The sequence below is a fragment of the Nocardia sp. CNY236 genome (genome assembly GCF_000482385.1).
Taxonomy (GTDB): domain Bacteria; phylum Actinomycetota; class Actinomycetes; order Mycobacteriales; family Mycobacteriaceae; genus Nocardia.
Genome location: NZ_AXVD01000021.1, coordinates 1 through 57671 on the forward strand (window position 1 = coordinate 1; position 57671 = coordinate 57671).

The window sequence follows — 57671 nt, forward strand, 5'->3', positions numbered from 1 at the left end:
CGAAGAACACTGTCCGGCCCCGTTGCCAGCCGACCCGCTCCATGATCACCGTCGTCGGCATATCGGGAAACTCCGCCAGCAACTCCCGGATCGCCGGCTCGAACTCATCGACCACCGAACCCTTCGGCTTGCGCCGATATCGCGGCGGCTCATGCGCCGCCAGCGCCTTCTTCACCGTGTTCTTCGAGATCTTCAACCGGCGAGCTATCGCCCGGATCGCCATACCCTCCGAGCGATGCAACCGGCGGATCTCCGCCCAGTCCTCCACGTTCAACACCTCATGATCGTTCACGGGTGGGTCAATATTCACCCGGAACCAGAGGGTCAGTATTCAGCCGGATGCGACACAGAGCACAGATGCTGTCAGCGATAGCCTGCGCGACGTCGGCGTTCGTGCTGGGCCAGGCGCAGACGTTGTCGACCAACGGTGTCGACACCCTGCAGTGGGTAGTGCTGACGTGGCTGCTGCTGCGCTGGGTTCGAACCTGTAATGATGCGCTGCTGTTGACAGCCGGCCTGGTGACAGCAGTGGCTGTACAGGTCAAGTGGCTGGTCCCCGGTGTTCTGGATCGCGGTGATCGTCGCCGCTGGATGGCTGGGGCCAAGGGCGTTGCTGCGGCGTCCAGGCGCTGTGGTGGAGCGGGGGCATTGTGCTGCTGGCGGCGGCACCGGGGCTGATCTGGCAGGCCCGACATGGGTGGCCGCGTGGGTATGGGGTCAGTGGTTCGCGGCCAGACCGGCGGTTTCGCCGGCTCATTGTGGTTCGTCCCGCTGACGCTGTACTGGTGGGGTCTGTTGGGCGGGGTGCTGGTGGTGTGCGGTGTGTGGCAGTTGTGCCGGTCACCGCGCCTTCGCCCCTTCCGATTTCTGGGCGTGGCTTTTGTGCTGGTGGTAGCAGCCTTTGCGATCTGCGGCGGTCGCAGCACCTACGGTGCCGGCTTCCACCCTGTGGTGATGGCGGCCGCAGCCGTGGGATCGACCGCAACGCCCAGGCGCTGGCTGACGATCGCTGCGGTCCCGACTGTGGTGCTGTCAGTGGTGGCGGCCGTGGGTGTACGCGACCCCGTGGCGCTCCGTGGCGCAGTACATCCCCGCCCCCGATCGCGCTGCCGCACTGTCACCTTCGGCCTATAGCGAACTCGGCTGGTCGGAGTTGAGGGATGTGACCGCAGATGCCTACCGCACGTTGCCGCCGCACCAGCAGCGCATCGCCGCAATCGTGACAGAGTGGTACGTGCAGGCGGCTGCGCTGGATTAGGGCCGCTCAACTGCGGGCCTGCCACCGGTTTTCAGCCCGAACCGAGGCTTCGGCTAATTCGGTGCCCCGCCGGACACGGCCGAGACCGTCATCTACGTCGGCAGCGATGAACCCGAGCTGAGCCGCTGGTTCACTTCCGTTGTCCCCGTGGGCCGAATGGATAACCCGCTCGGAATTCCTGGCATCACCAGAGACATCATGATCTGTGAATGCAGCGGCCCGAAACAGCCGTGGTCGCTCATGTGGTCGGACATGCGCAGACTGTGAACGGCATCGAGGGGCACGGTGACGTGCAGGTATCCGAATGACGCTTTCTCAGAGGACTGGGTGAAGACGCTCGGACACGACGATTCGCAAGCTGAACGGAACCCCGGCTCGACAATGCCCCCGTTCCAATACGGCAGCCGCGGTTCGGGATCATGGCGGCCGGGCGTCGGCGGGATATCCGCCAGCCCTGGCACGAGGCTGGCCAGCGGCCCGGATGTCCGCTGGTGGTGCGGAGATCTCCCGGCGGCACGGGCCGGCGTTCAGACGGTGGCCAAGCCCAGGACGAGCGAGGCGGCCGAGGCCACGGTGAATACGGCCGGTATGGGGGCGTTCTTGGCGTCGTTCACCCGCAGGTGGGCGATAACCGCACCGAGGAAGAACAGCACGACACCGGCTGCCGCGACGACGCCGAGCGGGCGGAAGAAGATCCCGATCAGCAGACCGGCGGCTCCGAGCAGTTGCAGAGCCGCAAGCACCGGGAACATCCGTTCCGGAACCCCGACCCGGACCAGGGCCTCGACGACATCCTTCTGCCGGATCAGCTTGTTGCGTGCGGTGAACACCAGCAAGGCGGATACCAGGACCGCTGTGACGATATAGGCAATATTCATGGTTCTCCACTAACGAGGATTTTCGATCATTGAAACACATGGATAGTTTGTTGATGTGGGTAGTACGGCTCCTGTTACCGTGCTCGATGTGGAACGATCCGGCCGAGGCGACGCGACGAGCCGACTCAGCCTGTTGCTGGCCCAACGCGGCTCACTCGCCGACGCCCGGCTGCGTCGGGCCCTCGGCGCGAACCGGTTGACCCCCCGACACGCGATGGTGCTGACCTATCTGAGGTTCGAGCCGGCGTGTCAGCAGGTCCTGGTCGACGTGCTGGCGGTCGACCCGAGTGTGCTCGTGACGATCCTCAACGAACTCGAGAGCGCCGAGCTGATCCACCGGCGCCGTGACCCGTCCGACAGGCGCCGGCACATTGTCGAGATCACGCCCAGTGGCGGTCGTACCCTGAAGGCCCTCGACACCACGTTCACCGAGGTCGAGGTCGAACTCTTCGCCGACCTGTCCGAGGCCGAGCGAAACACGCTGCGCGAACTGCTCAGCCGGGTCGCCGCCGGCCCCGACGAGTGCGCCGGCAAGGGACTCGAGGGCAAGTAGCGTGCAGCGCGCTGACCCGATCGTGGCGTCGGGCGGCCAGCCCGGCAAGCGCACGGGTCCGACGTCGGGGTGGCAGGCGTTGAAGCTGGAAGACCGGGGATCGCGCACCATTGACAGGTGGCCGCTGCCGAAGCCATTCTCGGGCGCGGACCGTACGTGCTCCCTGGGTCGGTTGATTGGTTCTACGTGGTTGTCTCGTCGGCGAGGCGTTGCAGGTAGGCGGCGAACTGGCGGCGGTCGCGTCCGGACCAGGACGCGGTCAGCTGGTCGAAGCACTGTCGCTGCCAGCCGCGAGCGGTGGCGAGCAGATGCTGCCCATTGTCGGTGAGGTGTAGGACCGCTCGTCGTCGATCGTGGGCGGATTCGCTGCGAGTGAGGTAGCCGGCCACGACAGCGCCGCGGACCATGCGGCTGGCGCCGGAGTGATCGAGGCCGAGTTCGGTGGCGACGGTCGTGACACTGGCTTCGTCCGTGGTTTGCAGCCTTGCTGCTACGGCTTCGACGACCTGGATGTGCTGGACTTGCCGCAGGTCGCCGTCCGGTTCGACAGAGACCTGGGCAAGGGCACGGCCGGTCCAGCGGCGCGACCAGAATCGCACCAGCCGAAACAATGCCGGCCCGCCGTCCGGGGTGGTTACGCCGGGCCTGGATCGGCGACTTCGCATAGCCTTGGCATCCACCTCGACATTGTATGCGATACACACATAATATTTGTGTGCGCTTCGCATATAAATGGGCCGTGTCGGTCCACATCGCAGGAGGTTGGCAGTGTCTATCGTTCTCGATCACACAATCGTGCCGGCGACCGACAAACAGGCATCGGCAACGTTTTTCGCCGAGCTACTGGGCTTGTCGGTGTCCGCCCCGACCGGGCCGTTCGTGCCGGTGGCCGTCAACGACGATTTGACCTTCGACTTCGACGACCGCGGACGCGTCGAACCCGGTCATTACGCGTTTCTCATCGATGAGGAAACGTTCGATGCAGTACTGCACCGGTTGTTGCAGTGGCCCGCGGTCGCCTATGGCTCCAGCCCAGACAACGGCTGGGACCGAGAAGTCAACCACCTTGCTGGAGGACGGGGCGTCTATGTTCGTGATCCCGACGGCCACAGCTACGAACTGTTCACCGCCATCGCCTGAACTCGACCCAAAGCCCGAACCTCCCGCCACTCGACGCAGAGCAGGCACCAACCGGAATCCGACATCGGTCGATGTCCGGGTCGTACGGCGCACGGACATGGTCGGTAGCGCGCACGACGGATCATCCCTTCGTGTCGATGTCGCCATCCAGGGGCGGTGTCTCATCGATCGATGAGTCGTCTTTGTGCGCAATGATCGCGACGGCGAGTAGGTTGTCGCGGTGTCGACCGAAGGTGCGGCGCATACTCCGGACTCGGCGCCGCGCGGTAGGGCGGGTCAGTACGTTCACCGCGAAGCGCAGCGCCCTGAGAACCCCTTCGTCAGCGATTTGGGCGTGCAGAGCCCTTGGGCTCACCAGGCGGCGCAGGCAAAGTGGGCGCGGCAGGGGTGGACACGGAGTTGGTGACCGGGCTACCGCCCAGAGAAGCCTGTGGGGCGACTCAGCGCAACGCACCACAAGGCCCCACCCGGAAAGGACCTCACAGATGGACAAAACGTCGGCGACCACCTCGCAATCCCGCTTTGTATCGTATTACATAGCGTTTTATAACGAAACGAAATGCCGACGAAATCGGTTTCCGAACGCTCTATCAACACAATCGTATCGACGACACCGTGCCGCTGACACCGCCCGATTGCCCCTCGCTGGGCGCAGCGATGCCCCCACCATGCCCTGATCACCCGCTACCCTCGTGACATCACTCCCGAGTGAGAAGATGTACCCCTTTTCCCGGCACCGGACCGACCCGCGGCGTCGGTCGAGCACCCGCGTCGGTCGGCCCGACACAGCCGACACGACCCCAGCCGACACGACCACGAACCTGACGGCTTTCGGCATTCCGGTAGATGAGAAATTCCTGGACGATCTCTCTGTCCGGTCATACCGTGAGGTAACGCGGCCTCGAAGGAGAACGACTCGTGACAACCTCCAGCAATCAATTCCCCGAACAGGTCATCATCAGTTCGCGTTCGCTCGATGAGTACCGAGCGCAGTTCTCCCTGACCGACGACGACCTTCGCCGCAAGATTCTGGACTGCCCGGGTGGCGCCGCCGAACTCACCGCGGTGGTTTCCAACCGCGGCGGCGACGCCACGGCGTGCGATGTCGCCTATTTCGGCGACGGCCTTCAGCGTCTGGCCGAGAACGTGGCGACACAAAGCGACGTCGGGACCGACTACATCCGCTCCCACCAGGATCTCTACGAATGGACGCTCTTCGCCGATCCGGACAGTGTCCAGCGAGTCAGACACCAGGCGGGTGCTCAATTCGCCGCTCACAGCCGCGAACATCCAGAACGCTACATCGCTGGAAAGCTACCCGACCTGCCTTTCGCCGACAACAGCTTCGATCTGGTGCTGAGTTCAACCCTGTTGTTCTGCTATGCGCACGATTTCGACTACGACTTCCATGTCGCCGCGATTACCGAACTGATGCGGGTCACTCGGGACGAGCTACGCATCTACCCGCTCGTGCCGGTCGGAACCACGACGCTATATCCCCAGATGGATCGCCTCCTGGCCGACTTGACCACCCGTGACATCGCCGGACAGATCGTCGATGTCGACTTCCGGTTCCAAAGAGGGGCTCACCACATGTTGGTCTGCCGCCCTACCCGGAGCTGACTTGGCGACCACATCGTTCCCAGAAAGCCAAGAGTCGTTGGCCGATGGAAGCGGTCCAGCTACGACACGAATGCACCGCGATCGGCGGAGATCCGGAATTCGAGAAGGCACCGTTGATCGGTCAGGTCGATCACTGCCTCCAAGGTCAGGCCGTGCGGCGAAGCGAGCGCACGGAACTCGTCGATTCGACGCTCACGGCCGCCGAAGGTCACGAGCATCGCCAGGTTGAATTCGGAATGGGCCCGTATGCCGCCAACCGGTTCGACGACCAACACACATCCGGCGGGTGCGACAGCTTCGACGCACCGACTCAGGATGCGATGGGCGTGCTCGTCGTCCCAATCGTGCAGGACATCCACCAGTAGGTAGGCATCTGCTCCCGCCGGGAGAGTGTCGAAGAAGCTACTCGACGTGACCTGCGTGCGCCCATCGAGTCCGTGTACACCGAAGGTACGCCGGGCGGCCTCTGCGGTCGGTTCGAGATCGACCACATGTCCGTGAATCGTCGGGTGAGCGGCCAGGATCCCGGCGAGTACGCTGCCTTGGCCCCCGCCGACGTCGACAATGGTGGAAAACCGTGACCACTCGAAACCTGCGACAATCTGCGGAATCTCCTCACGCAACCGACGAGTCATCTGCCGATCGAACGACTCACGCAAATGGGAATATGTCTCCAGGTCGGCCCAGAAGTTCTGGCCGTAGCGACGCGGGTAGGCCGCTTCGCCGCTGGTGACACTGTGGACGAGTTCGACGAACGCCAACTCGGCGCGACCACCTGCTGCGTCCAGATGCAGCAGATCGGTCAGCCCATTGTCGGCATCGGTACACAGGTTCGCGCCGAATGCTGTCGTTCGGTAGCCAGTCGATATCCGTTCGACGATTCCGAGGGTCTCGAGGTGGCCCAGCAACAGATCGAGTGCAACCGAGGCGACGTCGAGTTCGGCGGCGAGTTCATCGACGCGCGCGCCGTCTCCGACAAGTCGGTCGGGCAATCCCAAGGTCACCGCAACCCGGAGCGCCATCGGCGTGGCCAGCCCAGCCATGCGACGAATCGAGTCCGCTTCGTGTCCGAATTCCACGAAAGTCCAGTATGCCCTGGTCGAGTCGGCCCTGCTGTCCGCCACACCATCGAACCTGCAGAACTCCGCGCCGCGGAGACGACAGTCGCGACCGACACCAGGTGTGTCGGTCGCGACGTCCCGTTCGACGTATCAGCTGGACAAACGAGATTCGATGGCTTCGATGATACGTGGACGCATTTCCGCCGTGCGGATGATCGCATCGACCGAACCGACCTCGACTGCACGTTGAATATCGTGCACCCGGTCGAATTCGGCAGCGACATCACCCAACTTCTCCGCACGAACCGACGACCGCACCTCGTCGAGTTCGGTGATCAGCGCCGCGCGGTCGGCGCCCGCCGCGGTCGCCGCGTGCGCCTCCAGATTCCGCACCCGCGGATCGGCCGCAGTACGGGTATCGACCTCACCGGCGAACACAACCGCCGCGGCCGGTGCGCCGCCGAGCACCGAAGCAAACGAACCCTCCAACGCCAACACAGTCATATTCGGGTTCAGTGTCTTCGAAAACACCACGAACGCGCCGCCGTGATACCGCGAGATCACGCAGAACACAATGGGTCCACGGAAGTTCACGATCGCCCGACCGATCTCGGCGCCGTACTCCAACTGCAGCTTCCGCATCGACTCGGGCGAGCCGTCGAAACCCGACAGGTTCGCCAACACGACCAGTGGCCGATTGGCGCTGGCTGCGTTGATCGCCCGCGCGGCCTTCTTCGACGACTGCGGGAACAATGTGCCCGCAGTATAGGTGTCCGGGCCGTCGGTGGACGGAAACCCGCGCCGCGGCACCCCTTGTGACTCGATGCCGAGCAGACACACCGGTATACCGCCCAAATGTGCATCTTGTACGACCGCAGTCTCCGCGTCGGCCATCCCCGCCCAACGTTCCAGTACCGGGTGGTCCTGGTCGGACAGTGCGCGCATCACGGTCCTGATGTCGAACGGCTTCTTACGGTCCGGGTTACCCGCAGCGGAGAAGATCTCGCCAACGGTACTGAACTGGCTGCCCTCCACCACATGTGGGAAGCCGGAGACGTCACGATCGACCGGGTCGCTGGTGTGTGCGCGCCGCGGCCCCTGCTCACCGGGCGCAACGTAGGTGTGGTCGTAGTGCGACATCAGCACATCCCGCGCGCCGTTCACATTCGGCGCCCAGTACTGGGCCTGCCCATTCGGCCCCATCACCCGGTCGTAGCCGCCGATACCGAAATTGTCCTCGGCCGAGACGCCACCGGAAAAGTCCAGTGCTTGTTTGCCGGTGAGTACCATCGCCGAATCGGGGGTCATCACCAAGATGCCCTTGGTATGCATGAGCATGGTCGCCTCGGCGTTCCAGTACGGCTGTGCACCGACATTGATGCCCGTGACCACGATATTGATTTCACCGCCGGCCTGAGTGAACTCGATGATGCGTTTGAGCGCGGCCGCCACCCAGTCCATGTTCTCGGTACCCGACCGCATGGAAATCCGTGCGCCGGCGGACAATGCATACCACTCCAACGGCACCCGCATGCGTTCGGCCAAGTCCAAAGCGGCGATCACGCGGCGGCACTCCGGCTCCGACAGCGCTCCCAACGACTTCGTCGGATCGCCGAGCAATACCACCCTGGTGACGCCCTGCGGGTGCCGCTGGGTCGGCGTGGTGACCACACCTGCGACGATCGCCGCGGTATTCGTACCCTTGGGGCGATCGACCGGCACCAGGGTGTGATCGGTGTCGAGATCGTACTCCGCGAACTCACCGAGCAGCCCGGTCAATTCGTAGGGATAGATGGTATTGCGGCTGCTGGCCCGCAACACTTTCTGCCGGTAGGCATCGAGCGGCTCGACCGGATCGTCGGACGGCTGGCCGACACCGACCTGGGTGTCGCCCGCGGCGTCGAACGAGATGCGCATGGCGATCTTGGTCAACTCCCCCGTTTCCGGGTCGCTCTGCCGCCCGATGAACAGGATCTCCTCCAGCCCCGCACCCGCAGTCGTCGGCAACACGTGTCCGCGGATCGTCTGCAACTCCGCGCGGCTGACATCGATCGGCGGCCAGATGTACATCACGATGCGATTGGTGTTGAAACGCTTGGTCGACGGCCGCCGCGACTGCGCCCGACGAATCGACTCGAGACACGCGGCGATGGTGTTCTCGGCCGTCGGCAACGCGAGCAGTCGGTCATCCTGGTCACGGATCGCGGTCAGGTCGCGCACCTGAGCAAATGCAATCAGGCGGTCGTCGGCCGGATTCTCCTTCGCGACACATCGGAACAGGTAGACCTCTTCGTCCGAGGACAGCAGCCTGGTGAGGTCGAACTTGCGCAACCGCTCCATCTGCATACGCTGCGCGATGTAGGGATGCAGGCCGCGGATCAGTCGTTCCTCGGTCATGCCGGTGGCAGAGGGCCGGAAGGTGAAGTGGTGGTGCATCACCGCACCGCCACTGCCCGCGACCGCCACGGTGATGCGATGCACCTGGTTCGGCAACGGATACGCACCGAGCACTCCATGCAACACCGACGCCATCGCGTCGAGGTCCTCTGGTTGTTTTTCCCAGCTGAGGTAGATATCGGCATCGGTCGACGCGGCCTCGGCCGCCAACGCGGTGAGCCCGCGCAGCGCACTATCGAGCGCGTCGAACTTCACCGCCGCGGACATCAGGCTCGATCCGCCACGCTCGGCGATGACGAATGCGCAGCCGCCCACCTCACGGGTGTGTACGTCGGTGACACCGGCATAGCCGTAGTACCGCCTGGTCAGCACTTCCAACATGACCGTGTTGTCCTGTTTGCCGCGAACCAATCGCTGGCCCAGCAGCCTGACCAATGGCTCGGTGCTGCGCACCATGTCCGAAACCCGCTCGGCACGATCGGGTGCGTCCGGATAAGCGTCCAGATGGCGCAGATGTCTGCGCACATTCGTGTACACCCGGGCGCGACTACGCAACAGCAATGGCTGGGCATACCAGCTGTACACCACGCCACGGGCGAGATCGGCGACCACCGGGAAACGTACCTGTGTCGCGGCGACCAACCGCTCCAAAGCCAGCCCGACCGGCTCGCGCTGCTCCCGGTCGGGTACCGGCTCCTCGAGCCACTGGCGCAGCAAGGTGGTGATCACCGCGGCGGTGTCGGCCGAGCGTTGCTGTGCGAGGTAGATCCGGAACACTGCGGCTTCGAGTTCGGGCGTCCGCTCCAGATCGGTGACGCCATAGTGTCCGAGCGCTTTGGCGAGTTTGGCCTGGAACGACTCCGGGGACCCGGCTCGTTCGACATCGAGACTCTGCAAATACGTGTGGAAGTACTCATGAGCGCTGTGCACATGACCACGGCTACCGTCCTCACCGGAGGGTCGGTTGTGGCTGAGTTCGGCCAGGTCGGCGAAGACCTCGACGAGTTCGACCTCCTCGGCGAGCGGTCGGCGACCGTTGTCGATCGTTGCCCGACGCGCGGCGAGGTAGTCCTCGAGCACTCGACGATCGTCGTGCGGGTCCACGTCGAAGCCCAGCAGCAGGCTACGCAGGTCCTCCTGACCCCGAGCGACGAGCTCATACGGGTGAACCTGCAGCGGCCCGGCCGGCAAGTCCAGCTGGACCGAACCCACCGTGGCGTCTTCGACCTCGGCACCTTCGGCCAATGGCTCCAGCCGCAGTAGCGGGGCCCCGGTCTCCACCTGAGTGCCAACCGAAACGACACATTCCTTGAGCCGCGCCTTGAACGGCGCGCGCAGCACCGTTTCCATCTTCATGCTCTCCAACACGAGCACCGGCGAGCCCGCGTCGACCTCGGCGCCGATCTCGACCGGCGTGGCCACGACCAACGCGGGAGCGGGTGAACGCAACACACCACCCTCGTCGCGGCTGACCCGATGCGTGACCCCATCGACATCGACCACGTGAATCGGGCCGTGGGTGCCGGCGACCAGCCGGTATCGAGTCCCGTTGACCACGATCTGTCCGGTGTGCCGATCGAAACGCTCGACATCGACGTCAGCGGTACGGATATCGCCACCGGCTTCGACGCCCACCCGGAACCTATGCGCCCCGATACGCGCGACACGCAACCGATAGCCAACCCCGCGTAGCTTGAGATCGAGCGGTCGACCGCTCTCGTGCTGCACCTGCGGACGTCCACCGGACGCTGTGGACAGCAACCGATGCCGGGCGACGTCTTCCTCTTCCTCGTAGGTATCGATCGCGGCCGCCGCCAGCGCAACGGCCGAATGCCGGTGCGAAACGAGCCGACCCTCACCACGGACCCGGTCGATCCAACCGGTGTCGGCGCTGGCATCGATCACCTCGGGCTGGTTCAGCAAGTCGAGTACAAAGCTCTTGTTCGTCGCACCACCCTCGATGATCACCCGGGTCTGCGCTACTGCCCGGCGCAAGCGGCCCAATGCCTCCCCACGGTCGCGACCATAGGCGATGATCTTGGCGATCATCGAGTCGAAATCGGCGGGAATGGTGTCGCCTTCGCTGACCCCGGTGTCGACCCGAATGCCCGGCCCCGCTGGCAGGTCCAGCCGAGCGATTCGACCCGGGGCCGGCGCGAAATCGCGGTCGGGATCTTCGGCGTTGAGCCGAGCCTCGATGGCATGCCCACGCTCGGCCGGTGGTTCCCCTTCGAGCCGACCACCGGATGCCACCAGCAGCTGCGCTCGCACGAGATCGAAACCAGTGGTGTATTCGGTGATCGGATGCTCGACCTGAAGGCGAGTATTGACCTCGAGGAACGCGAACAGTTGGTCGCCCGGGTGATAGAGGAACTCCACGGTCGCCGCGCCGCGGTAGTCGACCGCGATCGCCAGTCGCTCGGCAGCTGCCTTCAACTCGGCCGCCTGCTCGGGACCCAACACTGGTGATGCCGACTCCTCGATGACCTTCTGATTGCGCCGCTGTACCGAGCAGTCACGCACGCCCAGCGCCCACGCGGTTCCTTGGCCGTCCGCGATCACCTGGACCTCGACGTGTCGAGCACCGGTGACCAGCCGCTCCAGGAACACCACTCCGCTGCCGAATGCCCGTGCGGCCTCCTGCGAGGTGCGCTCGAATGCATCGACCAGCTCCGAATCGGAGGTGATCACCCGGATGCCGCGACCGCCGCCCCCGGCGGTCGCCTTCAACATCAGCGGATAGCCGATCTCGGCCGCAGCGGTCAATGCGGCATCCACGCTCTCCACTGCGCCTCGACTCCACGGCGCGACCGGCACACCCACCTCCTCTGCGATCAGCTTCGCGCCGATCTTGTCGCCGAGCTTGCGCATGGCCTCGGGGCCAGGGCCGATGAAGGTGACCCCGATCTGTTCGCACAATTCCGCGAACGCCGGGTCTTCTGCGACGAAACCCCAGCCCACCCACGCGGCATCGGCTCCGGTCGTCACCAGCGCGTTTTCGAGCGCCTTCAGGTCCAGGTACGGGCGTTCGGATGCTGGACCGAGGTCGAAGGCGATGTCGGCCTCACGCACGAACGTCGCGCTCCGGTCGACATCGGTGTGCAGGGCTACGGATTCGATGGGCTGCGCGGTCTGCGCAGCCAAGTCTCGGACAGCGTGGATGAGGCGCATAGCAGCCTCTCCCCGATTCACGATGGCGATGCGGCTGAACACTCGCCAGCTCCTTCCTCTCCAATACGCTGGCCCGGTCGACGGGCGAGGGGTTGTGAATCTCGGCTCCGCGTAGTCTGCACCCTTGTCCGAGCATGTGCATAGTGCACACGGTGCTACTCGCCCGTATTTCCGAGACAGCAGGCGCCTGCCGTGCCGGTAGGCCGGTGAGTACTGCGACGTCACCCGCATCGAAGATGGCGCCACACCGCGCCACGGCGTCTCCGACCGGGTAGCACACGGCGCGCAGTCCGGCTGTTGCGCAACGTGCAATGCATACTGTTGTGCACGCGACAATTCACCTATACACCATCATGCTCACCTTCACACCCCGATGCACGATCACTCGCGCCATCGCCGCCCTCCAATCGAACGTGAGCACACGTCGACGTAGCCACGAACGGCGCCGCAATACACCGCGAAACAGATGGCCGAGACGTGTACCCGCCGCGGCAAGGACCTACCGCTCCGGGCAGCGCCGGGTCGACCGGGCGAGTGCAGCGCTGCGATCACGACCTTCCGCCAAGGGTGGCGCACATGCGGCGTACACAGCCCACGGCCGACACTCATGGCCACCGTTCGACCGCTAAGGTGATCGTGCACGAGCGGGCCCGGACCAGCTGGCCCACCGGAACTGGAGTGAGTGCATGCAGATGCGACGGTTGGGAATTGCGGTCGTCGCGGCGGTAGTGGTATTGGCGTGTTCACTGTCCTCGGGTCTTGCGGCAGCCGCCCCGGATCACGCTGTGCTGCAGCGGGTGATGGACAAGCTCGTCGACGCGGGTGCGGCAGGGGTTCAGGTGCGGGTGCGTGACGGGCAGGAGGTGTGGACCGGTTCGGCGGGGGTCGCCGAGGTGGGTCGAGCGGATCCGGTGCCGGTGAATGGGCGTTTTCGGGCTGGGAGCGTCACCAAGACGTTCGTCGCCACGGTGGTGTTGCAGTTGGTGGACGAGGGCCGCCTGCGACTCGAGGATTCGGTCGCTGCGCACATGCCACGGTTCGGGCTGGATCCGCGCATCACGGTGCGCATGATCCTGCAACACACCAGCGGCCTGTTCGACTACACCGGCGAGCTCGATACGGATGGGTCGATCGAACTCGGCCTGCTGCCGACGTCCGGCCCGGAGGTGCTCGAGGCGGCCGAGCGTCCGTATCCCCCCGATGAGCTGGTGCGGTTTGCCTTGTCCAAGCCGGCGCGCTTCGCGCCCGGCGCGGGGTGGTCGTATTCGAACACCAACTATATTCTGGCCGGGCTGCTGATCGAGAAGCTGACCGGCTTGCCGTATGCCGTACAGATCTACAGCCGGATCGTGGTGCCCCTCGGGTTGTGGGGCACGGTCGTCCCGGGCCCGCTGCGCAAGATTCCCGGCCCGCACGCGCATGGATACGTCGATTTCGCCGCTACCGGTGACCCTCGCGCCGCCGACGTGACCGACCTGCCGGTGACGTGGGTGTGGTCCGCCGGTGAAATCATCTCCACCACCGAAGACCTCGACACCTTCCTCACCGCCCTGCTCACCGGCCGGCTCCTGCCGCCACCACTGCTGGCCGAAATGCTCGACGGCTATTCCCCCGAGCCGACGACTCACGCCTACGGCCTCGGTCTGGAGAAACGAGAACTCACTTCCGGCTGTCGCGGGATCGGCCACAGCGGCGATGTCCCCGGCTACTACGGGGAAATGATCGCCACCGCCGACGGCAGCAGGTCCGTGGTCGTGTCCATCACGACCGGACCGACCACAGATGGGTTCGATCCACGTGCTGTCGCCGAGCTACACGCCTTCACCACGGTGCTGGTCACCAAGGGCTTGTGTCATAGCGTCGCATCTTTCGGGGTTGCGCGCGACGAAAAACGCCTCCATGACCATTCCCATCAGCACTAGCGCCAGCGGCGGCGTGGTGACATCGACGTCCTCTTGCCGTGAAACGAGCGATCCGGCAGCCGCATAGAGGACGGCGAAGAACGCGTAGCCGAGCACGAACCACGCCAGCGCGCTCGAAACGGTGATGATCGCGGTTCCCGTAATGGTCAGCGACCCGGTGGCCACGCCAGCAGCTGTGCTCCGGCCAAAGCCGCGTAACCGATGATCGCGCCGACGAGCTGGTCGCCGACTTTCATCTTCGGATACAACCCTCGTTCCTCGGGCATGTAACCGATACTGCGCCGCAGCGTCGAACTCGCCGCACCACGTGCGCCACTCTCGGTGCGCCGCCACGACCCACACCGACTCGACAACCCTCGTAGAGTATTGCGCGCCGAAACCCTGTGATGCGGCCAGCCAGTCGCCGACGTGAACCTGGAGCCCAATTGTGGACAATCGATCCGAAGTCCAATCCGCTGTCGCCGTGGTTCCCGAGTTGGTCCGCACGCATCTGCACCGCGGGGTGCACAGCGTGCTGGTGGATACCGCCGCCCTCCGGCAGATACGCGACCGCTTCGACGACGATCAAGCGGGATCTCTGCGCGGGTACCTGGAAGCATCGCAGTCCGCGAACACCGTCCGCGCCTATCGCACGGACTGGGTTGCCTGGTCTGCATGGTGCGCCGCCGAGGGGCGGCAAGCGCTACCCGCCGATGCGCTCGACGTCGCGGTCTATCTGGCCGCCGCCGCGGACGCGCGCCGCGACACCGGTGAATGGGCTTTCAGCCCAGCCACTCTGGAGCGCAAGTCGGCGGCCATTGCGGCAGTACATGCTGCGAACGGATTGCCCGCGCCGACGCGCTCGGATATCGTGCGGCTGACCCTGCGCGGTGTCCGACGCATTCGCCGCAGCCGACCCACACGCAAGCGCCCCATCATGCGACACACGCTCGACCAACTCCTGGCTGGCCTTCCCGAGTCGGGCTGGCCTACCGAACCAGCACGCCGTAGGGACGCGCTCGTACTACTCGTCGGCTTCGCTGGAGCTCTCCGGCGCAGCGAACTCGCTTCACTGCGCATCGGCGACGTGCAGGTGGGTTCGGATCCCACCACGGGCGAACCGATATTGCTGATCAGACTTCCCGCCACCAAGACCGATCCCACCGGTGCGGGGGAGCAATCGGTGGCCCTACCGCGCGGACGTCACTCGCTCACCTGCCCGGTCTGTGCATACGCCGACTGGATCCGACTACGCGAAATCCATCTCGCGACAGGCACATCCGGCATCCGCGACTGGCTGGCCGATCGATCCGCTGGTACGCCCCACATCCACCGCTGCCATGGATTCGGCGGCACCACCCTCGATGCAACGGATCTTCCGCTCTTCCCCGCGATCACCCGCCACGGCGCGATTGCCGACCGCGCGGTGTCCGGCCGCGCGGTGGCAGACTTGGTCAAACGTTATGCAGCTCGGGCAGGGCTCGACCCGGCCTTGTTCTCTGGACATTCGCTGCGTGCCGGGTTCGCCACGCAGGCCGCCCTCGGCGGTGCCACCGACCGCGAAATCATGCGTCAAGGCCGATGGTCCAGCCCGCGCACCGTCCACAGGTATATCCGTACTGCCAACCCCTTGGACGACAACGCGGTCACAAAACTCGGTCTATGACGGTGCCGCAGGTCAGGACCTGGTGGATTTGGGATCTCGTGGCAGCAACGTCGATGGGTTACCTCTGGCACGATGCACCGGCCGACTTCCGGATCCATTGCGCACCAAGGTATTTGCAACCGCCGACAAATACGAGCAGAAATTTCTTTCGGTGGCCACAGTAGACAGTAATTGCCCGATGGAGCGGTTCACAGATAGCGAATTGCACTCGGCTCCATGGTGGCGGTATCGGATTCCAGACCGGGAGCCCGCGTTCGCGGAATCGGCAAAATGGTGGAACACCCGACTCGGCTTCCGGTCCGCCGCCTGACCTCGAGCCAAGCGTGGACAGCACTCCCCTTGAATAGCCCAGGGCTGCAATACCGTTACATCACCATCGAGAAAGTTTTTGCTCACGAGCCGAGCGAAACCAAAGTATATTCGCGGGAAAGTTCACAGCCGACGGAAATGAACCAACCATGCGCCGATATCCACGTATCCCGACCCGGGAGGCAGAACTGTGCGCATCACAGTCTTTTCCAGCGATTCCAACTCCCATCCTTCAGCGAACCCGTCACGCAATTCGTCGGCGCGCTTCCTCGGGATCGCGGAAGTCCACTCCTCCGCCGCCGCATCTTCCCGACCGGCTCGCAGCATTGCCTCCCGGAAACGTTCGATCATCACGTCCCGGCCCTCGTCACTGATTGCCAGCAAATACACAGTCGCTCGGGGACGACAGGCCACATGCAGCGATGCCGCGTACCGTCGCAGCGTCGGCACATCGAAAATGTGGGCCAGCGCGGAGTCGACAACCGTATCGAACCGTTGCGCATAGCGATCCAATGCCAGGGCGTCGGCAACCTCGAACGTGGCCTCGACTCCACGCTCCACAGCCTTCTGGCGGGCTCGCTCGACAGCGGTCGGCGCCGCGTCGAGTCCGGTCACCGACAAGCCCCGACCGGCCAGATATATCGCATTTTCGCCGGTACCACACCCTGAATCCAATACCGCACCAACAATCCCACCCGCCTGTTCGACAGCGACGAATGCAGGCTGGGGATCAGCGATATCCCACGGAGCCTGGAATGGCCCTTCACCGCGATATACCGCATCAAAATCCATCTCAGGAAAATATGTCGATGTATTGCCCATGACTCCACTATCCGTCCAGGTGCGGGAGCCCGCAAGGAGAAGTGGCAGCCATCGCACTGAATTAACGAAAGCCTATCGAAGGACGGCCGTCGGCGAGCGATCGAGTGGGCACGACACAGGTGCTCGACAACGAATTGGCGCAGAGGTAAGCGCCGTGTCGACGGAGTTGAGACGTCCGCCGGTGCACACCATTTCCCCCGAACCGAATTCTGGCCGGTTGCCTCACGTCCTCGGCCAGGCTTGCCGGCACTGGTACGTCTGCGTACCATCAGCGGCGATACGAAAATGTACCACTCGAGGAGGTGGGCGCATGCCGGCTATACGGCTGCCCGACGGTCCATCCACCCCGCCGATCGTCCAAAGCCTGGAAATGCTGGTCGCACGCACCCGGACGGTGCGGCGTCTGTACGACCGGTTCGGCTCGGCGTTCACCATGCACATGCCCAGGTTCGGGCGGTCGATCGTTCTGGCCGACCCCGACGAGATCAAGGCGGTGTTCACAGCAGGGACAGGTGTCGTGGCGAACCCCGATGCCAGTCTCGGCGACTTCTTCGGGCCGGGGTCGTTGTTCGCGGTCGAGGGTGACGAACACCGTCGGCAACGAAAGCTGCTCACGCCACCGTTCCATGGTCGACGCCTCAGCGCCTACGAGGCATTGGTCGAAGAGGAAACACTCCGCGAGGTGGCGACCTGGCCGGTAGGCACCGAGTTCGCCACAATGGACTCGATGATGCGGATCACACTGAATGTGATCCTGCGAGCGGTGTTCGGCGCCGAAGGCGCCGAACTCGAACAGTTGCGCAAGCTGCTGCCGAAGTTGGTATGGATTGCCTCCGCACTCGCCGCGACGTCCGTCCCCGAGGGGATGTTCGGCCGGATCGGTCCCTGGGCCCGGTTCCGGTCCTACCGCCAGACCTACGACGAGATCGTCGGTCGGCTCATCGATCGCACCATCGACGACGAGCGGATCTCGGACCGTGACGACGTGTTGGCGATGTTGCTGCAGGCCCGTCACGACGACGGTTCCACCCTGAGTCGCAGCGAGATCGCCGACGAACTGCTGACCCTGCTCACCGCCGGGCACGAGACCACGGCTACGACCCTGGCGTGGACGATCGAACGACTGCGCAGGCACCCGGACGTGTTGCGCCGATTGGTTGCCGAAGTCGATGCCGGTGGTTCGGAGCTGCGTTCGGCCACACTGTTGGAGGTACAGCGGGTCCGACCCGTCCTCGACCTGGCGGTACGCCAAGTACGTGCAGAGTCGATGCAGGTCGGTCGTTGGACCCTCCCACGGGGACAGAAAATCATGATCAGTATCCAATTGATGCACGACAACGAGAAGCTGTTTCCCAATGCCCGTGCGTTCGACCCCGATCGATTCCTCGGGTCGCGGCCGGGAACATTCAGCGGGATCCCGTTCGGCGGCGGCTACCGTCGGTGCATCGGCGCTGCGTTTGCGACCATGGAAATGAATATCGTACTACGTACGCTGCTGCGCGAATTCGAACTGGTACCAACGACTGCCCCAGACGAACGCAGGCACTTTCGCGGCGTCGCTCTGGCTCCCGCGAAGAAGGGGCGAGCGGTGGTGTACCCTCGTTCCGCTCGCCACGTCGTACCCGAATCAGATCGTGCTGCCGAGGCGACAGCATAACCGAGCAACACCCACGAAGATCACCTCGCCTGTTCCGTCGTTCCGTGATCGTGGGGGATGGTGGTACCCGGCAGCCTGCGGGTATACCGTTGCTGGATAGGTGCTGTGCCGTATTGACCACCACGGCCGGCGACAGTCGGCCGTGGCCGCGATCGAGTCCACACCCGCCAGGAGCATCGATGTCCCGCACCCGTCGGCCGCTCTACGGCCACCCAGTCGTGATCAGCGGCGCGGCCTCCGGAATCGGCCGTAGCCTTGCCCAACTCCTGTCGTGCAGGGGCTCGCCCGCGGCGATTACCGATATAGACGAGGACGGCTTGAACCAGACAGCGATGTCGCTGACCGGCCCAACCCTCACCCGCGTCCTCGATGTGCGCAATGCCGCCGACCAGATCGCCTTCGCCGGCGAGGTGCGTGACTGGTTGACCGCACCTCTGGCGGCGGTCTTCAACAATGCCGGTGTAGCAGTGACGTCATCGGTGCTCGAAGCCGATCCCGAAGACGACGAATGGTTACGACAGATCGATTTCGACGGAGTCGTCAACGGCACACGAGCTTTCCTTCCTCTTCTCGTAGACCAGGATTACGGTGTCGTCGTCAACACGTCGAGCGTATACGGTCTGATCGGCATTCCGAACCAAAGCGCCTACTGTGCAGCCAAATTCGCTGTGCGTGGGTTCACCGACTCCTTGCGGCAGGAACTCCGGGGCACCGGAGTGTCCGCGGTGACCGTCCACCCTGGCGGCATCAAGACCAACATTGTTCGCAATGCCCGAATCCACAAGGATCCCGAAGGTTGGGGACGCACGCGCCAACAAATTACGTCCGACTTCGATGCCATGACCCTGACCACCCCGAACAAGGCTGCTGCGATCATTTGCCGGGGAATCGAACGTGGAAAGTCGCGAATCTTGGTAGGCCCGGACGCCTACCTGTTCGACATCCTGGCGCGAGCGACACCCACCCACTGTTATACCGTGCTCGATTTCGGGCAGCGTCGGCTTTTTCCGCCGACCGGGACGAAGACCCCGGAGTGAACCGAAGCGCCGAGCATCGTCGAGTACGTCGCGACCGAAGGATCGGACTACCACCCTGGGCAGACCGGTGTCCGACAGCGAGCCGACACAGCATGTCGTGGCTGGGGTGACCTCGAACAACGCCGGGATGACCACGAACTACACAGACAGCAGCGACGAGTAGCTAGCCTGATTGCGTGACAGGTGCCGATGCCTTTGGTCATGGTTCTGCCGAGCCCTGCCCGGAATCGGCATTTCGACGGCGATTGCTCGACGGCATGGCCCTCGCTATTCGCACGCGAGGATATCAGGACTCGACTGTCGCCGATGTGGTCCGGTATGCCGGCACCTCTCGGCGGACATTCTATGAACATTTCGCCAGCAAACAAGATTGCTTCGTCACGCTGTTGGCCGAACGGAACGCCGAAACGATCCGTTGGATCGATAGCGCGGTCGATCCCCATGCGTCCTGGCGCACTCAGATCCACCAGGCCGTCGAAACATGGGTCCGGTCTCTCCAACGAGATCCATCGGTCACGCTCAGCTGGATCCGGGTCGTCCCTGCACTCGATGAAGACACGTGGCAACTCGAACGCGATGCCCGAGAATCGTTCATCCGCCTGATCCAGAAGCTGGCCAGTACACCGGAATTCACCACGGCCGGCATTCGCCCGCCCACGCGACGAATGGCCACGATGCTACTCGGCGGCTTTCGTGAACTCGTCGCCACAACCATCGAAGACGGCGAGGAGATCGCGGATATCATCGACGTCGCCGTCGAATCCGCTATTGCTCTCGTGGGTCCACACCAATAGCATCGGCCGTCGCCGTCGCCGTCGCCGTCGCCCTGTGGCCAGCGGTTGGGTCGAGCACTCCGACACCCATCGACCGTGCGGTACCGGCCACTATTCGCATTGCAGCACGGACATCGCTGGTATTCAGATCCGGCAATTTTCGCACCGCGATCGCTCGCAACTGATCCTCGGTGAGCGAAGCAATGATCTCGTGACCCGGTTGGTGTGCACCCTGCATCCGGCCCAGTGCCGCACGGATCAGCCAGGACGTCGGCGGAGTCTTCAGGCGCAGCGACCACGTCCGATCGGGCGAAATGGTGACGACGACCGGGATCACCTCACCCCGGTGTGCCGCCGTCAGGCGATCGTATTCCTTCTTCACCTCGAACGGTGGGACACCGGTCGCACCCAGCATCTTTCCCAGGTCTGCGATCGCTGCATCACCTGCTTGGAGCTGCACAGTGATCGAACGGTTCTGTTTCGTCGAATTACGTACCACTCGTCACACGCTAAAAGTTGACGCTCGGTAAAGGTCAACCCATTTCGCCGCTGATCATGAGCAGATCACCGCATCCGGTCGCTATTGGCCCGCCCGCAACCATGCGGCCGTCACGTGGTGAGGCGACGCAACTCGAAAATACGGAACACTCGACCACCGGACAGTTCGTGCTCCATCTCGTAGCCGGGCCAGAATTCTACAGCCAAATCCCACACCTGCTTGCGTTCGATGCCGGTGATCTCGCGAACCGCGACACGGAACCTCTCTCCTTGGTGCTGGACCGAAGCAGTGTCCACCGCACGCAGGTTCGCCGACCATGCCGGATGTTCTGGCCTACCCCAATTCGAACCGACCACAATGAAGAGCTCGTCATGAGGGACGTACAGCAGGGATGTACTGCGGGGAAGACCTGTCTTGCGTCCCGCTACCGTGATCTCGATCGAAGGCAACCCGGCCACATCGAGTACCCCTTTTCGCCCGCCGCTGATCCGTCGAAGCACCCGTTCCGTCGGCAGCACGATCGGCGCACACCGCATGATCCACTCCCTTCGGGAGAGCCAGTATGCCAACTGCCGCAATGGATTTGGTGCCATGGTCGAATCATGGCATGAATCTTGCGCGAAGGCAGGCTGAGGACCGATCAGCAATATGTTTGAATGCGCATATCTAAATACCCATATGCGTAACCGACGGAAGGTCGTCATGTCTAGAACGGTGGCGTGCTCGGCCGGCAGGACCCATGAGCCACAAACCGTGACGTACCCGGCGAGTAGTGTCGTACGAGTCACTGGCGACATGATCGAGGAGTTCCACATGGAGCAACGGGCGACGGATTTCGATGTATTGATCGTCGGTTCGGGGTTCGGCGGCAGCGTTACCGCGCTTCGGCTGGTAGAGAAGGGATACAAGGTCGGCGTCCTGGAGGCGGGCCGACGTTTCGCCGACGACGAGCTGCCCAAAACGAGTTGGGAACTCAAGAAATTCCTTTGGGCGCCCGCACTCGGCTTCTATGGGATCCAGCGGATCCATCCCTTGCGAGACGTCTTGATTCTCGGTGGCGCCGGAGTCGGCGGCGGTTCGTTGAACTATGCGAACACTCTCTATGTCCCGCCGGGGCCATTCTTCGATGATCCACAATGGCGCGACATCACCGACTGGCGCGCAGAGCTGACGCCGTACTATGAGCAAGCGCAACGCATGCTCGGCGTCGTGCGCAACCCGCATATGACACCGGCCGACGAGATCTTCAAGGCTGTCGCCGACGACATGGGCGTGGGTGACACGTTCGTGCAGACACCGGTCGGCGTCTTCTTCGGCGCGCCTGGGAAGACTGTGTCGGATCCCTACTTCGGTGGCGCCGGACCGGACCGGACCGGATGTATCGAATGTGGCGATTGCATGGTCGGCTGCAAATACGGCGCGAAGAACACCTTGGTGAAGAACTACTTGTACCTCGCCGAACATGCAGGCGCCGAGGTGTATCCGATGACGACGGTCCGCGCGATCAGACCACACCCCGACGGGACCTGGAATGTCACCACGGTGCGCACCGGCGCCCGAGTGCGCACACGCCGTCGAACGCTCACCGCAGGTCAGGTCATCTTGGCCGCGGGAACGCGCGGCACCCAGAAGTTGCTGTTCGACATGCGCGACAAGGGCGTGCTGCCGAATCTGTCGGATCGGCTGGGGGTGCTGACGCGTACCAACTCGGAATCGATCGTCGGTGCGTCGACCAGGAAGGTGTCTCGGGATGTCGACTTCACCCGTGGGGTCGCGATCACCTCATCGATTCACCCCACCTCCGACACACACATCGAGCCCGTGCGCTATGGCAAAGGCTCGAATTCGATGAGCCTGCTGCAGACGATCATGGTCGACGGCGGCGGCCGTATCCCCCGCTGGCTACGCTTTCTCGGCCTCGCGTTGCGGTATCCAGCAGACTTGGTCAACTCACTGAGCATCAAGAACTGGAGCGAGCGGTCGATCATCTCCTTGGTGATGCAACACCTGGACAATTCGATCACCACCTACACCAAGCGCGGGGTGTTCGGCCGCAAGCTCACCAGCAAACAGGGGCACGGCGAACCCAATCCCTCCTGGATCCCGGTGGGCAACGAAGTGACCCGACGCGTCGCCGAGAAGATCGGCGGCACCGCGGGCGGCAGTTGGGGCGAAATCTTCAACATCCCGCTCACGGCGCACTTTCTCGGCGGCGCGGTGATCGGGACCGATGCCGAACATGGCGTGATCGACGGCTATCACCGCGTATACGGCTATCCGACCCTCAGTGTCGTCGACGGCGCGGCGGTGTCGGCCAATCTCGGTGTGAACCCTTCGCTGACCATCACCGCGCAGGCCGAGCGTGCAGCAGCGTACTGGCCGAACAAGGGAGAGGCCGACACTAGGCCGCCAATCGGGAGTGGCTATCGGCGGATCGCACCGATCGCACCGATCGCACCGGTTGTGCCGGCGAGTTCGCCTGCGGCATTGGCGCTTCCGATCGTGGACATCCAGCAGACGCCAGCAACCGGATAGCGCCACAACGCCTCAGGGAACCAACACCTCGACTCAGGGAGCCGGTGCGCCCTGCCCTGCTCGTACGCCCGCCTCGACGCGGTCGCCCAGATTCTTGTCGATATTGCGCCAGTACTCGAAAGCCCGGCTCAGCACCGGCTCGGTGACGCCGTGCAGCAGGTGGCCGACGATGTTGCCGACCAGCCGTCGACGTGCGGCGTCGTCGAGGACCTCGCGGACCAAGGTGCCGGCCTGCCCCCAGTCGTCGTCGTCCCGACGCAGCGTGTAGGCCTGGCGGACCATCTCGCCGTCGGTGTACCAACTCGCGAGTGGGCCTGCAGCGGATGCGTCGGCGTGCGGACCTCCCTTCGAGTTCGGAACGTACACCGGGTCACCGGGGTTGTGATGTCGCATCGCCCCATCTTTGCTGTACGAGTGCACTGTGGTGGCATGTGCCGTATTGACCGGCAATTCCTTGTAGTTGGCGCCGATGCGATAGCGATGCGCATCGGGGTAGGAGAACCATCTGGCCAGCAGCATCTTGTCCGGGCTCGGACCGGTCCCGGGCACGGCACTACTCGGCTCGAACGCTGCCTGCTCGATCTCGGTGTGATAGTCCGCCGGATTGCGATTCAACGTCATACGTCCGACCTCGACCAGCGGGTAGTCACCATGTGGCCATACCTTGGTCAGATCGAAGGGGTTGAACCGGTAGGTCTTGGCCTCCTCGAATGGCATGATCTGCATCTTCAGCGTCCAACTCGGGTAGCTTCCGCCTTCGATCGCCTCCCACAGGTCGCGCAAGTGGAAGTCGGTGTCCGTGGCGGCTACCTGGTCGGCGTCGGCTTGGGTCAAGAATCCGATACCTTGGTCGGTCTTGAAATGATACTTGACCCAGAATCGCTGTCCGGAGGCGTTGAACCACATGTAGGTATGGCTGGAATAGCCGTTCATGTGCCGCCAGCTGCGAGGGATCCCGCGATCACCCATCAGCCAGGTCACCTGGTGGGCCGACTCCGGCGACAGCGTCCAAAAGTCCCACTGCATGTCGTGGTCGCGCAGGTTGTTGTCCGCGCGCCGCTTCTGGGAGCGGATGAAGTCCTGGAATTTCATCGGGTCACGGACGAAGAAGACCGGCGTGTTGTTGCCGACCAAATCGAAATTGCCCTGCTCGGTGTAGAACTTCAAGGCAAACCCCCGCGGGTCCCGCCAGGTGTCCGGGCTGCCGCGCTCGCCGGCGACAGTGGAGAAACGTGCCACCATCTCCGTCTTTCGGCCCGGCTGGAAGACGTCGGCCATCGTGTAGGCGCTCACATCGTTGGTGACCTCGAACGTGCCGAAGGCGCCGCCGCCTTTGGCGTGTGGCTGGCGTTCGGGTACCCGCTCCCGATTGAACGCCGCCATCTTTTCGATCAAGTAGGCGTCGTTCAACAGGATCGGGCCATCGGGCCCGACCGTCAGCGAATGCTCGTCGCTGGGGACCGGAATACCTGCGTCATCGGTGGTGTAGTTCGGAACAGACATCTCTCTCCTCTCCTCCGTGCTGCGGGCGGAAGACCCGCGGCGAACCGCCAGGACGAGCAGTACCGAGGACCGAACCCCGCGACGCGCCACGCGTAGGACCCACTTCGGCGAATGCGCGACGACGCCGGGCTCCCGGTCGACGGCTGCCACACATCGGATCTATCGGAGACCTGTGGCCGCGGCCGCTCCGGGCGACTCCCTCCGAGCCGAGCCGCCGGTCGAGCAGCGCGATTCACGATCACTGGTTGCCGATACCCTTCTGCCGGCTCTGTCGCTCGACTTCCCAGGTGCCCACACCTCAAACTACCGCTGAGCAGTGCATTCGGCGAGAAAAATTATCCGGAGATCCGAGGACCGATCCCGAATGTTCAGACCTCGAAGGTGTCACGATCGCGACGTGATGTCAGGTGAGTCTGGCCAGCAGTTCGTCGGCCACTCCAGCCGAAGACGCCGGGTTCTGGCCGGTGATCAGATTGCGGTCGACCACCACGTTCGGTGCCCATGGGTCGGACTCACGAAAGTCCGTGCCGATCTCGACCAGGCGGTCCTGCAGCAGCCATGCGGCCTTGTCCGCGAAACCAGCCTGCGCCTCTTCGATATTGGTGAAACCGGTGAGGGTGTAGCCGGTGAAACTGTTGGTGCCGTCGTCCTTGGTGGCGGCCAGCATCGCGGCCGGTGCGTGGCACACCACGGCCAGCGGCTTACCGGACTCGAGGCTGGTGGTCAGTAGTTGCCCGGAATCGTCATTGACCGCGAGATCCTCCATCGGCCCGTGACCGCCGGGGTAGAACACCGCCGCGTAGTCGGCGAGCTCGACCTCTTCCAGTCGGATGGGCTTGCTCAGCTCGGTGTTCGTGGCGATCACCTGTGCCCGGTAATCGGCGGTGTCCTGACCGTCGTTGAACCCAGGGTCGAGACTGGTCTTGTCCACCGTCGGCACCACGCCGCCGGGTGTGGCGACTACGATCTCGTGGCCTGCAGCCTTCAGCTTCTCGAACGGCACGACGAATTCTTCGGCCCAGAAGCCGGTCGGGTGTCGACTGCCATCGGCCAGCGTCCAGTAGTCGACGCCGGTCATCACGAATAGGACTTTCGCCATGTCTGCTGCCTCCGTCGTTCAGAACCTGTGCTCAGGTTCGCTCGTTACATCGAATTGCGGCGGGTGGAAGTCGTCCGTCGACGGCTCCACTGCGCTGCCGAATCATCAGCGATGACACGCTCGCAGGTATTCCCGTGCACCGCCCACTCTCGGCCGTACCGGGCCGAGGCGATGGGCTGAACGCACGACAGGCGCTGCTCCAGTTGATTGATCACCATCAAGCAAATTCTCAGCTACTCTTTTTCTGATTTCCCCCCTCCGGAATGCCGCTGCCCTATCGTCCAGAAGGCGTCGCATCCCGACAGCAATGGTTCCGATTGTGTCCTCAGGTGCGAAGGAGAAGTCGTCGATGACCGATTCCAGGGTGTCGCGTAGCACTCTCACGGGTGTCGGGGCTGTGGCAGTTCTTGTTGCCACGGCTGCCCCTGCTGTTGCTCATGTCACCGTGTCCGCACCGAATGCGACTCGCACCGGCTCGGCGGTATTGGTCTACCGAGTGCCGAACGAGTCGGCAGTGGATAGTCCGACGGTCGAATTTCGGGTGCAGATCCCCGGAATCAGCACCACCGATGCCGAGGCCGTGCCCGGCTGGACGAGCCTGGTGCGCCACGACACCGCCGACGACGTCACGGTGGTCACGTGGACTGCAGACCCGGACGGCGGGATCGGGCCCGACCAGTTCGGCGAGTTCTCGGTACTGGCCAACGGACTTCCCGACGCCGACGAGGTAGTGACGCCTGCAGTGCAGACCTACGCCGACGGGCAAGTGATGCGGTGGGATCAGGAACTGGCCGCTGACGGCGACGAACCGGAATTCCCAGCCCCCGTGCTCACCTTGGGCGCCGCGCGCTCGGGTGGCACCGACGACCATGGGGACATCCAGTCCGCGCCCTCCGGTGACCAGGCGGAGGATTCCACCGCCCGATGGCTCGGTGGCATCGGGATCGCGGTCGGGGCCACCGCCTTGATCGCCGCGGTCGGCGCCGCGGCTCGCCGCGGTCGCTGACCGCGGCGACGTGTGCCTCAGGAACAATCGTCCGCCGAATCCCACAGCAGCACTACAACAAACTGAGCGATTTCAGGTCGGTCGCGTACTTCTCGATGAGTTCGTGCGACACATGCGGAATGTCGTGTTCGGCATTGATATCCGCAGCTTGGACGGCGGAACGGAACTTCTCGGCCGAAATCACGGACCCACACAACGCCGGGGCCGGGTGGCGGTAGGCCTGCAGGACCGGCAACGCTGATGCTCGCCGTTGTCGCTCCGGCAGCGCCCGCAACGCGGTTTCCAAGCGCGAGACCCACTCGTCGTAGTCGGCGATCCGCTCGATTCGGTAGCCGGCGGCGATCAGCCAGTCGACGAACTCATCGAGCGAACGACCATCGTCGTATGGGTTCAGTGCGTCGAAACTCTGGAACCCCGTCGTCGCGGTGGCGCCCAAAGCGCTGATCGCTGCGGCGGTGAAATCCACTGGTAGGCCGTCGTAGTGGGCACGGGGACGGTGGCCGTCTGCCGGGATCCGATAGAAAGACGCCGGTGCGATCCCGGTTGCGAGCACGCTCAACAGCAACCGAGTGAATATGTCTTGCACGTTGAGCTGACCGGTATATCGGGGGTCGGCAAGCAGCATATCCAATCGGAACACCGTCACGGGCAGGTTGCACATGTCGTGCGCTTCGCGCAGCAACACTTCCCCGGCCCACTTGCTGTTGCTATATCCATTGGCGTAGCTGTCATCGACAAGACGTACCGGACTGATCCGACGAATGTCTCCGTCTTCGACGAAAACCGCTGGATCGACCCCGTCGGCCACCCCAACCGTGGAGATATAGGTAAACGGCTTCAACCGGGTCGTCATCGCCAGGCGAATCAACTCCGCGGTACCGGCGACATTCGGCCCGAACAATTGCTCGTAGGGCAGCACATGGTTCACCAACGCCGCCGGGTGCACGATCACATCCACGCTGGCGGACAACCGTTGCCAAGTCTGCTGGTCCAAGCCCAGCTGCGGCTCCCCGATGTCGCCGCAGATCACTTCGAGATGCGCTGCGAGTTCGTCGAAATGTCGCACCAACGTCGGATCACCGGAATCGAAGGCCGCCTCGATGCGCCGACGCGCATCGCCTGGATCCGTGCCCCGGACCAAACAGATGACCGTGCCGCCGCTGTCGTGCATTCGCTCCAACCACTCCAGGCACAGGAACCGACCGAGGTAGCCGTTCGCGCCAGTGAGCAGCACCGTACGTGCCGGCGCCGATGCACGCGGCAGAGTGGGCGCCACGGCCAAAGTATGCTCGTCGATGAATTTGTCCAAGGTCAGATCCGCGGCGCGCAATTGTGTTCCGCGCTCGCGCAGGCCGACAGTCGCAGCCCGACGATCCTCCGAAACCCGCGAGGCCTCGATGTACTCCGCGATCTCCCGCAAGCTGTTGGACGGGCCGATCACCACCGATACCGGGACTTCGACACCGAACAGCTCGCGGAGCAAGGTGGAGAACGACAATGCCGACAGCGAATCTCCACCGAGGTCGGTGAAATGCGCGTCCGGGTGCAGATCGGCGCCGGCGCACCCCAGCAGGGCCTTGGTCGCCTGGCTCACCGTCTCGAGCACGGACCGATCGCCGACGCCGGTGCGCAGCTCGAGCAACTCCTGCTCTTGCCCATCCGCCAATTCGGCGTACAGCTGCTGCAGGCGCGGTCCATATCGTTCCTTCAGCTTCGGTCGCAGTAGCTTGCCGATACCACTGAGCAATCCGTTTCCAGTGGTGAACGGCTCGGTCTCGATCAGGAAATCTCGTGGTATCTCGTAGGACTGTAGGTCGGCATCTTTCGCCAGCGCTCGCAGCGAGTCCGCCAGCGCGGTCTTGAGTTCGGCCAGCTTCCCGGTGTCGGAGTCCGCGCGCGCGACCGCGTCCGCGGTGGGCACGACAACAGCGAGTAGGTAGGCGCGCTCGCTGCTGCCGTAGACGAAGATCTGCCGGACCAGTGGACTGGTCGCGTAGATGGCCTCCAGGTTCGAGATCGCGACGAATTCGCCCTGGGAAAGTTTCAGCACGTTGTTCCGCCGATCGACGAAGGCCAGTCGGTCTGGTCCGAGTTCGGCGACGATGTCCCCGGTTCGGTAGTACCCGTCGGCACCGAAGACCTCGGCGGTAGCCTCCGGCCGCTTGTAATAGCCGGGGATCATCGTGATGGACTTCAGGAGCAACTCACCGCGCGGATACGGTTGGTCGGTCCCGAAATAGCCCAGGTCGGGGACGTCGACCAGCTTGTAGTCGATCACCGGTGGGCGGCGGACCTGGTTGTCGACCACGATTCCCCCGCCCGACTCGGTGGTCCCGTATCCGTCGTGCAGGGGCATGTCGAGGATCGATTCGACGAACGACCGCATCTCTGCCGACAACGGGGCGCTCCCGCAGGTTGCCGCGAGAACCCGTCCGCCGAAGAAACGCTCACGCATGTCCGCTTCGACTTCGGCTTCCAATTCGCCCCGGCGGCCATCGCGCCCTGCGCGCCGGTTCAGCTCGCTCTGGAAGTGTTGGAAGACCATGTCACACACCCGGGGAACCATGAACAGCTCGGTGGGCCGGATCAGCGCGATGTCCTCGAACAGCGTCGACATATCGCTCTTGGCTGCGAAATACGCGGTACCGCCGCGCGCGAGCACGGTCGTCTGGAACGAACGGCCGGCGATATGGCTCATCGGCATGTAGTTGACATTGATCGCGGGAATGTCCGGCTCACCCAACCATTCCGCAGGCGAGAACTGCCACCACGCGGTGATCAGATCCCGCGGGTACATCGCCCCTTTGGGCGTGCCCGTGCTTCCGGAGGTGTAGATCAACAGCGCCAGCGGGTTCTCGCCGGGTTCGGGTTCGTATGCTGGTGCAGGCGGCAATCGCCGGCCTCGCGAGATCACGTCGGTGAGCAACTCGACCTGTGCCGGGTTGCCCTCCGAAGCCAGCCGCGCACGTGCTGCTTCGACCGCTGCGCGCTGGTCGTCGTCGTCCGGGTGGTAGTCGAACACCACCAACCGCAGCACCGGGGCCGACAGGACACACTGTACGGCCACGTCGAGCAGTTCCGGTGTGGCGGCCAGCACACGAGGCGCGGCCTCTTCGGCGATCGCGGTCAACTGCGCGACCGATGCACTCGACTGCAATGGCACAGCGACCAGACCGAGATGCAGACACGCAAGATCGAGCGTGGTGTAGTCGCTGCTGGTGAACCCGAGCATGGCAACGAAATCACCCGCCTGCATCGGATTCTCCACGTCACGGTGCCACGCGGCGGCCAGTGCGCACGCCCGCTCCCACAGCGCCGCATAGGTAATGGTCTCGTACCACGGCAACAGCGTCAGCGCCGCGCGGCCAGTGGACTCCTCGACCCGCACCTCGGTTGCGCGTTGCCCCAGAGCGGGCCGGTCGGCGTACTTCGTCATGACCGTTTCGATGATCTGCGCAAGGCCCAGCCCTGGCGTGCGGATTTCCTCCAGGATCTCCTTGTCCGGCTGTACCGCGCGGATGTCGTCGTATTTCGCGTTCAGCTCCGCAAGGCGCCGCTCCAGCTGTTCGCTCTGTGTCTCCAACAACGGGCCTCCTCAATGCGAGAACACGCATCTGGACTGGATGCGTCGACTTCCACGAGCACTCCAGGCCGATGATAGGCGCGAATTATGTCTGTGACACCTAGTACCATCCAATTGGTCCAGTATGACCGATACGTCCGAGCCAAGGGACCGTGCACAGCGGGAGCCATCGAAGGACCATGCATAGCGGAAGAGACGGTCGCCGATCGACCCGGGCACCGCGAACAGCGCAGTCCGTGCTCCCTCGAGCAGCTGGCATGCTGTCCGGCGGTGCCCACCGATGCGGACGCCGTGATCAGGCGGCCACGGGAAAACGGTCGAGATCGAATTCGTGCCGGCCGATGCCGTCGATGAAGGCAGCGAACTCCCCGGCATCGAAATACAGGGTCACCTCGACCGCCCGCGCGTCCGAATCGACCATGGTGAATTCGTAGCGCTCACCCTGTGATCGCTCGGTGACCAGCAGCCCCCCGCCCTGGAGACCTCCGCTGCGCAGGGCCGCCTGAAAGGCGTCGAATTGCTCGTGACTCACGATCAGCAGCTGGTTCGCGGCGAGCGGCTCGTCGCCAGCCGTGTCGGAGGTCGCGAGCTTGTCGTCCCACAGGGCGGTCCAGCCGTGCTTCCGGCCGACACGGACGCAGTTTCCGCCAGCTGAACTTCGCGCCGCCTTGATGCAGTCGTCGGGGGTGAAGCTCGGCAGCATTGTGGTGAATCCTTTCTAGCAGTGCACAATATCCGCGATTCCCGGTCCTCCCAGGTTTCGCCGACTAGAGCTTGCGGCCCACAGCCGCGAAATTGCACCGTCGCGCCGGCTCGTCGAGATCGACGGGTTGGTCCGGGAGCCAATCGGTGGCATAAGTGACCCCCGGCGGATCCTGGATGGTGAATCCGTCGAAGAACCGCACGAATGTCGCCCGATCTCGTAGTTGAACCGGATCTGCGGTGTCCTTGTAGAGAGAGGCGGCTATCGTCCCTTGTTGTTTGGTGTGATCGTCCGCATCTTCCAGCGACACATGGGTCGCGGCGAATTGGCTACCTGTAGGCAAGCAATCGCGAAGCTGCCCGACCAGCCGGTGCGGGTCGCTGTCATCGGGTACGAACGGCAATACCGAAACGATCAACAATCCGATCGGTTCGTCGAAGTCCAACAGCCGCTGCGACTCGGGATGCCCGATGATCTGCTCCGTATCGCGCAGGTCACCCTCGATGATGGCGGTGGTTTTCGTCGACCCTTCGTGCTGCAGCAACTGATGGGCCCGTGCCACCGCATCGAGGTCCTTGTCGACGTACACCACGCGGGCACTCGGATCGATCTCCCGCGCGACCTCGTGCGTATTGCCACCGGTCGGCAGACCGGACCCGATGTCCAGGAACTGGCGGATGCCCTGGGACACCATGAAGCGCACCGCACGCACGAGGAAGGCACGGTTGTGCATGGTCCAGGTGTGCAGGAAAGGAAGTTCGTCGTAGACCTTGTCGCCGAAGATCTGATCGCTACGGAAAACCGGCTCACCGGTGAGGAAGTAGTGGTACAGACGCGCAGATGTCGGCTTACCCGCATCGACGTCCCTGGCCTGAAAATCGTTGGCGGCCATGGCTTTCCCCGTTTCTTGGGTCGTATTATGCAATTCTGAACTGGATGGTACGGGCTACATGGTTGATGAACTCCCTCGAGTCCTGGACGCTCAATGCGGTGGTGCTGAGCCGAGCGAACAGCTTCTCGCACATGCCGACAGGTGGCTTGTCGACGATGTAGCGGATCTCACCGAGAGCTTCGACAACGGCAAGTTCCAGGTCTCCGGCCGCCCCGGGCGACGGAACCCGAACAAGGGTGTAGCGATCCTCCATTCCACCGCTGGGCACTGGGGTGTTGAACGGCAGGACCTGGATCAAGATGTTCGGTCGTCGGGAGAGCTCCACCAAGTGCGCGAGTTGATCGAGCATGACCTCCCCCTTGGCATCGCCGTATCGGCGGCGCAGGCACGACTCGGACAAGACCGCGTGGAACTCGGGAGCGCCGCTGGATTCGACCAGGTTCTCCTGACGCGCCAATCTCGCCTGCACCCAGTCCTCGACCGTCACGCCGTTGGCATCATCCGACATGTGCGCGTGGAGTGCGCGCACATAGGATTCGCTCTGCAACAGCCCAGGGATGATCTCGGATTCGGCGACGCGTAGCCGGTTCGCCTGCTCCTCGAGGTCGACGAGTAGTCGCAACTCCTCGAAGTACACCCGTCGGTGCCCGCTGGTCCAGTACCCCCGCTGATGCTTGTCGCGCCGCAATTCCAGCAAGCGCTGTATGTAGACCTCATCGGTGAATCCGAGTCCCCGTGCCAACACCTGGAGGTCGCCCGCCGAGATCCTGCCGGTTCCGGCAATCAGGCTATTGATCCGAGACTGCCCGACTTCGATGATTCTGCCTGCCTCTGCCTGGCTCGCGCCGGAAGCACGGATCATGTAGTTGATCTCGCGCCCGAGCAGTAGCCCCCGAGCTGTCCGCGTCGCCATGTCTCATAGCGTAGCGGTTGAATCGGTGATCGTGTTTAGGTTTCCGAATCCTGTTTATCAGGTTATGTTTACTGAGGCGGAGACATCGCCAGAGCGACTCGGCAGACCGACTCGGGTGACAGAGGAGGCTCAATGACCGTGGCCAGCAACCAAATCCACTATGCATGCACGAAAACAGGCTGGTCACCGGCAAAGCCGCGCACTGCCCCATCGCAACAAACCACCCAGCGCGAGGCGTTCTGTCGCTCGATCGCGGGAATGCCGATGTCGCACTGGATGTTCGATAGCTGCACGCGGGTAGACACCGGCTGGCATCTCCGACGTAGACCCAACCACCACCCGCAGGCTGTTCGAAGACCTTCGATCACCACCTAGCCGAAACCAACCGAAACCATGGGACCACAACAGATTTACCGCACGGCCACGCACACTCGGCCGCTGCACAGAGCAAGGCAGAATCGAATGAGCAACTTCGGACGCGGCGAACCGAGCACCAGCGCGACGCTGGATCCCTCTCGTGCGCATAGTGGCCGCATCCACGACGTCCTCCTCGGCGCTGGCAAAGACGCCTACCTGGTGGACCTCGCAGTAGGACGCAAGGTGGTCGCCGAGGCCGCCGCCTTCCGATCCGCCGCCCGCACGGCCCGAATGTTCCTGCTGCGCGCAGTGCACCATTTGGCCGCCACCGGCGTGCGGCAATTCGTCGAACTGGGCAGCGGCTACCCCTGCGCACCCAACCTCCACGAAGTCGCCCGCGACACCACACCCGACGCCCACACCCTCTACGTCGACCACGACCCGGTCGTCGCCGCACACGGGCGAGTGTTCCTTACCGACGACCACACCGACTTCGTCCACGCAGACCTCACCGACACCGCCACGATCGCCACCGAGATCCGCGCCGCCATGGACCCGGGCGCCCCGATCGCGGTATGCCTGAGCTTCGTCGCGGAATTCATCACCGACCCGCGCGCGGTCGTCGAGGCGGTCACCGCCGCACTGCCGTCGGGATCGTTCGTGGTGTTCAGCCACGTCACCAGCGACATCGACACCGCCATGGTCGATCACGCCGCAGACATCTACCGCGCCCACGACATCGCACTGCGACCACGCACCCGCGAAGAGATCGCCACGATCCTGTCCGGCTGCGACCTGCTCGAACCCGGACTGGTCGCACCACACCAGTGGCGACCGTCCGAGGACCTCGACCGACGCCATGCACAACGCCTCGGATGGGAACCACCGCGCGGGACACGCATGTGCTACGCGGCGGTCGGCCGGATACGGTGAAACTGCGGTGATAGGGCAGCGACGCAACTCCGGATGATGCAACTCCTGATCAAAACTGCGACATTGTCACCGCGAGGGAACTCTGGCGAATCCCAGCGGCGGCGTCGGAGCGGCCTCGCCGGACGAAATCGGGCGGAAATCGGGGAGCAGTGGCAGGGTGTCCACATTGCGAGCGGCAAAGCATCGGACCTCTGGCAGCGAGCGGGCCACCTCGGCCCGCTCGACCGGCTCGTCGTCGATGAAGCCGATGACCTCTGGACCGATAGCGAGTTGCCGTGCAATACGGCTTATCGCTGACGATTTCGGTCCCCAACCTATTTCGATCGGCGAGAACATATCGCACACACCGTGCCGCAACAGCTCGCCGAACGTCCACTCGTGCGCACCCCGGCTCGCGACCGCGTGCCGTATTCCACGTTCACCGAGCACATTCAGGGTGTGCAAAGCCGCGGGCCGAAGCGCGCCGCTGGTGCCGTCGCATACGGCTCCGTCCCACACGGTGTTGTCCAGTTCCCAGACCAGGCATCTCAGAGCCGGTCGCATCGCCCTGCTCCCATCGAATCGGTCACCAACGCCACTGTGCCGTGTCGTGCCGTCGACAGCAGGTGAATCTCTGGCCACCCTGTGCGGGACGCGGCCCACCGGGCAGACACTCGATCCTGCCCGGAACCGGCGCCGGTGATCCTACCGGGACGTCCACCGGTCGTCGCGCTCGTTGTGGACAGTTCCGCGCTCATCTCGACATCACGCCTTCCTACGGTAGCGCGAGTTCCCGGAGGTGCTCGGAACTGTTCACCGGCGAGGGGTCAGGCAAGGGCCAGGAACAGTCTTTCCAGTTCGTCGAGGGTCATCGAGTCCGCACCGTCTCCTTCGGTAAGGCAGTCGCGCAATCCGGTGGCAACGATCTTGAAACCGGCTCGGTCCAACGCTCGGGACACCGCGGCGAGCTGGGTGACCACGTCTTTGCAGTCACGGCCCTGTTCGATCATGGCGATCACACCCGCGAGCTGGCCATGGGCGCGACGCAACCGGTTGAGTACCGAGGTGATGCTGTCCTTGTCACCGACCATGAGACTGTTCCTTCCTCGAACTTCGTATCTCAGTATACCCACCCGGGTATACCTCGACGTCCGCGGTGTCCGCTGCCGAGCACTCGACAGTTGCCTGGCTTCAGGCTGTGAGTTGCCTCATGAGATATGGAGAACACCTGTGCAGCCGCTGGGTCGGCCGATAGCATCGGGCGCCGCGTTTCCGCCTGGCAACGCGATGAGTTTCAAAGGACACCAAATATGAGCGGTACGCGAGACAAGCTGGACGAGCTGCGAGAAATCCTCGAGCTAGCCGAGGAACCAGCCGGCGAATCCGGCATCGCGAAGCGCAAGAGCAAGGGAATCCCCAGCGCGCGCGAACGCGTGCGTGCTCTGCTCGACCCGGGCAGTTTTGTGGAAATCGGCGCCTTGGTGCGACAGTCCGGTGCGCCCGACGCCATGTACGGCGACGGGGTGGTCACCGGTCGCGGCCGGATCGACGGTCGCCCCGTCGTGGTGGTCGCACACGATCAGACCGTCTTCGGCGGGTCGGTGGGCGAGATGTTCGGCCGCAAAGTTGCCGCAGCATTGGACTTCGCCACCACCAATGCTTGCCCGGTGGTGGCGATCAACGACTCCGGCGGCGCCCGAATTCAGGATGCGGTGACCTCGCTGGCGTGGTACGCGCTGATGAGTCGTCGACAAGAACGACTGTCGGGCTTCGTTCCGCAGGTGTCGATCATGCTCGGCAAATGCGCGGCAGGCTCGGTCTACGCTCCGGTCAACACCGACGTCCTGATAGCAACCGACGCATCGTACATGTTCGTGACCGGGCCCGAAGTGATCAAAGAGGTCACCGGCGAAGAAGTTACCATGGAGGAACTCGGTGGAGCGCAGGTCCAGGCGGCCAACGGCACCATCCACCACGTGGCCACGACCGAGCAGGACGCATTCGACTGGGCCAGAACATATCTGAGTTATCTGCCGTCGAGTTGCCTCGAGCGCGCACCGATCGTCAATCCGGGACTGGAACCTACGCAGACCTCACACGATCGCGAGTTGGACTCGATCATCCCGAATTCCGATCGGGAAGGCTATGACATGCACGATGTTCTCCTGCGTCTGTTCGACGACGGAGACTTCCATGAGATCAGCGCGGCCACCGCGCAGAATCTGATCGTCGGCTTCGCCCGGGTGGATGGGCGCAGCGTCGGAGTGATCGCGAATCAACCCTTGGTCCTGGGCGGCGCAATCGATGCCAAATGCTCTGACAAAGCGACGCATTTCATCCGACTGTGCAATGTCTACGGGCTGCCGTTGATCTTCGTCGTGGACACACCTGGCGTGTTGCCCGGCGTCGAGGAAGAACGCAGTGGGGTGATCAAACGTGGCGGGCGATTCTTCCGCTCGGTGATCGAAGCTACCGTCCCGATCGTGACGGTCGTCGTGCGTAAGGCCTACGGCGGCGGCTATGCGGTGATGGGTTGCAAGCAACTCGGCGCCGATATCAGCTTGGCGTGGCCGACCGCACGTATCGCTGTGATGGGTGCGGAAAGTGCGGTGAGCATCGTCGGCAAGCGGCAGCTCGCCCATGTACCGTCCGCGCAGCAGGCGGCCATGCGCGAGGCCATGATCGATCACTACAACGCCACGGTCGCCACTCCGTGGATTGCAGCCGAGCGTGGCTACATCGACGCGGTGATCGAACCCTCGAGTACCCGACTGGAGATTCGTCGCGCCTTGCGCCTATTGCGCGAAAAGGAAGTGAGCACCACCCCCAACCCGCGCAAACACAGCCTCTTCCCGGTCTGATGAACCGATAGCTGGACCACGTCGCGACGGCCGCAGAGCACAGCTCGACAGACACCGGGTGTGCACGCTCAGACGGCCTCGGATGGCCGATTCATGATCTCCGGTTGGCGCTCACGCAACGCGAGCACCAGTTCTCTGGTGTACTCCGGCGGCGCGGCGTGTACGGACAGCAGATTGGCCACGGTGCGGTAGGCAGCAAGGTCGGTGTGCTTGTCCAGATACAACGCGCCGGTGAGTTGCTGGAGATAGACGATGTCGGGCAGGTCCGGCTCGGCGAAGCGCAGCATGGTGAATGCACCGTCGGCGAGCGCGGGCCCGCCGACATGATCGGCGAGTACCTGCACGGTGATATTCGGCGCATCGGAAACTCGGATCAGGTGCTCCAACTGGTCGAACCAGACCTGCGATCCACCGATGCGGCGCCGGAGAACCGCTTCTTCCATGATCAACCACAATTGCGGCGGGTCCGACCGCGTCAAGATCTCTTGCCGACGCATGCGCAAGGAGACCCGCCGCTCGATCGCATCCGCGTCCTCACCGGGATGAGCGAGAACGAGGAGCGCGCGGGCGTAGTCGGGCGTCTGCAGCAGCTCCGGTATCACACGCGGCTCGTAACAGCGGATCAGCGCTGCTGCCTGCTCCAGTCCGAGATAGGTATCGAACCATTTCGGTAGCCAGTCCGAATCCCGATGCCACCAGCCAGAGGTATTCGCCTGCCTCGCCAACTGCTTGAACTCGGCGCACTCGTCTTCGTCGGTCATTCCGTACAAGGCGAGCAAGTCGATCAAGTCTCGTTCCCGGAAACTGGTGCGTCCCAGTTCCAGTCGGCTGATCTTCGAATGCGATCCACGGATGGCGGCCCCCGCCGCCTCAAGCGAAATACCTCGAGCCTCGCGCAGCCGTCGCATCCGTCCCCCGAGGATCATCCGCAGCGCAGTCGGACCGCCCTCCGTGACTGGAGTCGTTCCGGGAGTATCTGATTCGTTTTGAAGCCGCACTACCGAAGCTCGCATGCACCGAGTCTCGCATGTGCGTTGCCGACACTCCAGCGCTGAATCCTACCGGACAGAAAAGGATTCACAGGTGTGAGCACATCTGTACGATCGCCGCATCGCGCTGTCGGTGGACGCGCTGTCGACATCCACGAGATCCCACGTGCGAACAACAACCACTGCAGCCCGGCAGGGTAGCCGCACCGCTCCCCCACTCAAAGACGCATCAGCGCAGCAACAATTCCGCAGTAGCCCGCCCGAACAGTTTGCGCCCAGCGCAGGTCGCGCTGAGCGCGACCGTGGCAGCACGCCGGTCCGGATCCATATCCTTCACACGACCACGAAATTCGATCGTACTCGCCTTCGTCGCAGGAATCGGAGCCAATCCAGCGAACCGAACTGCGTACTTCGCCACCGCGACCGGGTCGCCCGACCACGCGGTGAGGTACCTCGCACCGAGACCCATCGTGAGTAGCCCATGGGAAACCACATCGGGCAATCCCGCGCTGCGCGCCACGGCATCGCTGAAGTGGATGGGATTGGAATCACCCGATACTCCGGCATAATTCACCAGATCACCTCGAGACAGCAGCGCGGTCCGGGGCGCGAGCTCCATGCCGACGAACAATTCGTCGAAAGCCGGCACGGTTCGCGGCGTTCGAGGCGCATCGCCGGGGCAGGGCTGTGCTGGTTCATCGAAGCATTCGACCAGGCCGGTATCCACGTCCGCGCCTCGAACCGCCGCCGCGTCCGATCGATCGGCGGCCGACTGCCCGGTCATGATAACTCCGCCGGCAATGGCACGCAGTTCAGTGGCCAGGTCGCTCTCGGTCTGCGCTACCGCAGTGCTGTGCGCGGTCTGCAGGACATCCTTGTGCTGATTGGTGAGCACGGTCTTGATGACCAAGAAGTCCTTGTCACCGAATTGCCGAAACGACTCGAAATAGGAGTCGCACTGGACGTGGTCACCCGCGACGATCGGGCGGTGTACCTGGATGGACTGCTCGGTCTGCAACACCTGCCCGAGGTCGTAGCCGGTGAGCACGGACTCGAACATCGCGCGCTGCACCACCATGAGCACGATCGAGGAGAAGGTCAGCGGCGCGATCAACCCGTCGAAGCCGAACTCGGCTGCGGCGCTCTCGTTCCGGTGCGCCGGATGGTCGTCCTGCAGTGCTCGGGCGAACTCTCGGATCTTCTCTCGGCCCACCTCGTAGTGGTCGGTGAGGCGAAATTGCCTTCCCACCAAAGACCTGGCCTGGTCGGACGCAGTGTGCGTGATGCTGTTCATAGACCTCTTTCACAAGTTCGACTTCACCCCACCCGGACCCGTCCGATTCCGACCCTCCCCAGGTGCGTGCCGCAGGGCGTCGTATTCGGGCATTCGAACAACGGACCGAAGAAGAACACCAGCCGCGGTCATGATCACCAACCAGGGCACACCGCGTCACCGGATATCTCCCGGCAGTACCACAACGACCAGCACTCACCGAATGTGAGCCGATGTGGTTGCGCTACCGGCCGTATGTCGTCACCAGGCGAATCACCGCCATGATGACGGGCTCACCGTGCACAATACGCTATTGCTCGAGCGCACGCGGCGACTTCGTTGTCCGGGTGGAGTCCGCAGGTTGCGCCGCCCACGGTCCGGCGGTACTGCACACCCGCTACGCTCGAGTCGGCACCTCGAACGACGGTGCCGAGCGCCAGACGCAGGAGGTTCGACCGTGGCACAGCGGTACCCGAATCTTCGAGCTGGTGTACGCACCGCCGCGCTTCTTCCACTCGTCCTACTGCTGACAGTGTCTTGCAGCGGTGTCGAACCCACAACCACGGCCAGCTCCGACCAGACCACGACCAGCCGCCCCGTACCCCCGAGTTCGATCTCGCCGAGCACCCCGACCATCGATCCGCATGCGGGCCAGCCGTTGATCGACCATGTCGAGTGGGTCGATACAATCGATGGCCCGAGGCTGTTGGTGTTCCCAACTCGGGCAGGACGACAGACCACCTTTGCCGATGCCGACGACCGGGCGTGGCGGGAGATTCTCGCTCACTCCCCCGAAGCCGACAGCCCCGGCATGCGCGATCAGTTCCGCTGTCACTGGGTCTGGGCACGGCTGGTGCAACCGGACAAACCGAGTTGGAATCTCGAGCCCTGGCGTCCTGCTGTCGGCTACCCAGCGACCGTAGATGCGCAGTGCAACCCCGGCGGACCCGAGCGCTGAGCCCGAGCACCGCCCCTACCGAGAGGAATCGCCCATGCGGATCGTCATCGCCGGCGGACACGGAAAGATTGCACTGCTACTCGCGCCATTGCTCACCGCGCGCGGGCACGAGGTCGCCGCACTCGTCCGCAATCCCGATCACGCCGCGGACGTGCGCCGTGCAGGTGCCGTGCCGCTGGTGTGCGACCTGACCGAAGTCGGCGGCAACGAGCTGTTGGATGCCGTGAAGGGCTGCGAAGCAGCCGTGTTCGCCGCCGGGGCCGGGCCGGGCAGTACCGCCGAACGCAAATACACCGTGGATCTCGGCGGCTGCGTCCGGCTTGCCGAAGCCGCCGAGGAAACCGGAATGCGCCGCTTTCTGCAAATCTCCACAGTAGGCGCGGGCCATCCGCCCAGGCCAAGATCGGGCGAGGTGTGGGCGGCCTACATCGACGCCAAGACCCGAGCCGAAAACGATCTACGAGAGCGTGCACTGGACTGGACGATTGTGCGGCCGGGGCCGCTGATCGACTCCCCAGCGACTGGACTGGTCACGCTCACTCGGTCACCGATCGGTCGCCGGGAGGTCACTCGCGCGGACGTCGCAGCGGTCTTGGCCGCAATCCTGCCCGCCAGACACACCTTCGGTACGACACTCGAATTGGCGTCGGGAAACACTCCGATCGACCAAGCCGTCGTGCAGCTGGCCGACCAAGCGCAGTGAACCTCTGGTCGTTCTAGGCCACAACGCGTTTCGTTCGCAGTGGCGGTCCACACCCCTCGACCAGTACGGTCGCGGCGTCAGTAGCGACCAGCTCGATTCCAACTGCCACCGCGACCACCCGATCGGCATCAGCACCCCGCGGCGTACTTCTCCATGATCTCGATCGAAACGTCCGGGCGCTCCGCTTGCACACACAACCGATCCATAACCGACAGGTACAACGCCAAGTCTTGCCGCCGATCGAGATACAGCGCACTGGTCAGCTGTTCCAGATAGACGATGTCGGGCAGTTCCCGCTCGCTGAAGCGCAGAATGCTGAAGGAACTCCCCGCCGCGGCATGACCGCCCGCCGCGTATGGCAACACCTGGATCGTCACGTTCGGCAATTTGGCGAGCGACACCAAGTGCAGTATCTGCTCGCGGTGCACCTGCGCACCACCGACCGGGCGATGAAGAACGGCTTCGTCGATCACCGCCCAGATCACCGGCGGGTCCGATCGAAACAGGATCTCCTGCCTACGCTGACGCACCGCCACACGGCGTTCCGTGTCGGCGTCCTCGTAGCCGAGCGCTACTACCGCCCGGGCATACTCGGGCGTCTGCAGCAGTCCTGGAACAAGGTGGGCTTCGTAGGTACGGATCTTGCCCGCCGCCTGTTCCAGACCGAGGTAGGTACCGAACCACTGCGGCAGCAGATCGTTGTAGCGATACCACCACCCGGGTTCGTTGGCCTTCCTGGCCAGCTCGAGGAACGATTCACGCTCCTCGGGGTCGTGAACCCCGTAGAGAGTGAGAAGATCGCGAATGTCGCGTTCCTTGAATCCGGTACGGCCCAACTCCAAACGACTGATCTTGGCATGCGAGCCTCGGATTGCATCACCCGCCGCTTCGCGGGTAATGCCCTTCTCTTCTCGAAGCCTCCGCAACTGACCGCCCAGGGCGATGCGTAGCACGGTTGGACCACGTTCCGCGACAAGAGATTGCAGGTGACCATCATCATCGGGTTCAGCGATCATCGAGTTCGTCTCCGATACTCCGGGGGTTGCCCACAGTGTGTCACAACCATTTATCACAAGACACACCGCGCCGACCGCTCATGCTACCGCTCAACTCGTCAAATAGTCGAACTCTCCAGCCTTTGCTCCACGCACGAAGGCATCGATCTCCGGCCGAGTGTAGAACAGGGTCCCACCTTCCGGATCACGCGAATTACGCACTGCCACCTGGTCATTCGTCGCTTCGGCCACTTCGACGCAGTTGCCGCTCGGATTGCTGAACGAACTCTTGCGCCACGTTCCGACGATCTTGTTGGCGGATGTGTCCGACATCTTCCGACTCCTTGTTTGCCATGGTTCGGCGAATCATCTTGTGCATATGCACGTTCAAACGTTCTTGCATTTGCACCAACACGTGACGATAGCACGTCGTTCGCCCTCTCCGCGGGGTCGTTGCGAGGAAACAATGCGCCAGCAACGGTCTACCGGGACACGACGAGCAGGGAAACAGCACCTGGTCAGCTCACTGATCGGCACCACTCGCGGAACGTCAATCTTGTACTGTCACAGGGGAACTATCGAATACACAAGGCATTCGCGGCCCTCGCAGCGCCCATCGGACGCCACCACCGCGGAGAAGTTTCGCCAAGGAGTTCAAGGAGTCCACCCATGCCCGATGACAACAGCCCGCTCATCCGAACGGATATTCCACACTCGGCACGCATCTGGAACTACTGGATGGGCGGCAAGGATTACTACGAGGTCGATCGCCTTGCCGGCGATGCCGCCATCGAAATCGACCCCGACATCACCACCATGGCAGTCCAATCGCGCCAGTTTCTCATTCGCGCCGTACGCCACCTCGCCGGCGAGCAGGGTATTCGCCAATTCCTGGATATCGGGACGGGCCTGCCCACCATGCAGAACACCCACGAGGTCGCCCAGACCGTCGCGCCGGAGTGCAAGATCGTCTACGTCGACAACGACCCGCTGGTCCTCACGCACGCACAGGCACTGCTCACCAGCACGACGCCGAACGGGACCACCACCTACATCGACGCCGACTACCACGATCCCGAGCAAATCATCGAGGACGCTCGCAAGATCCTGAACTTCGATGAACCGATCGGCGTGATGTTCATGGGAGTGCTGGGACACGCCAAGACCTATGACGACCTGTTGCGGATCGTACGAACGGTGATGGACTCGGTCCCGTCGGGCAGCTTCCTGGTGATGTGGGACAGCACCGACGACAACCCGGCGCACGTCGCAATGTGTGAGAACTACACCGGGACCGGCGGCACGCCGTACCTGCCTCGCCCCCAAGCACAGATCGAAGCCGTTTTCGACGGCCTGGAAATGGTAGAGCCGGGGTTCGTCTCCATCACGCAGTGGCGGCCGGCCCATGCCGAAGTCGGTGAGGTCCGACCGATCAACGCTTACGGCGCAGTCGCGCGCAAATCATGACGTCCTGAGACCGAAAGGGAAGCAGCACAACGCTGGTCGCCCGAGTCGGCAACGACGCCTCGGGCGACTCCCCTTTCAGGTGATCGCGCAAATGCACTTGCATCTGCAAGCGACACGCGCATAGACTTGCCCTCGAAATCGGGAGGTACGCAAGGCGTTCGAGCCAGCACCACGATCGCGCCAGCGTCTCCGCGACACGCTAGATATTGAGGGGCAGTCGAATGATCCATCCATTCCGAACTCCCCACCGGGTTGCCGTCGTCGGTGGCATCGGTGCGGGGTACCCCTCATCCGACTTTTCCAGGTCGGATTGTGGTGTAGAACCCCATGGCCTCACCTACAGACAGGCCCGCGACATTCTGTGCGCTCATGAAGTACACGGCCCCCAATGCAGGCAGTGGCTGGCCGCGGCTGCCTATCTTTCGGCCGGACTGGACGACGAATAGGTCCAACCCATGCCATGGCTGCCGACCGGAGTCGGCCGATTCATGCCCGTGTGCTGGAGTGCGTCGGCCGCCCTCCACGGCGGCGACTCAGGTCACGGACGATTCGGCACACACCGCGGCGCGCCCGTCGTGGATCTTTTCGATCCCACCTCCCGCGGCCATCTGTTCCGTATAGTCTTCCGATCGACTCGGGCGCCACTCTCGCACGCCTGATGTGGCATTGGAGCGAATTCGTCATGACCCACTCCGCCCCGGATCAGTCTGCCGGCGCGCCCGGCTCGATGCTGAAAATCTGCGGCCAGCCTGCTTCGGCCCTGCTACAGAGCTCCGAACGCATCGCCGAACGAATGGAGCGTCATTTCGAGAACGCCTGGCCGCCCGGGAACCGATTTCGCTCGGACATCCCCAGCCTCACCCGGACCTTTCTCGACCTCGCCGCCCAGACGTTCGACCGACGCGGTATTCCAGGTGGCGATCAATTCGGCGTGGTACGCGCCGCGGCAACCCGATGGGCACGCGAGCACATTCCACTGACCACCATCCTGCGCACCTATCACGAGGGCTTGCGCGTAGCCTTCGAGCTGATCACCGCGCCAGCCGATGCACTCGACCTCGATGACGTGCTGTGCGCTGCCGATCTCGTTCTCCAATTGCTGGAAGCGATCACAGCGGCAGTGACGGACGCCTATGTCGACGAACAACATCTGATAACCAAGGAGCATCAGACTGCGACCCACACTCTTGCCTCGGCTCTGCTGAGCGGTCGGGGCAGCTCGGCCCTGGCGCGGCAGACGGGCATTCCGATCGCGACGTCCTATCAAGTGGTCGCACTATCGATTCCAGAGCACCCGGACGAACGCGGCCCGTACGTCGACGGAATCATCGTTGCCCGACGAAAGCTGCATCGGTTGCAGGCGGAACTGGCGACCACATTCGCCTCCCGGGCACTCGCTTTGCTCAGCGTCAAGGGCGGCACACTCCTCATTCCCCTCGGAGATGAGGAAACCTCTCTCAACGACGCCACCCTCGAGTTACTGGCCGACGCCGCTGCGGTACCGCTCACCGCGACAGTGGTACCCAGCGAGACCGATCGGATACCCGAGTCGGCCGATCAAGCCCACGAATTGCTCAACTTGGTTCGCGCCGGCGCCCGTCCACCCGGCCTCTATCGCATGTGGGATCTCGCCGTCGAGTATCAGCTCACCCGTAGTGGTCCGGCTACCCAGCGAATCGCCACCATTCTCGATCCACTGGACTCCCATCCCGAACTCTTCGACACCATGCGGGCCTACCTCCGCAACGATATGAACCGGCAGCTCACCGCACGGCAGCTCTACGTCCACCCGAACACCGTCGACTATCGGTTGCGGCGCATCTCCCAGCTGGCCTCGATCGACCTGACGACCTCGGCCGGCATCTCGCAAGCCGCGGTCGCCCTGCTCGCACGTGACCTCGACCGCAGTGTCGCCCGCCTGCTGTGAGGTTTCCCCACCGTGACGTAATCGTAGCCTGTAATGGATTTGTGCTGGTCACCAGACCGCGAACTTGCGATCCTGGTAGTGCAGCGACGTCTGGACGGTGAAACATGCGAATTTCGGAGATTTTGCGCAGAAAAGGCAGCGACGTCGTCACGGTGGCGCCCGGTGCGACTGTACGCACGCTACTCGCCGCGCTGGCCGTGCGAAACATCGGCGCTGTGGTCGTCTCACCCGACGGCAACGCGATCTCGGGTATCGTCTCCGAGCGCGACGTGGTGCGCTGGCTTCATATCCGCGGGGCGGACCTACTGGATACACCCGTCTCGGAGATCATGACCTCCGACGTGCGCACCTGCACCCTCGATGACCGGATCGACGGCTTGCGCCGCACGATGACCGAGCATCGCGTACGGCATCTGCCGGTGGTATACGAAGGCAGACTGGTCGGTATCGTCAGCATCGGCGACGTGGTGAAGAGCGCGATCTCCGAACTCACCACCGAACGCCAACACCTCGTGGAGTACCTGCAAGGCCAGTATTGAGATCGCGGGGCCGACTTTCGATCATCGGCGCCGTCGAAACAGTGGGAGGTTCTGCGCGAACGAGCGGCACGGTGTCGGAGCTGGTTCCGAAAGGCGTTGTCCACGAAAAACTCCCGAGCCCGGCGCATCACGACGTATCGTGGTGGCATCCGAGCGGCTGACGAAGGGAGCGCACGGTGCGGTCCCCTGCCTCGAGTCCACTGGGTAGCCCGGCGGCTGAGGCCGTGCCAGCAACCGATGTGCGCGCACTGTTCCCCGCTCTCGCAGACACCGCTCAGGTATATCTCGACAGTGCCGCGACCACACAGAAACCCCTACCGGTCATCGAGACCATCCACCGCTACCACAACAGCGGTACAGCCAATCCTGGACGCGGCACCTACCCGTGGGCCACCGGCCTCGCGACCCGCATCGCTCGCATCCGGGAGCACACCAGTAGCTTCATCGGCGCGGAGTATCCCGACGAGGTGGTCTTCACCGGTGGGGCGACCGCCGCGCTCAACGCGGTCACACTGTCCTGGGGACTGACCACACTCGGCGACGGCGACGAAATCCTCTACAGCCCCACCGATCATGCTTCCAACGTCTATCCCTGGTTGCATCTGCGTGGACTTCTGGCCGGATTCGGGCGCCGCATCGGATTGATTCCCTACCGGACCAGCGAAACCGGGGAGGCGGATACCGAGGACATTCTGACGAAGATCACGCCGAGAACGCGCCTGATCACGGCCAGTCATCTGCATCATGTCTTCGGCGGTCTCAGCACGTTGGAAGAACTGCGTGGACACATCGACCCGGCCATCCTTTTGTGCTTCGACTGCTCGCAGAGCGGCGGGCACCTCCCGATCGACGTGACCACGCTCGAGGCGGATTTCGCGATCTTTGCCGCACACAAGATGTTCGGCGCACCCGGAACCGGCATCCTCTATTGTCGCCGACGCGTGCACGATCGCCTGGTGCCGTTCCTACCCGGCGGCAATTCCGGGACGCGGCCGCACGCGCGAGGGCTGCTCGCCGGCACGATGCCCGAACTGTTGGAAGGCGGCACGCCCAACATCCCCGGGATTCTCGCACTCGGCAGCGCCCTGGAGGTGCTCGAGTCGCTGGATGTGGACGGCATCGCGGTACACAATCGGGTCCTCACAGTGCGCTTGATCGACGGCCTGCGGTCGGTGCCGGGTGTCGAATTCCTGCCCGGGCCCGCGTATGCGACCTGCGCGGTCGGCTACGGCATCGTATCGTTCACGATGGACGGAATCACCGCGACCGACCTCGGCTTCGTATTGAGCGAATTGGGTTTCCTGGTGCGCACCGGCGCGCACTGCACTCCCGGCACGGCCCACGAACCGGATTCTGTGCGGGTCAGTACACACATCTACAACACCCTCGACGAAGTGGATCGTTTCATCGCATGCGTGCGCTCGGTCGCCGAGGAAGTGGGGTGAGCGAGCATGCGACACCCAGCGACTCTGCATATCGCGCGTCCAACGGCACACGAAGTGGCACAGCGGAAAGGTCGGGCGGTGAGCATCGACGACACCGAGCACTACACCATCGATGACCACGACACTGCCTATTACGACCGGCGGGTCGCATCCCAGGTGTTGGCGCACCTGGCGCAGCCCGGATCGTTCACCAGACCCATACCCATTGCACCGACACGCCGCATCGAATTCACCTGCACCGCTGTTCTTCTCGAGCCCGGCAGTCATCTCACCTGTTCACAACGGTTGTATCTGGAGCGCTTCATGCGACCGTGCCGTGCGGACCAGGTGACCAGCGCGACGCATCGGCTCACCTGGACCGATAGCGACGGTATCCGCAATACCGGCTATTGTCGTGCCGACGGTCTGGGGCCGGTCGTGCCGATCGCGGCACGAGAAACCGTTCTTGCCCTATGGCACGCATTGGATGCGGATCCGGCTTTCGCCGAGCGTGTCTCGGCACTGTCGCCTGCAGCGCGCGCAGCGCTGACAGGGACGACCACCGATCATGAGCCACGAGACATCTTCCGGGTCGGGATCGAAGCCGCCGGACGTACCCTTGTCCAGCATGCCCTGGTGGCTGCGCAGACCCCCTATCGCAGTGCTGCCGGATTCGCCCGGGGTATGCATGCTTCCGGTGTGTTCGCCGCCGTGGCGACCCGCTGGTTCTGGGAGCTGCAGGCCTCGACCTACCGGCGGGGCATGATTCCGGTACGCCTCGTCCCCCAGCTCGATGGCACGGTGAGGTATTCGGCGGAGACTGTGCAGACGCTGCGGGCGATGAAAGACGCGACGATTGCCGACGCCGCGGCTGTGATGCACCGCGCCACCGAGACCGAGGGACTCACCCGCACTCAGGCCATCGCCAAGTACCACGAGGATCTCGATCTGATCTCCCGGCAGTACGCTTTGCTGCCCACGGGCACTCGACCTGCGTGCCTGGCAGCCATGGCACACCGGATCGACAACCGGCATTTCAGTATTCTCCCGGTGCTGGTCGATCGGTTCGTCACGACCTTCGTCGAGCTCGTCGATCGCTGTGTGCTCGTCGAGGTCGACAGGGACCTCGACGAGACCAGCGGCGACGACCAGGTGTTCTATGTACCGGACATGACATGCAAACATTGCGTTCGTACCATCGGCGGGGTGCTGGAGTCGATGGGCATTCGTGTGGTCGACATCGATCTGGACAGCAAGCGAGTCGTTGCCGAATTCCGCAGCCCGCGCAACCGGGCCCGGGCATTCGATGCTATCCGGGACGGCGGCTACAACCCGGTCACCGAGCAGGCCGCTACCGGGACACGGCTCGACACACCACCGGAATCCGCGATATGACCAGACCGCCTCCGGCGCTGCCTGCAAAGCTGCATCCGTTGGTGCGCGACTTCCTCGACCAACCCGGTGGTGTGTCGGATACCCTTGCGCGGTTCGGCTCTCCGGTGCACGTAGTTTTCCCGCAGGTGTTCTCCGACAACCTCGCAGGTCTACGCGATGTGTTGGACCGGAGGCTACCGCAGTATCGAATATGCTATGCGCACAAAGTGAACCAGTCCCGCGCGCTGGTCCGCACCGCGGAGCGTGCAGGAATCGCCATCGATGTCGCCTCGCAGCACGAACTTGCCAGCGCCCTCGAGGCCGGATTCGACCCACCGCGGATCGAGGCCACCGGGCCGAAGGGGGAGCCATTCCTGCGCGACCTCGTCGCGCACGGCGTGGCAGTCAATGTGGACAATCTGTGGGAGCTGGGGCGCCTCGCCGAACTCGCCGAACCGGGAACGCCGGTACCGGTGTTGCTTCGCCTCTGTGGATTCGACTCCGGACAGGTGAGCCGGTTCGGAATGCCCCTCACTCATCTCGAACAGGCATTGGACCACCTGTGGACCCATCGCGAATGCATGCTGTTCCTCGGCATCGGATTTCATCTGGACTCCGGGGACCTCGGCGAGCGGGTTCGAGCGATCGACGCCTGCCTACCGGCAATCGAGCGAGCCTACACCTGGGGCCTGGCGCCGTCGGTGCTCGACATCGGCGGTGGACTCCGGCAAGTATTCACCGCCGACGTCGAGCGCTTCGACACCTACCTACGAGCGCTGCAAGCGTCGCTGCTCGGCCAAGGGGAACCGATGACCTGGGGAAATACTTCTTTCGGCTACCACATCGCCAACGGGGTCGTGCGTGGTACGCCGGTGTTCCACAAATATGCCAATACCGTATCTGCGACCACGATGCTCGACGACTTGCTGGTCGCCCCGCTGGAGCGCCAAGGTGGACGTACGGTCGCGCAGGTGCTTCGCGACAACGTCGTGGAGCTGTGGTTGGAGCCGGGTAAGGCGCTGGTAGACCACGTGGGCATCACATTGGCCACGGTCGAGTTCGTCAAAGAGTCCGCCGACGGGAGTGTGCTGGTGCACATCGACCTCAGCCGCGACTCGGTGACCCCGGCCGACCAGGAGGTGATGGTCGATCCGATCTTCCTGCCCGGCACACCCGAGCGGTCCCCGCTCGGCAGGAGCGCCAGGACACGCGGCGGCGCCGAAAACGAAACCGGTCCGATCGGAGTGTATTTCGCCGGGCGCCTGTGCCTGGAACGCGATCTGATCACCAACCACAAGGTGTGGCTGCCGGTCCGACCGCAACCAGGGGATACGGTCGCTGTCCCGAACACCGCCGCCTACCACATGGACTTGTCCGCCGCGATGGCCTCGATGCATCCGCTGCCCGCGAAACTGGCTGCTACGCGGGGAAGAAACGGGTTCCGGATCGTGCGCGACGCCGAGTACGAACCGGAGGTCACCATCGATCCCGCGTCCCGTGGCGACGGCGACGGGAGCGGTGCCGGTCGAGCAGTTTCGAGGCGCAGAAGCTGACCGATGCGCTACGACCACATCACCGAACTCATCGGCAATACGCCCTTGCTGCGACTCGACCCCCGTGTGCATGGGCTGGACAATGTCGCGCTGTTTGCAAAACTGGAGTCGCACAACCCGTTCGGCTCGGTCAAGGATCGGCTGGCGTGGGGCCTGATCCGCGACGAACTCGACGAAATCCGGTCGACCGGACGGACTCTCATCGAGGCATCGAGCGGGAACACCGCCAAGGCGCTGCGAGTTCTGGGCGAGGTATACGGCATCGGTTTACGCGCGGTGACAAACCGAATCAAAGTGGCCGAGGTCCGCGAATTGCTGCACCTGCTCGGAACCGAGATCATCGAGCTGCCCGGTCTATCCGAATGTCCGGACCCGACCACGCCGAACGACGTCTACACGGTGATCGAGGCGAGTATGGCGCAGCAACCCAACAGGTTTCATCACCTGTCGCAGTACACCAACAGCAAGAACATCGAAACGCACTATCACGGCACCGGCCGCGAAATCCATGACGACCTCGCCACCGATGGCATCACAACGGTCGACTATTTGATCGGCGGGCTCGGCACCAGCGGCGCCACCCGCGGCGCAGCCACCTACCTGCGTCGACACAACTCTGAATTACACACCATCGCAGTGGTATCCGAACGATCGGATTTCATACCAGGTATTCGATCCGAGGCAGAGATGTGGGAGGTCGGACTGTTCCAGCCCGACTTCTACGACCAGATCGTCACCGTCACCGCCAGCGAAGCCGTGGATGCAACCCTCCGACTGGCGGCCGGCTATGGCATTCTCGCCGGGCCGACGAGCGGCGCGAGCTATTCCGCGGCTCTCAAAGCCCTGGGATCTCTCCCCGCGGCGGCCCGCCGCCGCAACGATCCGGTCGTCGCGGTGTTCATCGTCTGCGACCGCCTCGAGCCGTACGTATCGTATGTCAAAAAGCGCCGGCCGGACCTGTCCGGCCACACCGGCGGCGACCTCGGGTCGGGGGCCGACGAGTTGTCCGAGGTCCCGACCGTGACCCCGGAGCAACTCGCCGATCTGGACCGAACCGATCGGCCCACCATCGTGGACACCCGAGGCGCGATGGCCTATCGGATCGGGCACGTGCCCGGCGCGGTGAACATCCCGGACGAACTGCTCGATGATATGTTCGACCACGGTGTGCCGTTTCCTCGGTCGCGGCCGGTGGTCTTCGTCTGTCCGGTGGGCGAGTTGTCGTCGCGGTTCGCTGCGCGTGCACGACGTGCGGGATACGATGCCACCAGCTTGGCCGGGGGCATCGTCGCCTGGCGCGACGCAGGATTGTCTCTGGAACGCGGCTGACCTCCGGTGCAGCTGCGGCGCCGTTTTCGATCCGTGGCAAACGGCGCTTCCTCCGACACCGGGGAAACCGGCGGCTAGAGTGGCCGAGTAGCCACGGCGATGAGGAGCGGGTGTTGGTGTCCATCGGTAAATTGGTGTCTTTCGACAGTTCCAGGGGATTTGGATTCATTCGTCCGGAGGACGGTGGACCGGATGTGTTCGTCCACGTCAACGACGTCGGACTGGACGAGGACGAGTTGCGTCAGGGCCGGGTGTTCGAATTCGATGTCACCGAAGGTGACCGCGGACCCAAGGCCGTCAATCTCGGTATCGTCGGCGGACAGTCCGTACCGCCTGTCCGCCACAAGGGCAAAGACAAATCGAGTTCGGGACCGCTCACCGTCGCCGAGCACAAGCGATTGATCACCGAACTGCTGCTGGATGCGAGCCCCGCCCTGACCGCGGGCGAGATCATTACCATCCGCGACCGACTCACGACGTTCGCCGACCAGCACGGCTGGCTGGAGAACTGACCGGCGACGTCCACGACATCATCGAGGGCGCAGCGCCTACGATCGAGCTGAAGCCACGCTCGCGGGGCATCCGCGCGTCGGTCTGCATACGGATCGAACTCGAGGAGGTCATGTGGACTTGCCCGTGATGCCGCCAGTCCGGCCCATGCTGGCCAAGTCGGCCCGCACGGTACCGCGCGGGCCGAGACTGAGTTATGAGCCGAAATGGGACGGGTTTCGGTGCGTCGTGTTTCGCGATGGCGCCGAGGTTCAACTCGGCTCCCGCAATGACCGCCCGCTGACCAGATACTTTCCCGAAGTTGCCGAGCGGCTGTTACCGGCACTGCCGCGGCGCTGCGTGCTCGACGGCGAGATCGTGGTGGTCACCGAGCGCGGCCTGGACTTCGATGTCCTGCAGCACCGCCTGCACCCGGCTGCGTCTCGGATCGCCAAGCTCTCGGTGCAGACACCGGCGAGTTTCGTCGCCTTCGACGTGCTGGCGCTCGGCGACCGGGATCTGACCGCCGAGCCGTTCACCACGCGCCGGCACGTGCTGGAAACGACGCTCGATACTGCGCTTGCGCGCGTCCATCTCACCCCGATCACCCGCGACCCAGCGGTCGCACAGGACTGGTTCACTCGGTTCGAAGGCGCGGGGTTCGACGGCATCATGGTCAAGTCCGACGACCTGGCCTACTGCCAAGGCAAGCGAGTCATGCTCAAAGTCAAACACGAACGCACCGCCGACTGTGTGGTGGCAGGCTTCCGATGGCACAAGGATGGCGCAGGTGTCGGATCGCTGCTGCTCGGGCTGTTCGACGACGCGGGCCACCTGCACCATGTCGGGGTGGCCAGTAGTTTCACGGCTGCGCGCCGTGCGGAACTCGTGCAAACCTTGGCGCCACTGCGGGACAACGCGCTCGACAACCATCCGTGGCGGGACTGGGCCGACGCCGCCGGGACCGCGACGGACGGCGGCGCCATGCCCGGTGCAGTGAGCCGCTGGACCGGCGGAAAAGATCTGTCCTGGCAGGCACTGCGACCGGAACTGGTGGCCGAAATCCGCTACGAGCACGTGCAGTCGGGCAGATTACGCCACGGCGGGCGCCTGGTGCGTTTCCGGTCCGACCGCACCCCGGCGTCGTGCACGTTCGGTCAACTCGACGTCGTGGCACCGGCAGAACTGAGCACGGTGTTCGGCCGAGGTTCGACACGATGAGCGCGCCGGTCGAGATCGAGGTCGATGGCACCACGACCATGACGATCAGCAATCCGGACAAGGTGTATTTCGCCGAACGTGGCGAGACGAAGCTCGATCTGGTGCGGTACTACCAGACGATCGCACAACCGTTGTTGAACGTAGTCGGTGGGCGGCCACTGCTGCTGGAACGCCATCCCGACGGCGCAACAGGGAAATCATGGTTTCAAAAGCGCATACCGAAGTCCGCTCCGGGCTGGCTGCGCACGGTGGAGGTTCGCACGCCCAACGGCACGACGAGCGCCGCGCTCGTCGCCCACGATCTCGCTCACATTCTGTGGGCGGTGAACCAAGGGTGCCTCGGATTCCACGTGTGGCCCAATCGTGCAGACGACCTCGATATCACCGATGAACTACGCATCGACCTCGATCCTTCCCCCGGCACGACGTTCACCGATGTCGCACGCACCGCAGTGCGTACCAGAGATCTGTGCGCCGAACTCGGCATCGAATCGCACATCAAGACTTCGGGCTCGCGCGGGTTGCACCTCTACGCCACGCTGGCGCCGCGGTGGGACGGCTATCAGGTCCGTGCTGCCGCCGTGGCGCTGGCTCGTGAATTGGAGCGCAGGTATCCGAACGACATCACCGCTCAATGGTGGAAAGAGCAACGCGGCAGCCGGGTATTCGTCGACTTCAATCAGAACGCACCGCACAAGACGGTTTTCGGCGCTTGGTGTGTCCGCCCGACGCCGAGTGCGCGGGTGTCGACACCGATCACCTGGTCCGATCTGGATTCGATCGTCCCAGAGGAGTTGACCATCGCTACGGTGCCCACCCGGTACGCCGCATTCGGTGATCCGTGGGCCGGACGCACGCCACAATCGATCACGCCGTTGCTGGAGATGTCGCAGCAAGATCTGGCGGCGGGCCTCATGGATGCCCCATGGCCACCGCAGTACCCGAAGATGCCCGGCGAGCCGAAACGAGTACAGCCGTCTCGCGATACCGATCAGACGCGACGAGCCGCGACCCGCACACGGCGAGGGGTCCAGCCCTAGGGGCAGGATTCACCAGCAACACACCTGCCCGGTCACGGTGTTTTCTCGACCCGGAGATCGGCGTTCGGTCGCTGGTGGGGCGACTTCGCCACGCGGGCCTCGGATCACAGACGGTCGGCGGGTACATCCAGGGGCAGCCCCCGAGTGCGCTGACCACGGTCCACTGTCGGCAGTGACCGAGTGACCAAAGTCAACAGCATGTCGCACAACAATGTGTGCACCTGCGCGCGGGTGAGTGTGCCACGGGTGATCCACTCGCGGCCCGCGACTTTGACCAGCCCGCCGTAGGCACGCACCATGGCACGCAGTTCTGCGCTGTGCGCCGAATCGGCGAGACCTACCATCAACAACAGACGGTCGGCGGCGGCATCGTCGGCCGCGTCGAGGATCTGCTGCACCTCCGGATCGTCACCGACGCCCTCGTGGCTGGTCACTTTCACCCACGTACTGCCGTGCTCGGCGATGGTATCGAGCAACCACCGCACGCTGGCATCGACACGTTCACGCTCGGTTCCGGTCGGAACCATCATCTCGTCTGCCCTGGGCAGGGTCACCATCCTGCGCACTACGGCCAGGTAGAGGTCACGCTTGTTGCCGAAGTAGTGGTTGATCAGTCCGCGGGCCACACCTGCCCGCTGCGCCAATTCGGCGGTGGAGACCGCCGCATAGGGCCGCTCACCGAACATATCGATCGCGCAGCCGAGTATCTGCGCTCGCCGCTCGTCGGGTTCGAGCCGACGACGGCGTGGCGCGGCGGCGTCCGCACCTGCGGCCGTCCGGTCGACATCAGAGAGACCGGGCAATGAGATCCTTCATCACCTCGTTGCTGCCGGCGAGGATTCGCAGAACGCGCGCGCCGGTATAGATCTGAGAAATCGGGTACTCCGTCATGTAGCCGTAGCCGCCGAACAATTGCAGGCAGCGGTCGACCACGATACCCAACTGATCTGTCAACCAGTATTTCGACATCGCGGCCGTGGGAACATCCAGTGCGCCCCGCAAGTGCCCGCTGATGCACTCGTCGAGAAAAGTGCGGGAAACGCGCGCGATGGTCGCACACTCCGCGAGTTCGAACTTGGTGTTCTGCATGGCGAACAGCGGTTTGCCGAATGCCATTCGGCCTTTCGTGTAGTCGACGGTGAGCTGCACCGCCTTCTCCATCATGGCGACCGCGACGATCGCGGTCACCAGCCGCTCCTGCGCAAGCAGCTGCATCATCTGCACGAAACCCTGCCCCTCGGCTTCCCCGAGCAGGTTCGACGCCGGCACCCGCAGACCGTCGAAGAACAGTTCGGCGGTGTCCCCGGCTTTGCCACCGATCTTGTTCAAGATGCGACCACGGGCGAAGCCCGGGGTGTCGTCGTTCACGTCGGCATAGATCAGCGAGATGCCCGCTGCCCCTTTGGACGAGTCGGTCTTGGCGGCAATGATGATGCCGTCGCACAACCACCCGTTGGTGATGAAGATTTTCGACCCGGTGATCAGATACTCGTCACCCTCACGGACCGCTCGGGTGCTGATGTTCTGCAGGTCCGATCCCGTGCTCGGTTCGGTCATGCCGATCGACAAGACGATCTCACCGCTGACAACCCGCGGCAGCACGCGCCGCTTGAGCTCCTCGGAGCCGAACCGAGCGAGATACGGGGCGACGATCGAGCTGTGCACGGCGATACCCAGCGATGCATCGCCGGCGCGCACCTGCTCCTCGATGATCGCCGCCTCGTGCGCGAAGGTGCCTCCGCCGCCCCCGTATTCTGTTGCGATCGCCGGACACAGCAATCCGAGTTCGCCCGCGCGACAGTAGAGCGCCCGATCGGGGTGGCCCTGGGCGACGAACTTTTCCTCGTAGGGAACCACGTCGTGGTCGAAGAATGTCCGAGCCAAGTCACGCACCGCTTCGACCTCGGTGTCACTCCATGCTGCGTGCGCCGTTGCACTGTCCGCCATTGCCCTGTCCTCTACCTGCGTCACGCCGAAGTCCTGCGGCTCCATTGTCGAATTTCTATTGGCGAACTGTCAACAAGTCCGAACTCTCGACCTCGTCCACACCGCACCGCGGTTCGGGTCACGACCTGCACTCCGCTAGTCGTGAGCTGCGTCATATTCGATGCTTCACCTCTCCCTTCGGTGGCGGATTCTTCGTACTGTCCGTACCGACACAGTGTTGCCGTTGTGCGCGACGTTGCCGTTGTGCGCGACGCGACGTCCCGTCGAACCCGAACGCACGCAACGAACGAGGCGGGGACATGACCGAAAAGCTCGATACCACCGACACCCCCCGACCCGACCGCACCTGGACGGTGCAAAGGAAGGGTGCCGACATCGCTGTTCTCGAATGGGGCGACCCCGGCGCGGAGCCTCTGGTGCTGGTACACGGCCTCACCGACACCCACCGCGTGTGGACCACGGTCGCGGCCTTGCTGGCCGACGGTTTTCGAGTCATCGCCTACGACGTGCGCGGGCATGGCGGCTCGGCGCCCGCACGCGAGCTGCTCGGATATCGGCTCGACCAGTTGGCCGAGGACTTCTTCACGGTGATCGATGCCGCCAGCCCGGAGCGTCCGGTACACACGTGCGGCCACGGCTGGGGCGCGGTGCAGCTGTGGGAGGCGGTCTGCGATCCCCGGGCCACGACCCGATTCGCGTCGTTCACTGCGCTGTCCGGACCGAACCTCGACCACTTCGGCCTGTGGCTACGCGCGCTCACCCCACGAGCTCGCCGCGGATTCGCCGGTCTGGATCGGTGGTGGAGTGCGGCCCATGGCGTCCTCGCGCTCGGTCCGATGGCCCGCAGGTTCTACTCACCACGTCTGCGCAGCCTGCTGGCGCTGCGGCCCGGCAACGTCGTGCCGGTACCGGCGCGAATTGCGCGGACGTGGCGCACCGATCTCATCGCAGGCGCACGTATCGTCCAGGCCAACCTGGTGCACCATCTCGGCAAACCACGTGTTCGGCGTACTGCGGTCCCGGTGCAACTGCTGGTGGACACCACCGACCCGTTCGTCCCGGCCGCGGTCTACACCGTCTCGGCCCGGTGGGTCGACCAGGTGTGGCGGCATGCGGTTCCAGCCGACCACTGGCTACCGGTCACCGAACCTCTGCTGGTCGCCGAGACGATCGCCAATTTCATCGACGATCTGCGCGCCGACCACGCGGCGATCACACCACGCAGCGGGTGAACCGAGCCGCTACCCGGTCATCGGTGACCGCAGGGTTGCTCACCGTGCGGGTCTGCGACAATGGGTCGGCCGATTGTCCAGCTCAGAAGGATGCCCCCCGTC

At 63.9% G+C, this 57671-nt stretch carries 50 protein-coding genes and 1 pseudogene; 27 read left to right on the forward strand and 24 right to left on the reverse strand.

Features of this window, described 5'->3' with window-relative positions:
• Positions 1–277, reverse strand: a 277-nt coding sequence (locus K940_RS28215; protein ID WP_155980863.1) for a helix-turn-helix domain-containing protein, incomplete at its 3' end; no start/stop codon positions are given.
• An 80-nt stretch (positions 278–357) separates the two neighbouring features.
• Here K940_RS28215 and K940_RS32305 point away from each other — a divergent pair.
• Together K940_RS32305 and K940_RS33005 are read left to right on the forward strand one after the other, a co-directional pair.
• Positions 358–678, forward strand: a complete 321-nt coding sequence (locus K940_RS32305; protein ID WP_028477983.1) for a hypothetical protein — start codon at positions 358–360, stop codon at positions 676–678.
• 373 nt (positions 679–1051) lie between these two features.
• A complete protein-coding gene (locus K940_RS33005) occupies positions 1052–1258 on the forward strand; it encodes a hypothetical protein (RefSeq protein ID WP_196812195.1) in 207 nt (68 codons plus the stop codon).
• Between the two features lie 527 nt (positions 1259–1785).
• On the opposite strand, the gene K940_RS0113475 is transcribed toward K940_RS33005, so the two are convergent.
• Positions 1786–2136, reverse strand: coding sequence for a DoxX family protein (locus K940_RS0113475; protein WP_028477985.1), 351 nt, complete (start codon positions 2134–2136; stop codon positions 1786–1788).
• Positions 2137–2191: 55 nt separating this feature from the next.
• Between K940_RS0113475 and K940_RS0113480 the strand changes: the two genes are divergently transcribed.
• Positions 2192–2689: a MarR family winged helix-turn-helix transcriptional regulator gene (locus tag K940_RS0113480; RefSeq protein WP_051407162.1), complete on the forward strand. Its 498-nt coding sequence runs from the start codon at positions 2192–2194 to the stop codon at positions 2687–2689.
• A gap of 182 nt (positions 2690–2871) precedes the next feature.
• On the opposite strand, the gene K940_RS0113485 is transcribed toward K940_RS0113480, so the two are convergent.
• Positions 2872–3369, reverse strand: a complete 498-nt coding sequence (locus K940_RS0113485; protein ID WP_231390364.1) for a MarR family winged helix-turn-helix transcriptional regulator — start codon at positions 3367–3369, stop codon at positions 2872–2874.
• An 88-nt stretch (positions 3370–3457) separates the two neighbouring features.
• Between K940_RS0113485 and K940_RS0113490 the strand changes: the two genes are divergently transcribed.
• Positions 3458–3829: a VOC family protein gene (locus tag K940_RS0113490; RefSeq protein WP_028477988.1), complete on the forward strand. Its 372-nt coding sequence runs from the start codon at positions 3458–3460 to the stop codon at positions 3827–3829.
• 121 nt (positions 3830–3950) lie between these two features.
• On the opposite strand, the gene K940_RS32315 is transcribed toward K940_RS0113490, so the two are convergent.
• Positions 3951–4184, reverse strand: a complete 234-nt coding sequence (locus K940_RS32315) for a hypothetical protein (protein ID WP_155980856.1) — start codon at positions 4182–4184, stop codon at positions 3951–3953.
• Positions 4185–4747: 563 nt separating this feature from the next.
• Between K940_RS32315 and K940_RS0113500 the strand changes: the two genes are divergently transcribed.
• A complete protein-coding gene (locus tag K940_RS0113500) occupies positions 4748–5452 on the forward strand; it encodes a methyltransferase domain-containing protein (protein WP_028477989.1) in 705 nt (234 codons plus the stop codon).
• Between the two features lie 59 nt (positions 5453–5511).
• On the opposite strand, the gene K940_RS28225 is transcribed toward K940_RS0113500, so the two are convergent.
• Positions 5512–6576, reverse strand: coding sequence for a methyltransferase (locus K940_RS28225; protein WP_196812196.1), 1065 nt, complete (start codon positions 6574–6576; stop codon positions 5512–5514).
• Between the two features lie 87 nt (positions 6577–6663).
• Positions 6664–12123 (reverse strand): carboxyl transferase domain-containing protein, encoded by a 5460-nt coding sequence (locus tag K940_RS0113510; RefSeq protein ID WP_028477990.1) that lies wholly within the window; start codon positions 12121–12123, stop codon positions 6664–6666.
• Positions 12124–12881: 758 nt separating this feature from the next.
• Between K940_RS0113510 and K940_RS28230 the strand changes: the two genes are divergently transcribed.
• Positions 12882–14003 carry a serine hydrolase gene (locus K940_RS28230; protein WP_231390370.1) on the forward strand — a complete coding sequence of 374 codons (1122 nt, stop codon included), beginning with the start codon at positions 12882–12884 and terminating at the stop codon, positions 14001–14003.
• Here K940_RS28230 and K940_RS33600 read toward each other — a convergent pair.
• Positions 13950–14177 (reverse strand): annotated as a pseudogene (locus K940_RS33600) (ABC transporter permease); the annotation flags it as partial. The gene K940_RS28230 and the pseudogene K940_RS33600 sit on opposite strands and share 54 nt — an antisense overlap.
• A gap of 253 nt (positions 14178–14430) precedes the next feature.
• Here K940_RS33600 and K940_RS0113530 point away from each other — a divergent pair.
• A complete protein-coding gene (locus K940_RS0113530; RefSeq protein WP_051407163.1) occupies positions 14431–15648 on the forward strand; it encodes a site-specific integrase in 1218 nt (405 codons plus the stop codon).
• 432 nt (positions 15649–16080) lie between these two features.
• Here the strand turns inward: K940_RS0113530 and K940_RS0113540 are convergent, their stop codons facing one another.
• On the reverse strand, positions 16081–16749 hold the full coding sequence (locus K940_RS0113540) for a class I SAM-dependent methyltransferase (protein WP_051407164.1): 669 nt from the start codon (positions 16747–16749) through the stop codon (positions 16081–16083).
• A 340-nt stretch (positions 16750–17089) separates the two neighbouring features.
• Here K940_RS0113540 and K940_RS28235 point away from each other — a divergent pair, with 340 nt between their 5' ends.
• From K940_RS28235 to K940_RS28240, 3 genes are all read left to right on the forward strand, one after another.
• The gene (locus K940_RS28235) at positions 17090–18436 is read left to right on the forward strand and encodes a cytochrome P450 (protein ID WP_051407165.1); all 1347 of its coding nucleotides are present in this window, start codon (positions 17090–17092) and stop codon (positions 18434–18436) included.
• Between the two features lie 179 nt (positions 18437–18615).
• On the forward strand, positions 18616–19473 hold the full coding sequence (locus K940_RS0113550; RefSeq protein ID WP_028477994.1) for an SDR family oxidoreductase: 858 nt from the start codon (positions 18616–18618) through the stop codon (positions 19471–19473).
• 176 nt (positions 19474–19649) lie between these two features.
• Positions 19650–20267, forward strand: a complete 618-nt coding sequence (locus tag K940_RS28240) for a TetR/AcrR family transcriptional regulator (RefSeq protein ID WP_231390365.1) — start codon at positions 19650–19652, stop codon at positions 20265–20267.
• Here K940_RS28240 and K940_RS28245 read toward each other — a convergent pair.
• Together K940_RS28245 and K940_RS0113570 are read right to left on the reverse strand one after the other, a co-directional pair.
• Positions 20239–20745, reverse strand: a complete 507-nt coding sequence (locus K940_RS28245) for an uL11 family ribosomal protein (RefSeq protein WP_155980859.1) — start codon at positions 20743–20745, stop codon at positions 20239–20241. The genes K940_RS28240 and K940_RS28245 overlap by 29 nt on opposite strands.
• A gap of 110 nt (positions 20746–20855) precedes the next feature.
• Positions 20856–21338, reverse strand: a complete 483-nt coding sequence (locus K940_RS0113570; protein ID WP_036528555.1) for a nitroreductase family deazaflavin-dependent oxidoreductase — start codon at positions 21336–21338, stop codon at positions 20856–20858.
• Positions 21339–21558: 220 nt separating this feature from the next.
• Between K940_RS0113570 and K940_RS0113575 the strand changes: the two genes are divergently transcribed.
• On the forward strand, positions 21559–23280 hold the full coding sequence (locus tag K940_RS0113575; RefSeq protein WP_028477996.1) for a GMC oxidoreductase: 1722 nt from the start codon (positions 21559–21561) through the stop codon (positions 23278–23280).
• A 33-nt stretch (positions 23281–23313) separates the two neighbouring features.
• Here K940_RS0113575 and K940_RS0113580 read toward each other — a convergent pair whose 3' ends face one another.
• Positions 23314–24783, reverse strand: coding sequence for a catalase (locus K940_RS0113580; protein WP_028477997.1), 1470 nt, complete (start codon positions 24781–24783; stop codon positions 23314–23316).
• 403 nt (positions 24784–25186) lie between these two features.
• Entirely contained in the window at positions 25187–25882 is a 696-nt protein-coding gene (locus K940_RS0113590) for a type 1 glutamine amidotransferase domain-containing protein (protein WP_028477998.1), read from the reverse strand.
• Between the two features lie 349 nt (positions 25883–26231).
• On the opposite strand from K940_RS0113590, the gene K940_RS28250 reads away from it, so the two are divergent.
• On the forward strand, positions 26232–26888 hold the full coding sequence (locus K940_RS28250) for a DUF1775 domain-containing protein (RefSeq protein ID WP_036528573.1): 657 nt from the start codon (positions 26232–26234) through the stop codon (positions 26886–26888).
• A gap of 52 nt (positions 26889–26940) precedes the next feature.
• On the opposite strand, the gene car is transcribed toward K940_RS28250, so the two are convergent.
• The 4 genes from car to K940_RS0113615 all read right to left on the reverse strand — a co-directional run bounded on the left by car (position 26941) and on the right by K940_RS0113615 (position 32979).
• A complete protein-coding gene (car, locus tag K940_RS0113600) occupies positions 26941–30474 on the reverse strand; it encodes a carboxylic acid reductase (RefSeq protein WP_028477999.1) in 3534 nt (1177 codons plus the stop codon).
• Positions 30475–30766: 292 nt separating this feature from the next.
• A complete protein-coding gene (locus K940_RS0113605) occupies positions 30767–31174 on the reverse strand; it encodes a hypothetical protein (RefSeq protein ID WP_028478000.1) in 408 nt (135 codons plus the stop codon).
• A 64-nt stretch (positions 31175–31238) separates the two neighbouring features.
• A complete protein-coding gene (locus K940_RS0113610; protein WP_028478001.1) occupies positions 31239–32066 on the reverse strand; it encodes an SAM-dependent methyltransferase in 828 nt (275 codons plus the stop codon).
• Between the two features lie 25 nt (positions 32067–32091).
• On the reverse strand, positions 32092–32979 hold the full coding sequence (locus K940_RS0113615) for a helix-turn-helix transcriptional regulator (protein WP_028478002.1): 888 nt from the start codon (positions 32977–32979) through the stop codon (positions 32092–32094).
• 462 nt (positions 32980–33441) lie between these two features.
• Here K940_RS0113615 and K940_RS28255 point away from each other — a divergent pair, with 462 nt between their 5' ends.
• Positions 33442–34269, forward strand: coding sequence for an SAM-dependent methyltransferase (locus tag K940_RS28255; RefSeq protein ID WP_051407169.1), 828 nt, complete (start codon positions 33442–33444; stop codon positions 34267–34269).
• Positions 34270–34335: 66 nt separating this feature from the next.
• Here K940_RS28255 and K940_RS0113625 read toward each other — a convergent pair whose 3' ends face one another.
• Positions 34336–34812 (reverse strand): HAD-IIIC family phosphatase, encoded by a 477-nt coding sequence (locus K940_RS0113625; protein WP_028478003.1) that lies wholly within the window; start codon positions 34810–34812, stop codon positions 34336–34338.
• A 263-nt stretch (positions 34813–35075) separates the two neighbouring features.
• Positions 35076–35339 (reverse strand): metal-sensitive transcriptional regulator, encoded by a 264-nt coding sequence (locus K940_RS0113635; RefSeq protein ID WP_028478005.1) that lies wholly within the window; start codon positions 35337–35339, stop codon positions 35076–35078.
• A gap of 219 nt (positions 35340–35558) precedes the next feature.
• On the opposite strand from K940_RS0113635, the gene K940_RS0113640 reads away from it, so the two are divergent.
• Positions 35559–37109 carry an acyl-CoA carboxylase subunit beta gene (locus K940_RS0113640; RefSeq protein ID WP_028478006.1) on the forward strand — a complete coding sequence of 517 codons (1551 nt, stop codon included), beginning with the start codon at positions 35559–35561 and terminating at the stop codon, positions 37107–37109.
• Between the two features lie 68 nt (positions 37110–37177).
• Here the strand turns inward: K940_RS0113640 and K940_RS0113645 are convergent, their stop codons facing one another.
• Entirely contained in the window at positions 37178–38122 is a 945-nt protein-coding gene (locus K940_RS0113645; protein ID WP_028478007.1) for a helix-turn-helix transcriptional regulator, read from the reverse strand.
• 205 nt (positions 38123–38327) lie between these two features.
• Positions 38328–39392 carry a fused (3R)-hydroxyacyl-ACP dehydratase subunits HadA/HadB gene (locus K940_RS0113650; protein ID WP_028478008.1) on the reverse strand — a complete coding sequence of 355 codons (1065 nt, stop codon included), beginning with the start codon at positions 39390–39392 and terminating at the stop codon, positions 38328–38330.
• A 436-nt stretch (positions 39393–39828) separates the two neighbouring features.
• Here K940_RS0113650 and K940_RS0113655 point away from each other — a divergent pair, with 436 nt between their 5' ends.
• Both K940_RS0113655 and K940_RS0113660 read left to right on the forward strand, forming a co-directional pair.
• Positions 39829–40329, forward strand: a complete 501-nt coding sequence (locus tag K940_RS0113655; RefSeq protein WP_028478009.1) for a DUF2599 domain-containing protein — start codon at positions 39829–39831, stop codon at positions 40327–40329.
• A 34-nt stretch (positions 40330–40363) separates the two neighbouring features.
• Complete coding sequence (locus tag K940_RS0113660; RefSeq protein ID WP_028478010.1) at positions 40364–41032, forward strand: SDR family oxidoreductase; 669 nt, start codon at positions 40364–40366, stop codon at positions 41030–41032.
• Between the two features lie 128 nt (positions 41033–41160).
• Here the strand turns inward: K940_RS0113660 and K940_RS0113670 are convergent, their stop codons facing one another.
• Both K940_RS0113670 and K940_RS0113675 read right to left on the reverse strand, forming a co-directional pair.
• Positions 41161–42048: a helix-turn-helix transcriptional regulator gene (locus K940_RS0113670; RefSeq protein WP_028478011.1), complete on the reverse strand. Its 888-nt coding sequence runs from the start codon at positions 42046–42048 to the stop codon at positions 41161–41163.
• A gap of 90 nt (positions 42049–42138) precedes the next feature.
• Positions 42139–42360, reverse strand: coding sequence for a DUF397 domain-containing protein (locus tag K940_RS0113675; protein WP_028478012.1), 222 nt, complete (start codon positions 42358–42360; stop codon positions 42139–42141).
• A gap of 336 nt (positions 42361–42696) precedes the next feature.
• Between K940_RS0113675 and K940_RS0113680 the strand changes: the two genes are divergently transcribed.
• The 10 genes from K940_RS0113680 to ligD all read left to right on the forward strand — a co-directional run bounded on the left by K940_RS0113680 (position 42697) and on the right by ligD (position 54390).
• Positions 42697–43494, forward strand: a complete 798-nt coding sequence (locus tag K940_RS0113680; RefSeq protein ID WP_028478013.1) for an SAM-dependent methyltransferase — start codon at positions 42697–42699, stop codon at positions 43492–43494.
• Positions 43495–44176: 682 nt separating this feature from the next.
• On the forward strand, positions 44177–45421 hold the full coding sequence (locus tag K940_RS0113690; RefSeq protein ID WP_028478015.1) for a CdaR family transcriptional regulator: 1245 nt from the start codon (positions 44177–44179) through the stop codon (positions 45419–45421).
• A gap of 104 nt (positions 45422–45525) precedes the next feature.
• On the forward strand, positions 45526–45960 hold the full coding sequence (locus tag K940_RS0113695) for a CBS domain-containing protein (protein WP_028478016.1): 435 nt from the start codon (positions 45526–45528) through the stop codon (positions 45958–45960).
• Positions 45961–46184: 224 nt separating this feature from the next.
• The gene (locus K940_RS0113700) at positions 46185–47405 is read left to right on the forward strand and encodes an aminotransferase class V-fold PLP-dependent enzyme (RefSeq protein ID WP_036528560.1); all 1221 of its coding nucleotides are present in this window, start codon (positions 46185–46187) and stop codon (positions 47403–47405) included.
• A 78-nt stretch (positions 47406–47483) separates the two neighbouring features.
• Complete coding sequence (locus tag K940_RS28260) at positions 47484–48779, forward strand: heavy-metal-associated domain-containing protein (protein ID WP_231390366.1); 1296 nt, start codon at positions 47484–47486, stop codon at positions 48777–48779.
• The gene (locus tag K940_RS28265; protein ID WP_081706350.1) at positions 48776–50311 is read left to right on the forward strand and encodes a decarboxylase; all 1536 of its coding nucleotides are present in this window, start codon (positions 48776–48778) and stop codon (positions 50309–50311) included. The genes K940_RS28260 and K940_RS28265 overlap by 4 nt, the downstream gene beginning before the upstream one ends.
• A 3-nt stretch (positions 50312–50314) precedes the next feature.
• Complete coding sequence (locus K940_RS0113715; RefSeq protein WP_028478018.1) at positions 50315–51640, forward strand: pyridoxal-phosphate dependent enzyme; 1326 nt, start codon at positions 50315–50317, stop codon at positions 51638–51640.
• 110 nt (positions 51641–51750) lie between these two features.
• On the forward strand, positions 51751–52152 hold the full coding sequence (locus K940_RS0113720) for a cold shock domain-containing protein (RefSeq protein WP_028478019.1): 402 nt from the start codon (positions 51751–51753) through the stop codon (positions 52150–52152).
• A gap of 112 nt (positions 52153–52264) precedes the next feature.
• On the forward strand, positions 52265–53350 hold the full coding sequence (locus K940_RS0113725; RefSeq protein WP_028478020.1) for an ATP-dependent DNA ligase: 1086 nt from the start codon (positions 52265–52267) through the stop codon (positions 53348–53350).
• Complete coding sequence (ligD, locus tag K940_RS28270) at positions 53347–54390, forward strand: non-homologous end-joining DNA ligase (RefSeq protein ID WP_051407170.1); 1044 nt, start codon at positions 53347–53349, stop codon at positions 54388–54390. Before K940_RS0113725 ends, ligD begins: the two co-directional genes overlap by 4 nt.
• Before the next feature lie 104 nt (positions 54391–54494).
• On the opposite strand, the gene K940_RS28275 is transcribed toward ligD, so the two are convergent.
• Together K940_RS28275 and K940_RS0113740 are read right to left on the reverse strand one after the other, a co-directional pair.
• Complete coding sequence (locus K940_RS28275) at positions 54495–55193, reverse strand: TetR/AcrR family transcriptional regulator (protein ID WP_051407171.1); 699 nt, start codon at positions 55191–55193, stop codon at positions 54495–54497.
• A complete protein-coding gene (locus K940_RS0113740) occupies positions 55177–56337 on the reverse strand; it encodes an acyl-CoA dehydrogenase family protein (RefSeq protein ID WP_028478021.1) in 1161 nt (386 codons plus the stop codon). Before K940_RS0113740 ends, K940_RS28275 begins: the two co-directional genes overlap by 17 nt.
• Before the next feature lie 299 nt (positions 56338–56636).
• On the opposite strand from K940_RS0113740, the gene K940_RS0113745 reads away from it, so the two are divergent.
• Positions 56637–57569, forward strand: a complete 933-nt coding sequence (locus K940_RS0113745) for an alpha/beta fold hydrolase (protein ID WP_028478022.1) — start codon at positions 56637–56639, stop codon at positions 57567–57569.
• Positions 57570–57671 lie beyond the last annotated feature (102 nt).

Coding starts and splice junctions, on each gene's coding strand:
- K940_RS0113550 (WP_028477994.1), top strand. CDS start 18,616: ATGTCCCGCACCCGTCGGCCGCTCTACGGCCACCCAGTCGTGATCAGC.
- K940_RS0113570 (WP_036528555.1), bottom strand. CDS start 21,338: ATGGCACCAAATCCATTGCGGCAGTTGGCATACTGGCTCTCCCGAAGG.
- K940_RS0113610 (WP_028478001.1), bottom strand. CDS start 32,066: ATGGCCGCCAACGATTTTCAGGCCAGGGACGTCGATGCGGGTAAGCCG.
- K940_RS0113645 (WP_028478007.1), bottom strand. CDS start 38,122: ATGCGAGCTTCGGTAGTGCGGCTTCAAAACGAATCAGATACTCCCGGA.
- K940_RS0113625 (WP_028478003.1), bottom strand. CDS start 34,812: ATGCGACCGGCTCTGAGATGCCTGGTCTGGGAACTGGACAACACCGTG.
- K940_RS0113670 (WP_028478011.1), bottom strand. CDS start 42,048: ATGATCGCTGAACCCGATGATGATGGTCACCTGCAATCTCTTGTCGCG.
- K940_RS0113540 (WP_051407164.1), bottom strand. CDS start 16,749: ATGGATTTTGATGCGGTATATCGCGGTGAAGGGCCATTCCAGGCTCCG.
- K940_RS0113660 (WP_028478010.1), top strand. CDS start 40,364: ATGCGGATCGTCATCGCCGGCGGACACGGAAAGATTGCACTGCTACTC.
- K940_RS28230 (WP_231390370.1), top strand. CDS start 12,882: ATGGACAAGCTCGTCGACGCGGGTGCGGCAGGGGTTCAGGTGCGGGTG.
- K940_RS0113590 (WP_028477998.1), bottom strand. CDS start 25,882: ATGGCGAAAGTCCTATTCGTGATGACCGGCGTCGACTACTGGACGCTG.
- K940_RS0113745 (WP_028478022.1), top strand. CDS start 56,637: ATGACCGAAAAGCTCGATACCACCGACACCCCCCGACCCGACCGCACC.
- K940_RS0113575 (WP_028477996.1), top strand. CDS start 21,559: ATGGAGCAACGGGCGACGGATTTCGATGTATTGATCGTCGGTTCGGGG.
- K940_RS28255 (WP_051407169.1), top strand. CDS start 33,442: ATGAGCAACTTCGGACGCGGCGAACCGAGCACCAGCGCGACGCTGGAT.
- K940_RS0113640 (WP_028478006.1), top strand. CDS start 35,559: ATGAGCGGTACGCGAGACAAGCTGGACGAGCTGCGAGAAATCCTCGAG.
- K940_RS28250 (WP_036528573.1), top strand. CDS start 26,232: ATGACCGATTCCAGGGTGTCGCGTAGCACTCTCACGGGTGTCGGGGCT.
- K940_RS0113635 (WP_028478005.1), bottom strand. CDS start 35,339: ATGGTCGGTGACAAGGACAGCATCACCTCGGTACTCAACCGGTTGCGT.
- K940_RS0113615 (WP_028478002.1), bottom strand. CDS start 32,979: ATGGCGACGCGGACAGCTCGGGGGCTACTGCTCGGGCGCGAGATCAAC.
- K940_RS0113690 (WP_028478015.1), top strand. CDS start 44,177: ATGACCCACTCCGCCCCGGATCAGTCTGCCGGCGCGCCCGGCTCGATG.
- ligD (WP_051407170.1), top strand. CDS start 53,347: ATGAGCGCGCCGGTCGAGATCGAGGTCGATGGCACCACGACCATGACG.
- K940_RS28235 (WP_051407165.1), top strand. CDS start 17,090: ATGCCGGCTATACGGCTGCCCGACGGTCCATCCACCCCGCCGATCGTC.
- K940_RS0113475 (WP_028477985.1), bottom strand. CDS start 2,136: ATGAATATTGCCTATATCGTCACAGCGGTCCTGGTATCCGCCTTGCTG.
- K940_RS0113740 (WP_028478021.1), bottom strand. CDS start 56,337: ATGGCGGACAGTGCAACGGCGCACGCAGCATGGAGTGACACCGAGGTC.
- K940_RS0113695 (WP_028478016.1), top strand. CDS start 45,526: ATGCGAATTTCGGAGATTTTGCGCAGAAAAGGCAGCGACGTCGTCACG.
- K940_RS0113715 (WP_028478018.1), top strand. CDS start 50,315: ATGCGCTACGACCACATCACCGAACTCATCGGCAATACGCCCTTGCTG.
- K940_RS0113605 (WP_028478000.1), bottom strand. CDS start 31,174: ATGCTGCCGAGCTTCACCCCCGACGACTGCATCAAGGCGGCGCGAAGT.
- K940_RS32305 (WP_028477983.1), top strand. CDS start 358: ATGCTGTCAGCGATAGCCTGCGCGACGTCGGCGTTCGTGCTGGGCCAG.
- K940_RS0113680 (WP_028478013.1), top strand. CDS start 42,697: ATGCCCGATGACAACAGCCCGCTCATCCGAACGGATATTCCACACTCG.
- K940_RS28265 (WP_081706350.1), top strand. CDS start 48,776: ATGACCAGACCGCCTCCGGCGCTGCCTGCAAAGCTGCATCCGTTGGTG.
- K940_RS0113580 (WP_028477997.1), bottom strand. CDS start 24,783: ATGTCTGTTCCGAACTACACCACCGATGACGCAGGTATTCCGGTCCCC.
- K940_RS0113650 (WP_028478008.1), bottom strand. CDS start 39,392: ATGAACAGCATCACGCACACTGCGTCCGACCAGGCCAGGTCTTTGGTG.
- K940_RS0113675 (WP_028478012.1), bottom strand. CDS start 42,360: ATGTCGGACACATCCGCCAACAAGATCGTCGGAACGTGGCGCAAGAGT.